The organism is Bifidobacterium oedipodis (assembly GCF_012932425.1).
Classification (GTDB): domain Bacteria; phylum Actinomycetota; class Actinomycetes; order Actinomycetales; family Bifidobacteriaceae; genus Bifidobacterium; species Bifidobacterium oedipodis.
The window spans coordinates 226471-284141 of sequence record NZ_JAAIII010000003.1; the positions used below are offsets into that span (position 1 = coordinate 226471).

Sequence of the window (57671 nt, forward strand, 5' to 3'; positions counted from 1 at the left end):
ATGCTTGCAGATGCCGTAGCCGCGGCCATACGCCGGGCATGTGCAGTGGCCGCCGGCGACCTCGCCGGATTGCATATCGAACTGCACGTTGGTGCGGTATTGGCTCGAAGGGCTGGTGGTGCCACGCACCCTGGCTTGCAATTCGGCGTATCCGGTGCGTTGATTGGCATCATAGATAGGTGCGATCAGCATGCTGTCCGCCCTGCCGGCGATGGCACGGGCGCGCATCAGCACGGCGTTCGATGTGGAGGTTTCCACATCCGTTTTCAAAGCTGGCAGCGGCAGCGGGTGATCTTTGGGATCGGCGTTCATACCACCCAAGCTGCTTTCACCTGCGCGAGCGGCAGCACGCTGATAAGGAATCACCGCATCATCAGCGCTCAGTGAGCCGCCAGCGCCGAATACGGTATCGTCGCCGCCGTCAGCATCGGCGGGGATATCTGTGGGCGCGAAATCGTCCTCATCATCCCCAGGATTCCAAGGATCACGACGCGAAGTTTTGCGTCTCCACGAACGCTTGGCATACATGCCCTCAATATCATCAGCATCATCAACGGCGTCAGCCGCGTCGAAATCATCATCAAAAGCATCGCCTTCATCACGCACGCGCCCAAACACGCCGAATCCGCTGCTCACCGACATGCCTCCCAACGAACGTTGCGTACGAACCTGCCTGTTTTCAGGCATCGTTTCCATAGTAGTGGCGTTTCTTGGCGTTGGCGAACAGACCGGCAACCGACCACCACGCCACCGCTAACCAGACTTGACGCTAAGGTGGGAATCATCAATCGCCATCGCAACCATCACAAAGGAGCAATCATGAGCGAATCCCGCACCGCATGGGGTTGGGGTCTGGCTAGCGTCGACGCCGCCGGCAACACCCTGGACGTTTGGTACCCGCAGCTGACCTGCGGCGAAGCACCGGCCGAAACCTCGCGTCCGAACCATAACTTCGATGCGCTAGCCCACGCCGAAACCGATGCGCGCGGCGTGCGTCGCTTGCCGGTATTCACCGTCAGCAAACTCGACGAGCCGATCGAAGATGCCGCCGACGCCTACCTGCGTCTGCATCTGATGAGCATGAGGCTCGCCAAACCGAACACGCTGAACCTTGACGGCATCTTCGGCAAGCTCAACAACGTGGTGTGGACCAACTATGGTCCGTTCGCCGTCGAAGACTTCGCGCTGCGCAAGCTCGACGTGATGGCCGCCGCCGCGCAAACCGCCCCCGGTCTGCCCAAGGTGGGCATCAACGTGCTCTCCGTTGACAAGTTCCCGCGCATGATCGACTACGTGGTGCCCACCGGCGTGCGCATCGGCGACGCCGACCGTGTGCGCCTGGGTGCCTACCTGTCTGAAGGCACCACCGTGATGCATGCTGGTTTCGTGAACTTCAACGCCGGCACCCTCGGCGTTTCCATGGTCGAAGGCCGCGTCTCGCAGGGCGTGGTCGTGGGCAACGGTTCCGACATCGGCGGCGGTGCCTCGATTATGGGCACCCTGTCTGGCGGCGGCAAGCTCAAGAACTCCATCGGTGAGCATTCCCTGCTCGGCGCAAACGCCGGCATCGGCATCTCGCTGGGCGACAACTGCGTTGTGGAAGCCGGCCTGTACGTCACCGCTGGCACCAAGGTCACCATTTACGACAAGGCCAAGGTCGCGGCCGGCGAACCGCTGGAAACCGTCAAGGGTGCCGAGCTGAGCGGCAAAGACAACATCCTGTTCATCCGCAACTCGGTCAACGGCCGCATCGAAGCCCGCTATCGCAAGACGGGAATCGAGCTCAACGAAAAGCTGCACAAAAACTGACCCTGCCATAACGGAGCGTCGTCGGCGTTGCTCCTCAGTCGCGGTACCTTTGTACTGCTTCCTTCGGTGCGCCTTGACGACGCACACGTTATGACACGCTCAGCAAGCTAACGTTTTATGCAGCCGTCACAGCACAGCTGCTCTCCCCCTCATTTGGCACTACCCCGGAAATATCGACGTATTTCCGGGGTAGTGATTTTTGTGGGCTGTCACAACCCTATGAATACACACGTTTCTCACGGGTAGTGATACAAACGCAGTATCACAACCCACGAAATACAGCCATATTTCAGGGGTTGTGATTTGGCCCCTCTATCACAACCCCACAAATACGCCAATATCTTCTAAGCAGTGATAAGAAGAGCACGCCAGCACCGAATCAAAAAACACATCGGACTCCTAACTTTCAGGCAAAGTGTTAGAATATTCGAACATTTGCTATAATGTTTGAAATATCGAACACTTACGGATTGTTTGCAATATCGAACAGGAGAAGGTGTGGCAACTTTTACCGTCAACATCACTTCGATTCGCCAGCTGGCCATATCCATACGTGACGCACGCATCAGCGCCGGTCTTTCCCAAACCGATCTCACACGTCTCACAGGCATCCCCCGCCCATGGATCAATCAGCTGGAGCAGGGGAAGATAAGCAACCCGGGCATGCAGCGAGTGTTATCCATCTGCAATGTCTTACAAGCAACAATCAGCATCAATTACAACATCAGCAACGAAAAAGACGCCGAGACATCCGACAGTCCATCCGCTAAAGAAAATACAGCGCAGCCACCTGAGCACCGTTTAATCAGTTCAGTGGCTAAAGCCCTCTCACAATCGGCAACAAATATTCTGAAAGCATCTGTATTCGATAACACGAATCTTGATAATGTCATAGCGCTGACTGACGCCATGCACGTATCGATGCCTTCAGCACTGAAGGATGTTGATATTGCCGCATTGCAGGCCATAGCCCAGCAGGCGTCTGCCGTTCGTGAACAATCCAAAGCTCTCAACAACATCACCGGCATTCCCATAGGCAAGCCGAACAGCAGCGGCAACAATCACGAAAATCCAGGTGACGCCAGCAGCCCAAGTGAGGAACGATGAAGAAACCCAAAGAACTTCTTGTATTCGTCGAAGACCAGTTTGCGGGCACACTGCGCGAAGACGTAAATGGTAATCATTCGTTCACTTATGACGAGGAAACCTCTTCCGTTCCGCAGCTCTCCCTTTCCATGCCGAAACGCGCCCAACCATGGGAGGGACGCCCCGTGGAAAGTTTTATCGATGGCATCTTGCCGGACAGCACTGAGGTGCGCAGACGTATCGCTCGCCAATATGGAGTCAATGCCAACAACCCGTTTTCTCTTCTGACTGCAATCGGCATGGATTGCGCAGGAGGGGTGCAATTCGCACTTCCAGAAGACAAAGATTTACTTCGCCAAGCGGCGGAGTATCGCCCCATCTCAATCAGCGAAATAGAGAAGAAACTGCAATCTATTGCTGGAATCGGTGGCCGATCCTGGCAAAGCGATGGAGAACACTGGTCGCTCAATGGGGCACAGGACAAAATCGCGTTATACAAGCAGGAAGATCAGTGGTTTGAGGCCCTTGGGGCTGCAGCGACGACACATATTGTCAAGCCCGGCATACACCAGTTGCACGAGCAAGCATTCAACGAATATGTGTGCATGAATACCCTACGCAAACTGCAAATCCCAGTTGCCGAATCAGATTTTCAGATATTCGGGGAAACACCTGCCATCGTCAGCACACGATGGGACAGGAAAGTTAGCCACAGTGCTGATGGCATGCCACAGGTGACGCGCATCCATCAGGAGGATCTTTGCCAAGCCACCGGACATCCGACCGCGGAGAAATACCAGTCGGATGGAGGCCCGGGAGCTGCAGAAATCCTTAACTTCTTGCGCACCAACGGGTTTAACGCACAAAGCGTCATGATGTTCCAAATCGCTCTCATCATCAATTTCCTGATAGGCGGCACCGATGCGCATGCGAAAAACTACGCCATTCTAGAACCTTCAAATGGGCAGCCGACATTGGCACCGCTCTATGACGTCGCATCCATTTTCGCCTATGACATACAGCCCAAGAACCGCAAACTCGCGATGAGCATTGGCGGAGAGTACCGTTATGATCGCATCGAATTGCGACACTGGAACCAACTCGCCGAAGAAACTCAAGCCGATGACTTTGGCTTATTACAGCTGCTGCTCTATAAATATGCCACAGAATTGCCCGATGCATTTAATGCGGCATCCGCAGACGCATTGCGAATGTCAAGAGAAATACTCCACACTGATCAGAAGACCCAAGAACTTCGCCGAATGATGATCGACCGCATCCATAACGGCATCAATTGGCAATGCTCACGAATACGACATTGGTTTGAATAAAAAAACACAAGACGGGAGTATGCACGACTTCAGGAGGATGGAGGTAGCGCCCGAGGTCTTTTGCACTTTGGTCATTGCCCGTTCACGGCAGCTTGAAAATATCGACGTATTTCCGGGGTAGTGATTTTTGTGGGCTGTCACAACCCCATGAATACACACGTTTCTTACTGGTAGTGATACAAACGCAGTATCACCACCCAAGAAATACAACCATATTTCGGGGGTTGTGATTTGGACCTATTATCACAACCTCGCGAATATGCCAATATCTTACGGGTAGTGATAAAAGCGCGCCATCACAACCCCCGAAATACCATCATATTTGTGGGGTAGTGATTGGCGGCATTATCACAACCTCACAAATATGCCAGCATCTCCTATGTAGCGATAAGAAGAACGCACCGTCGTCGCATCAAAAACAGGAGAGGCCGCGCTCGTTTGCGAGACGCGGCCTCCATAGACAGGCAAACTTACTGTTTGTCGTTCTTTTGGCGTTCGTTTACCGTTTGCCGTTCGGCTTATCGCTCTTCCACAGGCACCCAGTCGCGCTTAACCGGGCCGGTATATACCTGACGCGGACGTCCGATCTTCGTATTCGGATCGGCCAGCATCTCGCGATACTGCGCGATCCAGCCGGGGATGCGGCCCAGCGCGAACAGCGTGGTGAACATGGCCGGATCGAAACCAATAGCGCGATAAATCAGGCCGGTGTAAAAATCTACATTCGGGTACAGGTTGCGCGAAACGAAATAATCGTCGTGCAGCGCGATATCCTCCAGCTCAGTAGCCACCTTGAACAGCGCGCGTTCGTCGGCGGGCAACTTCAGTGTGTCCTCACGATCGATCATCTTCTCCAAATACTGCTTGGCGATGGCCGCGCGCGGATCATAGGACTTATACACACGATGTCCCAGGCCAGAGATGCGCTGGCCGTTCTCCTTGGCATCGGCCACGAATTCGGCCACGGACTTGCCCGAATCGCGGATGGCCTTGAGCTGGCGCAGCACAGCCTCGTTCGCGCCACCGTGCAGCGGGCCGGACAGGGCGTTGACCCCGGCAGCAATCGCCGAATACAAGTTCGCGTGCGCCGAACCAGCGATACGCACCACCGAGGTGGAGCAGTTCTGCTCATGGTCGGCGTGAATAATCAGCAGACGACCCAGCGCATGCACGTAGAGCGGATCGGATTCGAACGGCTCGTAAGGCACGGCGAAGCACATACGCAAGAAGTCATCCACATAGCCGCGCGCATAATCCGGGTATAGCATCGGCTCATCGCGACGACGGCGGAAGATATACGACACAATCGTGCGGGCCTTGGCCATGATGATCTTGGCCGCCTCATCCAGCTGATCACTGTCGTTGATATCGCAGGTGTCCGGGTAGAAGGTGGCGAGCGCGTTGATGGCCGACGACAGCACGCTCATCGGATGGGCCGAACGTGGGAACGAGCCCATGAACGTGCGGAAGTCCTCGCCCACCATCGTTTTGTGGTTGATGTCTGCGCAGAACCGGTCGTATTCCGCTTTGGTGGGCAGCTCGCCGCGCTGCAGCAGCCAGGCGACCTCCAGGAAGTCGGAATTTTCGCACAGCTGCTCGATGGGATAGCCTCGGTAGCGCAGGATGGAATTGTTGCCATCGATGTAGGTGATTTTCGATTCGCACTGCGCGGTGGTCAAGAATCCAGGGTCAAGGGTGACCCAACCGTCGTTGCGCAGCGTGGACACCACGATGCCGTCGGGCCCGGCCGTGGCCTTGACCACGGGCAGGGTGAACTTGTTCGAATCGACGTCAAGCTGTGCCGTTGCCATTCGTGCGCCTCCTATTCCTAGCACTTCATAGTCTTCGCGTACTGTAAGCCGCGTTTGTTACCGCCGGCGAACGCCGGTCGATACACGAAAGCCGAAGTGCGCTTATGCTATCAAAGCAATGCGCGCTTCGGCCGTTACGTCTCGCAATTCAGCCTGTGGGCCCGCGCCCTGTGGACGATTACCAGCGATTATCGCTCGATCACAGCTTGGATCGATCGGTGAAGATGATCGGTCCGTTTTCGGTGATGGCGATGGTGTGCTCGCTGTGGGCACCGCGCGAACCGTCGGAGGACTTCAGGGTCCAGCCGTCCTTGGGATCTTGGTAGATCTCGTCGGTGGTCTTCAGGAACCACGGTTCGATGGCGATGACCAAGCCCTCGCGCAGCTTGTAGCCGTGGTGGGCGCGACCATCGTTGGGCACGTGCGGATCGCCGTGCATAATATGGCCCACGCCATGGCCGCCGAATTCAAGGTTGATCGGGTAGCCGTAGGAGCGTGCCACGTCACCGATGGTGGAAGAAATGTCACCCAAGCGGTTGCCCGGCTTGGCCACGTCGATGGCGGCGGCGAGCGCCTCTTCGGTGCACTTGATGATGCGCAGGTCTTCCGGGTCGGGGTCGTTGCCGACCACGAAGCTGATGGCGGAGTCGGCCACCCAGCCGTCCACGCTGATGGCGAGGTCGAGGGAGACGAGGTCGCCGTCCTTGAGGGTGTAGTCGAAGGGCACGCCGTGCAGCACTGCGTCGTTGACGGAGGTGCAGATGTAGTGGGCGAACGGGCCGGTGCCGAAGTCGGGGGCGTAGTCCACGTAGCAGGATTCGGCGCCCTTGCGGTCGACGATCTTCTTATGTACGAATTCGTCGATTTCCAGCAGGTTGGTGCCAACCTTGGTGGTTTCCTTGAGTTCCTTCAGGATGCCGGCGACGAATCGGCCGGCGGGCTTCATTTCCTCGATTTCGCGAGGGGTTTTCAGTTCGATCATGAGGCTCTTTCTACCTAGTCAAAAAGTTGTGTTCCACGTTATCTCAGCGCCTCGTCATCGCCAGGCTCGCCCGGTTCTCCCCCACCGTGATTAGGCTGGATGCCATGACCGATGAACATATCACTTTGAGCGCCGGTATTGATCCGGCTTCGTTCTCTTCCGTCATCAAGCCGGCCGACGACCTGTTCCGCTATGTTAACGGCCCGTGGATCGACACCTATCGTCTGCCCGACGATCGTTCGCGCTATGGCTCCTTCGACAAGCTTGCTGAAGATGCTGAGAATCAGGTGCGCGATATCCTCGAAGAGGATGATTGCCCGGCTGTCAAGTCGCAGGCGCTGTATCGTTCGTTCCTTGATACTGTTGCCATCGAGGCCGCTGGCATCAATCCGATTCGCGCCGACCTTGATGCCATTGACCATGCCGGCAGCAAGGCGGAGCTCACCCGCACGCTTGGCACCATCAATCCGGCCGGCGGCCCTGACCTGTTTGGTTTGGATGTGTACGGCGACCCGGGCAATCCTGATTACAACATCGCTCATATTGAACAGGGTGGCTTGGCCCTGCCTGATGAGGCTTATTATCGCGAGGATCACTATGCTCCCGTGCGCGAAGCCTACGTGCGCATGGTTGCGGCCCAGCTGATTAACGCTGGTTATGCAACCGCTGCTCCCAGCAACGGCGGCGACGAAACGCCCGGTACTGGAGCTGCTGGCGCTGCTGCTACGCCTGCGCCCAGTGAAGCTGCGCTTGATTTGGCGCGTCGGTTCCTGGATGTGGAAACGCGCATCGCTGCAAACCATTGGGATAATGTTGCCTCCCGCGACTCGGTGAAGACCTATAATCCCACTGATTTTGCCGATTTGACCGCGATGCTGCCCAACTTCGATCTGGCCGCTTGGATTGACGCTTGGCAGGCCGCCTACAACACCACTGAGGCCGCGGCTGCCCAGCCCATCGATTTCAAGGCCGTGTTCAAGCGCGTGATTGTGCACGAACCGAGCTTCCTGACTGGTTTGGATCAGTTCTGGGCCGATGCCGATCTTGACGACTTGAAGCTGTGGGCTCGCGTGCATATGATCATCGGCTCGGCCAGTGCCCTAAGCTCCGTGTTCGATACAACCAACTTCGACTTCTATGGCAAGGTGCTCTCCGGCACCAAGAAGCAGCGCGACCGTTGGAAGCGTGCCGTCAGCCTGGTCAACAGCGTGTGCGGTGAGGATGTGGGCCGTGAATATGTGCGCCTGCACTTCCCCGAAAGCTCCAAGCAGCGCATGGAGCAGCTGGTCGCCAACCTGATCGACGCCTACCGTGTGTCCATCACCAACTCCGATTGGCTGGGCGAGCAGACTCGCGCCAAGGCGTTGGAGAAGCTCTCGAAGTTCACGCCGAAGATCGGCTACACCAATCATTGGCGTGATTATTCAGCGCTGAATGTCTCCGCGGATGCACCGCTCGCTGAGAATATGAAGGCTGCGAGCCTGTATGAGACCGGATATCAGCTGGCTAAGGTCGGCAACTTGGTCGATAAGGACGAGTGGCTGATGAATCCGCAGACAGTCAACGCCTACTATGAGCCGACGATGAACGTTATCGTGTTCCCCGCTGCGATTCTACAGCCTCCGTTCTTCGACCCGAATGCTGAGGATGCTGCGAACTATGGCGGCATCGGCGCGGTGATCGGCCACGAAATCGGCCATGGTTTCGACGATCAGGGTTCGCAGTACGACGGTGACGGCAAGCTCAACAACTGGTGGACCGATGAGGATCGTGCGCACTTCGAGGAGCGCACCAAGGCTCTGATCAGCCAGTATGATGCTTTTACCCCGCTACAGCTGGTTGAAAAATATGCCGATCAGCCCGACCATATGCCGCATGTTAACGGAGCGCTTACCATTGGCGAGAATATCGGCGATCTGGGTGGCGTGAACATCGCGCTTAAGGCGTATGCGTTCGCACTGGGCAAGGCCGCCGGCCTGCCGGAGGATGGCTCGCCCGAAGCCATCAAGGCATTGCTTGACCGCGCTCCTGAAATGGCTGGATTCACTGGCCTGCAGCGCTTCTTCCTGAGCTATGCCTCGATTTGGCGCACCAAGAACCGTGACGAGCTGGCCGAGCAGTTCCTGCAGATTGATCCGCATTCGCCGGCGGAATTCCGCACCAACGGCATTGCCCGCAATGTGGATCTGTTCTACGCGGCCTTTGGAGTGCACGAAGGCGACGATATGTGGCTTGCGCCCGACCAGCGCGTGCGTATTTGGTGACGATGCGTTGCCAGTGGCTGCGTATTGCGATGGATTCGTGTTGTCGTAGCTGACTGTTGCATGTTGCTGTAATAGCGAACGAAACGACCCTTTCTAGCTCCTTATTGGAGCGGAGAGGGTCGTTTTTGTATACGAACGTTGTTGTCCACATTACGGTGTGTCGTCCACATGTGTTGTGGATAACCGCCGGTTATCCACAGAGGGGTTGCGGCAAACTGCGTCACTGTCTCCACATTGCCCGAATTAGCTTGCGTGAACGGTTCTCGACAGCGCACAGTGGAAACTACCGCCGGACATGGAGGGGCGATGTAAGGAAGCATCGTGGCTCGTGGTTGTGCCTCATATCGGTCGTTCCGTGAAACCGGCGGTCCATGACATTTGTGGATGAAAGGACCGATCATGGCAACACAACAGGCAGCGGCAACCGTCACCGGATACGTCTCCAGCGATCCGCTTGTGGGCGGCACGGAAACGTTCAAAGTGCTGAGTTTTCGCATCGGCAGTACGCGCAGTCGTTTTAATACGGCCACCAATAGCTGGGAGGATATCGGCACCGCATGGCTGACCGTCAAAGCGTACCGGATGCTGGCCCAGAATGCGCAATCCTCCTTGCGTCGAGGTGACCGGGTGATCGTGGTGGGATTGCTGAACACCGAACAATGGACGAATGAGCAGGGAGTAATCTGCAGTCGTATCGTGCTCGAAGCCAGCAATATCGGCCATGATCTGACGGTTGGTACCACGCAACTATGCAAACCAAGGCGCAATAATGCGCAAGGGGCGCAGTCTGACCAAGTCACAGCGGGAGCTCCCGGAATCAGCAGTGCTGGCAATCCTAACGGTATCGGAGCAGACCCCTATGCCGCCGCAGCCGTGCCAAACAACCAGCCGGTAGACCTCGGCGTCGCGCCGCCGGACACGCCTTCCCCTGAAACCAGCATTCCTGCGAACGGACAAGGGGTGCCCAGCACTCCCAGCGATATTCCGAATCCAACGTCCGAACCCCAAGCCGACAACTTCGCCGACAATCCCGACCCCACCGCCTCCGAATTCTAATCGTGTGAGGCGGGAATGTGGCTTAATATGGGGGAAGCCGACCCTGGTGGGTCGGCTTCCTGTAATGGCTTTAACGGCTGAGAACGGTTCAGCGCAGTGCGGCGAAACGATCGGCGAGTGTGGCGGCGGCTTCGGCGGCCGGCACGACCACCTTGTTGTCGCCGTTGCGATCGCGGATCTCGATGGTGCCATCGTTCACGAAGTCGCGGCCGACCACAGCGATCAGCGGCACGCCGATCAGCTCGGCATCCTTGAACTTCACACCGGGCGAAACCTTCTTGCGGTCATCGTAGATCACCTCAAGGCCCTTGGCCTCCAGTTCGGCAACCAGCTTCTCGGCACCTTCGAAGGCAGCCTCGTCCTTGCCGGTGGCCACAACATGCACCGCAGCCGGAGCGATAACGGCAGGCCAAGCCAGACCAGCCTCATCATGATGCGTTTCGGCGATGCAGGCGAGCACGCGGGAAACACCGATGCCGTAGCAGCCCATCCACACGGGAACGGTCTTGCCGTTCTGGTCGAGCACCTTCAGATCCAAAGCCTTGGAGTACTTCAGGCCCAGCTGGAACACCTGACCGATTTCCACGCCACGCTCAAAGCTCAGTGGGCCGGAGCCGTCCGGGCTCATGTCGCCGTGGCGCACCTCGACGGCCTCCACAGTGCCGTCAGCCGTGAAGTCGCGGCCGTACACGAGATCGTAGTAGTCCACGCCGGCCTCGTCGGCACCGGTGAACCATGCGGAGCCCTTGGCCACATGCGCGTCGATGAGATAACGCAGCGCAGTATCCTCATCAGAGCCGATTTCGGCATCACCACGCACCTGCGGGCCGAGCGCCATCGGGCCGATATAGCCCTTCACCAGCTCGGGATGCGCCTTCAAATCATCTTCAGTGGCCTCTTCAATCTCCGAGGGAGCGAACTGCGCTTCAAGACGCTTCATATCCACCGTGCGGTCGCCAGGCACGCCCACGACCACGAGCTCACGCCACGGCTGATCATGCTTGTCATCCTCAGCATGCTTAACAGCAATCACCACATTCTTCAGAATGTCGGAAGCCTCCCAAGCGCGGCCATCCTCACGCGGGTAGTTGGCGTTCGCATAATCAACCATCTGATCGATGGTGCCAGCGTCAGGAGTCGGACGCTTGGTAGCGGCCGGCGTGGCGGAGCAATCAACCTCAGGCACTTCCGGAGTGGTCAGGGCCTCAACGTTCCATGCCTTGCCAGAGGGTGCAAGCGCGAAGGTATCCTCGCCGATGGCCATCGGAGCAAGGAACTCCTCGGAAGCGGAGCCGCCCATCGGGCCGGACATGGCGAACACCGGCACATACTTCAGGTCAAGACGATCGAAGATGCGGCAGTAGGCGCCACGCTCATCCATATAAGCTTTGCGCATGCCCTCCTCATCGATGGTGAACGAGTAGGCATCCTTCATAATGAACTCACGGCCACGAATCAGGCCAGCGCGCGGACGGAACTCGTCACGATACTTGGTCTGAATCTGGTACAGCGTAACGGGCAGATCCTTGTACGAGGAATACATGTCCTTAACCAGCAGGGTGAACATTTCCTCATGCGTGGGGGCCAGCAGATAGTCGGCTTCGTGGCGATCCTTCAAACGGAACAGGTTCTCGCCATACTCCTCCCAACGATGGGTGGCCTCATAAGGTTCGCGCGGCAGCAGGGCCGGGAAGTGCACTTCCTGAGCACCGATACCGTCGATCTCCTCACGCACAATGGCTTCGATCTTGTTCAGCACGCTCAGGCCCAGCGGCAGCCAAGTCCAAATGCCGGGTGCGGTTTTACGAATATAGCCGGCGCGCTGCAGCAGCTTGGCGGAATCAACGTCGGCATCAGCGGGGTCCTCGCGCAGAGTGCGCAGGAACATAGTTGACATACGAAGAGTCTTGGAAGTCATGCGTTCCAATGTACCGCGAACCATCGCCTTAGTTGGTTTTGTGACCTTATTTCGGCTCGCACGGGGGTTAGGTTTCAGTTGGGTGGGTGCTTACGTTTTGTTATAAGGATAGCTCCGCCGGGGCCACAGCCCACCGGGCTGTGTCCTTAATCCGGCTCGCGTGACCGGCAATTGCAATTCCCGAAGGGAATTGCGGCCGGTCACCATTCATGTCGTTGATAGGCTATGCGGGTGGTGTCGGTGGGGCGGTCGATGAGTTGGATGAGGCCGCAGCGGGCGAAACCAGCCGTTTCAAGCACATGCTGCATGGCCTTGTTATTCGGGTGTGTGTCGATGCGCACATTGCCATAATGCTTCAAGGCCCACGTTATGCACTCGCGAGCAGCATGCTTCACCAAACCGGCAGAAGCTATGCGATGAATGGTCACGTAGGTATCATCATCCAGCCAAGCGCCTTCAATATGCTTATACGTGGGGTCCTCACCAGGACACAAGGCGAATTGCGCAAGAATGCGCTCCTTGCCGCCAACATGATCAACCAGTAGCACAGTGCGCTGGTTGGCGATGTCATCGCGAACCACCTCGTCCTTGGGGAACGTGTTGCCCCACTGGGTCGGATTGCCGTTAGCCGCCATCAAATGCCGCGCACGAACATAAATGGCCTGCATCTGCGGCAGATCACGCATGGTGGCACGGCGAAAACGACGACCTGCCGCCTTGGTGCCTGTGCTTGACAAAGTCACGAGCACACCCTCCCAAATTCACGATTAACCAAACAAATAACTGACGGCAAACCTACCATGCTACGGGCACAAATCAAGGCAGGCTTGTCGCCAGTCATCGTTCAGCGATACGTGGAATCGCACAGAAGCGCACAAAGTCACATGAAATCAAGCAGCATCATGCGGAACAGCCACGCACAAAAGACAGGCTCATACCACCTTGCGCTCGAAGGGATCGGAGCTGATGCCCTGTTCAAGAATCTGCTTGCACCATTCCTTAGCAGTGAACAGGCTATGGTCACGGTAGTTGCCGCAGCTTTCAATCGTGGTGGCAGGCACGTCATCCCACGTAGCCTTGTAGGCGATGAATTCCAGCGATTCCTTCAGCGCACGCGCCACTTCCTCGGTGGAATGTTTGCCCCAGGTCAGCAGATGGAAACCGGTGCGGCAGCCGAACGGTGAGCAATCGATGTAACCATCGATGCGTTCGCGCAGCAGCACAGCGATGGTGTGCTCGATGGTGTGCAGGCCGCCGGTGGGGATGGCCTGTTCGTTCGGCTGGGTCAAACGCAGGTCATAGTTGGACACTATATCGCCGTGCGGGCCGGTTTCAGTGTCAATATAACGCACGTAGGGGGCCTTCACCTTCGTATGATCCAGCTGGAAGCTCTCAACAACGGGCTTGTCCTGATGTTCCGTCATATCATTCCTTTCACATACGATGCCGCTACACCTACAACACCAAGGCGCAGCCAACACATTCATGTACCACTGTTGCCGATGCACAGCATCTCGTCAACTCCTGAGTTATACGCGTTTCTGATGGCTCGCTCAAATCAACGAGGCCCACGTTCCCCTACAAGGACGTGGGCCTCTCCTCGCACCGACTATGGTCAGGCTCTCAACAGCACTTCGGCGAGCGCCTGCATCACGCAATGAGGCATATGGGATTGCGCGAAACGCCCTTGAATATCATCGTCATGCACCTCCATCGCCCCGAAACCGGCGATGGAAGCAGCACCGAATCGCCGAATCGCGGCATAGGCTTTCTCCTTGGTCCGGTAATGCACCTGAGCATCTTTCAGCACTGCGAATGCGTCTTCAACAATCGGATTGTCCGAAAGAGGAAGCCCTCCACATACCGTCAATTCGACACGCGAACTCGCAGCGACGCCGCATAGATCCACCGACAGGCTCAAGGTCGTCTTGTCGTACCGGATTTGCGCAGGACGAACCGGCATCCCGTCCACGGTCACATTGACGCGTTCCGAGACAAACTCCGGCACGCCGCGGAACGTCACCGTCCAATCGCGTGATGCCGGAACCGCCGAGGCATCCCCCGCAACCGGATCGATGGCGAACACCGAGTCCCGCTCGGCTGCGTACGTCCAAGTCATCAATGTGGAAGCCCACGTATTGTCCGCCTCAGAAGCGCCCGTATCCTCCCATAGGGTGAACCGACCATCCGCGCCAGGAAATACCAGAATCTCGAGGGACTGCGGATTGGAAACCGCATTCAGCGCCTCATCACGAGCCTGGCGCTGCAACGGTATGATGCCGCCCGCCTTTGCGAATGCAGGAATGCCATCCATACCTCGCCACACTTCGATACGACGACCTTCCTTCTGAGGAGAGGAGTATCGGCGACCCGTGAAGAAGTCGAACCACGTGCCTTCAGGCAGCCACACATCCGCTTTTGCCATCTGCACATCACGCTCAGCCGGGGAGACAATCGGCGAAACCAGCAGCTGCGTGCCGAACATGAATTCGGTCGGCACTGTGTAGGCGTCCTCTTGTTCGGGATGATCCCAATACATCGGCTGCACCAACGGATCGCCCTCAACCGCGGCACGACGGTTCATCGCATACAGGTATGGAATCATCGAGTGGCGCAAGCGCAGCGCCTTCACCATGGCGGATTCAACCTCGCCGCGGAAATTCCACGGCTCCTTGCCATTGAATGGCGAATCGGTGGAATGCAGACGATTGATCGGACTGAACGCCCCCAACTGATACCAACGCGCTTCCAATTCCTCATCACGGTAGCCGAACATATGCCCGCCAATATCGTGGCTCCACCACCCATAGCCGATATTCGAGGCCGTGGCAGTGAAATACGGCTGGAATTTCAACGATTCCCACGTCACTATGGTGTCTCCGGAGAAGCCGACCGGGTAACGGTGCGAACCGGGACCAGCATATCGCGAGAACGTCAAAGGGCGCGGATTCCGCTCACTGTAGGAGCTCCCGTCGGAACGTCCTGAATCCAGATAGTGCAGATGGTTGAGCCCCCACAGCGGATCCAGTCCCTTTTGGCGGGTCACTCCTCCTTGTTGCCAATCCAGCCACCAGAAGTCGACCCCCTCATCCTCCATCGGGTGATGCAGTTGATCGAAATAGGCGGACATAAAGCGCGGGCTGGTCAGATCGAACTGCACCGTTTCCTCGCTCCCGGGATCGATGCCCATGGCTTCCGCCATGTCGGCGTAGGCATCTTCAAAAGCACGCACTCCATCACGTGGGTGCACATTAAGCGTGGCCTTCATGCCATGCTCATGCAACCAACCCAGGAACCGCTGAGGATCCGGGAAAAACTCGCGGTTCCAGGTGTACCCGGTCCAGCCGGATCCATACTTCGGGTCAACGTCGTCGACCACATGCCAATCCATGTCGATGACGGCGGTGGTGAACGGCAGCTGCTCCTTCTCGAAGCGTTCCACCAGCTCGCGATACTCTTCCTCCGTGTAACGATGGTAACGGCTCCACCAATTGCCAAACACATAGCGCGGCAGCAGCGGCGTCGCTCCGGTCAACGTATAAAAATCATGGACCGCTTCGCGATAACGGTGGCCATACCCGAACAGGTACAGATCCGTGGTCTCCTCGGTTTTGGGCAGAACCCATGTGCCGAAGGGATTCTTCTCACCGTCCACCTCATCGGATTCCACGATGATGTTCGCACGCGAGTCATCCAACACCGCCCATCCGTCACGGCTGATTACGCCATTCTCCAATGGCACCGCTCCATCGATTCCATCAAGCGTGCGATAGGTACCGCCGAGATTGCCGTGCTGCTCATCTGAATAATGCCAAGTATTACCGACTGCATTGGCGCCTTTAACCGTCGCGTACAAACCTTCTTTGCTGAAGGCCTGACGATCATAAGAGATATGCAGATGCTCGGTATCGATCTCCAACCAACCCCCGCGCTCAACGGCCTCGAACTTTGGGGTACATCCAAAATCGCGAACCAACGCCATCTGTGTGGGGGTATCCACGAATCGACCGGATTCAGACCATTCGAAACGTATCAGCGAATCCGTCAAAATACTGATACGCCAACGGTCTCCCTGCAGAACGGCATCGGAACCCGTCACCGGCTTCGCGCCCATCTTTGCCAGCGAGAACGCCGATCGTTGCACCATATTGCTCTCCTTCGATAGTGGTGATGGTCAAAACTCTATTTCACATGCGCACATTCGCAAGGTCATTCAACCGAAGCGCGCAAATACGGGCGCAAGGCCCACTCAAACACCGGCGTCTGCACCATGATGATCAGCCCCACTCCCAACACCAAAAGCAAGAACAAGCCTTGTGGCAGATACACGGCGCACGATACCGTCAGCATCGCCCACAGTCCCGCTACGGCGGCCGCAAGCAGAGTGGCCATGATGGAGGTGCCGCCAATAAGCAACGCGTTGCGCAACGTAACCGGCACAGTATTGTCGAAACGCGCCTGCAACGGCCAAACCCAGATAAACATGATGAGCCACAGCGCCGTAACGGCGAGTTTGATCGTTAACGCCGCCAGTCCCGAAGTGTAAATCCACAATGCGGCGATGGCCAGCCCCGCTCCGGCAAGCACCGCCCACAAGGCGGTCGCATTGGCGAAGTTACGCTTGAACGCGCGGAAAAACGAACGCACCATATATCCGCGCCCTTCATGCGCGCCGCGAGCCACCTCATACGCCGCGCTAAGCGCGGCCCCAACGGTGACGAACGGAATGCAAGACGCCACCACCAGCATGGTGAGCACAACGGAATCCGCCACGAAATCAAGCGATCTCATCAGCGCCGATTTCCTACCGAATAGTGAAGCCATAGTCGCGCCTTCTTTCTCCGTGGCAGCAGTGGTTCCAAATTATGAGGGCGCAAAGCCGACGAGCCGGCTTTGCGCCCATCGGCGTCAGCCTTTCACCGCACCCGCGGTGATGCCTTGGATGATGTACTTTTGGCAGAATGCGAAGAAAATGACGATCGGGATAATCGCCAGCACCAAGCAAGCCATCAGCGCACCCATGTCAACAGAACCATAGCCGCCGCGCAGATACTGGATGGCAATCGGAATGGTCTTGAAACGCTGCATATCAAGAGTCAGATACGGCAGCAGATAGTCGTTCCAAATCCACATAGTCTGCAGAATAGCCACGGAGATGATGGATGAGCGCATCATCGGCACCACGATGGTGAAATAGGTGCGCATGGTGCTGGCACCATCAATCATCGCAGCCTCCTCGATCTCCTGCGGAATGGACTTGATCACGCCGGTGAAGATAAACACCGGCAAGCCCGCGCCGAAGCCGAGATAGACCAGGCACAGTCCCCACGGGGTGTTCAGACTGAGCATGTCGGCCATTTTCGACAGCGGAAACATCACCATCTGGAAGGGCACGATCATATTGAGCAGGAACAGCAGGTATATGGTTTTCGCCACCCAGTTGTTCACACGAACAATCCACCAGGCGCACATGGACGTGCACAGCAGAATCACCAGCACAGCGCCGATGGTAATCAGCAGGCTCCATCCGAAGCTCTGTATGAAATCGGTTTTCTCAATGCCGTCCGTGTAGTTGAAAAGCCCTGCGAATTCCTTGCCAGTGGGAAGCGAGAACGTGTCGGTGGAGATATAGATCTTCTTCTTGAAGGAGTTGATCAGCACCAACGCCAGCGGGAATATCCATGCCAGAGAGACGATGGCGAAGAACGCAGTCCAGAACGGACCATGCTTGATTTTCTCACTCATGCCTGCACCTCCTTGCTGGTGGTGATTTTGTTTTGAATGACAGCGATCAGCGCGACAAGCACGAAGAACATCACGGCCTTCGCCTGACCCACACCTTCGAATCCGGCACGACCATAGAAAGTGCGGTAGATATTCAACGCCAGCATCTCCGATGTGTCGCTTGGAGCGCCGTTGGTCAACGCCAAGTTCTGATCGAACAGCTTGAACCCGTTAGTCACGGTAAGGAACGAGCACACGGTGATGCTCGGCATCATCAGCGGAATGGTGATGCGGAACAAGACCTGTCGAGGCGTGGCGCCGTCAACCGCGGCGGCCTCCATCACATCGCCGGGCACATTCTGCAGACCGGCGATGTAAATCACCATCATGTAGCCGATCTGCTGCCAGCACACCATAATGACCATGCCGACGAAACCGTATTTGGCGTGGTAGGTCAAAGAGATATCCCAATGGGCCAGCACGCCGTTGAGCAGCAGCTGCCAGATGTAGCCCAACACAATACCTCCGATGAGGTTGGGCATGAAGAAGACGGAGCGGAACAGCTTGGCTCCGCGCATCGCTTTGGTGAACATGTAGGCGACGAAGAACGCCGCGACATTGATAAGGATGGTGGTGACAATGGTGAAGGCCACGGTGAACAGCAGCGCGTGCAGGAAATCGGGATCCTGCAGGGCGCGACGGTAGTTTTTCAGACCCACCCATTCGGAGTCGGTGATGGTGGTGAATTCGGTAAAGCTCAGATAGATGCCCATCACCAGGGGAACGACGAACCCGAGCACGAACGCGAAGCAGGTAGGCAACGCGAACATCGGCCACCAGCGTTTGATCACGCGGCCGGTCATAGTAATCATAATGGTCTCTCCCTCTATTGCAGCGGCTTTATGCAACGAACGCCGCAATCAACGGATATGCGATATCCGCAACCGCCTGCTTTCGATAAGGGAAACAAAAACGAAACACAGGCGGCTGCGGCTTGCTTCTTGACAGGAATCACTCGCCGTATGCGAGCGCATACTCGCTGGCCCAGTTGTCGGTGAACACCTTGATCACGTCATCCCAGCTGCCGGTTCCTTGAGCGTAGTTGAGCTCGGCGGAGCCCAGATCCTGCTCCCACTGATGGGAGACGGTAGGCACGCTGACCACATCGGTTTTGCCGGCTTCCTGATATTCACGATTGGCATTCACCAGCGGATTGTCGACCTGATACTGCTCTTCGTCGAATCCCTTGAACGGAGCTACAAGACCCATATCCTGGGAGATCACTTCACGAGCGGTGTCGGAGGTCACCAGCCAGTTGAGGAACTGCTCGGTGGCTTCCTGATCCTTCTCGGAAACTTGGGAGTTGACACACCAGTAGTTGCTGATCACCTGATTGAGACCCTGATTCTCCTCGCCATCAACACCGATGTATATCGGCAGCACGCCAAGGTCCTCATCAGCCACTTCCTGATCCTTGATCTGGTTGTACACCCACACACCATCCTGGAAAAACACGGCCTGACCGGTGGCGAACTCCGCGATGGAATCGTCCATGGTCTTGCCTGACAGCGCGCTGGGTTCGACGGTGGCGTCGGTGATGTACAAATCGAAGATGTTCTTCATCTGTTCGACGTAAGTGCCCTTGACACTGGACGGAACCTTGTTCATATCCACGTCGTCGTCCACATACTCGTAGTACAGCGGAACACTGGGAAGGTGGAAGTTGTACCTGAACGCCGAAGTGGAGTCGAGACCGGCCGAGCTGAAAGCGCCCTTAACCCCCCCCCCGATATCATCTTTATGATTCTGAATTTCGTCAGCGACGGTTTTCAGAGTATCAAAGTTATTGATTTCTTCAATGGACTTCACGGTGGACCAAGAAGCATCGAAATACTCCTGCAACAACGCTTTGTTGTAGATGATGCCGTAGCTTTCGGTGGCATAGGGGATGGCGACGGGCTTGCCTTCATCATTGGTCAGCGCGCGGTCCTTGTAGTTGTCGGTGAGCTGACCATAGATGTCACTGTCGGACAGATCCTTGGCATACTTCATATAGCTGCTCATAAAGCTGGGGCCATCGGCCTGGAACAGCGTCGGGGCCGAGGACTTCGCCAGCTCGGACCGCAAAGTGGCGTCATAATCGTTGCCTCCGACCTGAATCTCAACGGGGATGCCCGTCTCTTTTTCGAAAGCCTCGCCAAGTTTGACCCAGGACTCCTGCTCCTCGGCTTTCTTGTTCAAGTAGTAGACACGACCGTTTTCACTCTCCGCATTGCCGCCGCTGCCGCATGCAGACAACGCGGTAAGACTCAGTGCTGCGACCGAGATCACACTCACCGCCTTCAACATCCAATTCTTGTTCCTCATTGTGTTTACCTCCTTGTTTTCCAAATCAGCAATCTGCATTGATTGACCGGAACGATGTATACGTTATCAGAGATATTTTCATATGTCAAACGCGTTTTATGCACAACAAATGTATACGTTTACATTTTTGTGGCGTGATACGGTTGAAAAGAACAGAAACGGAGCCGAAATAATGAAGTCCACCATCCACGACGTCGCCGAAAAAGCCGGCGTGTCGGTAGCCACCGTATCGCGAACGTTCTCCCGCCCCGATGTTGTCTCTCAAACGACACGCGACAAAGTGCTGCAGGCAGCCAAAGACCTCGACTTCAACATCTCACGTTCCGCCGCAGCACTGAAATCCCAACAATCCTTTCGTGTCGCCATGCTCACCAGTGAGGCGCACGCGAACTGGTTCAACGCCAACATCAGCATCGCCCTCAACGACGTACTGCAACCCGCCGGCTACGACATCTGCACCTACCGCATCGCCAATGCAGCAGAGAGACAGGCTTTTTTCGCGGATCTGCCTTTGCGACGCAACGTCGACGCAGTGATTGTGAACTCGTTCAGCATCGACGGCGACGAGATCTCCAATCTCAAAAAAATGAATATACCGGTGGTCGGCATCAACGTGCCTTCATCCGCGGGATTCGACGCCACCATCAGCATCGACGAATACGAAAGCATGCGTCTTCTGGTCAGACATCTGCATGACCTCGGACACCGCGACATCAGCTTTGTATGTTCCAACAGCGCCCAGGCACCCCTGCGATACAGCGCCGATCTACGCATGGACGCTTTTCTGCGGGCATGTCATGACTTCGACGACACCACCCCCACGGTGATCCGCGTACCAAGAGATAAGGAAAATGAAGACGAGCTCATCCTGTCCAGATTCCTCACTCAATCCCCCAGACCAACGGCCATCTGCTGCCAGAGCGACGCGACGGCGATTCCGCTGATATTCAAATTGCCACGATGCGGCGTCAGTGTCCCTCGAGACGTTTCGGTTCTTGGGTTCGACGACAGTACCTACGCGCGTCAAGTCGAACTCACTACAATCCACCAGAGCCCCGAGGAACTGGGATACGAGGCCGCGCGACGCACGTTACAGCTCATTCAGGGCACATGCCCGGAACCTCGGCACCTGACGATGGAAACCTATCTGGCGCTACGTGGCACCACGGCACCGCCGCGTTCAAGCAACGGTCAGCGCAACGACTAACGCGCGGGCTCACCATTACCCCACGGTTTCACCGCTGAGGCGCCATGCCTGATTGGAAAGCGGCCACCGCCTCCATGAACCGTTTGCCGTACTGGCGCAGTTTGTTCTCGCCCACACCGTTGACGGCAAGGAATTGCGCATCGGTAATCGGCTTAATGCGCGCCATATCACGCAAGGTTTTATCGGAGAACACAATGTACGGCGGTTTGCCGATTTCCTGGGCGATGGTGCGGCGCAGTTCGCGCAAACGCTGGAACAGTGCCTCTTCGTCATCATCCGGCGCATAGGTGCCCAACGCCGGCCCAGTCGTCGGCTCCGCAGCAACGTTCCGGCTCTTGGCGGATGGTTCGCGCTCCACACGCTTGATTTCATAGTGGAAATCGGGTGCGGCCGTCTCCCCCGCACGACGCCCGAACATAACAATCGGCAAACGTCCTTCGGCGATGTATAAGTATCCGTCAACGGCCATCTGATTGAGCACATCGCGAATGCGCGCCTCATTCACACCGCTCAGCATGCCAAAGGTCGGCATTTGCTCGGGGTTCAGCCACGACAGATCCTGTGCCTTGGATCCACGCAGGATTTTAACGATTTTGCCCGAACCGACCCGCTGATTCACATCATGCACGCAGCGACTAATCGCACGCGCCACATCAGTTACGTCGATGGTGGCGAAAGTATGCTCGCAGTTGGCGCACGCGCCGCACTTACCAGCTCCGGCAGCGCCGTCTGATGCCGTGATTTCACCAAAATAGCTGGTCATATACCGGTGCAGGCAGTCAGTTGTGCGGCAATAGCCCACCATGCCGTCGAGCAACCGACGCTTGGATTGACGCACGATATCCTGCTCCTCGGGGCTCAGCCGCTCGTTTTCATAGTCATTGTCAAGCAATCGACGCCGGGTGACGATATCGGAATCATTCCACAGCAACGTGCACCGGCTGGCCTCACCGTCGCGCCCGGCGCGCCCCGCCTCCTGATAGTAGGCTTCGATGGATTCGGGCATATTGTGGTGGATGACGTAGCGCACATTCGATTTATCGATGCCCATACCAAAGGCGTTGGTGGCCACAACCACCGGCACACGATCAGTGACAAAGTCACGCTGGGCGTTCTGCCGTGCGTCCGGTGCCATACCTCCGTGATAGGCGACGGCAATAACAGCTTCTCCAGCAGCACCGGCATCGTCACCAACAGCAGGGTCACTATCTGCAGGGCCGACGCCCGCGGCCGCACGCAATTGCGGCACCGTCTGATTCAGCGTGGCGGCAAGAGCTTCGGTTTCCTTGCGAGTGGCGCAATACACGATGCCGGATTCGTTCGGATGATCCGCTATATAGTGAGCCACCCAGGAAGCTTTGCGCTTGGTCTCGAGTTTGATCACGTCGAAATACAGATTCGGCCGATCGAATCCGGTGACGGTAATGGCCGGATTGTTAAGCCCCAGGATATTCACAATATCGTGGCGCACACGTTCGGTGGCGGTGGCGGTGAACGCGCCAACCGGCGGACGTTGCGGCAGGGAGGCGATGAATTCGCCGATGCCCAGATAGGAGGATCGGAAGTCCTGACCCCATTGGGAGACGCAGTGTGCCTCGTCCACGGCAATCAGTCCGATTGTCGTATTGGCTGCAAAACTGCGGAATCGTGGTGTTTCCAAACGTTCGGGGGCTACATACAGCAGTTTGACCTGACCGGCTGCGGCCTGTTGGAACACCATGGATTGCTCGTCGGGGCTTTGTGTGGTGTTGACGAAGGCGGCAGGCAGACCGATATCGTTGAGTGCGTCCACTTGGTCGCGCATCAGGGAAATCAGCGGTGAAATCACGACGGTGACGCCCGGCAACAGTGCGGCGGGAATCTGATAGCACACCGATTTGCCCGCGCCAGTGGGCATGACGCCCAACACATCATGCCCTGCGAGCAGCGCCTCAACGATGCCCGCCTGCCCGGCTCGGAACGAATCGTAGCCAAAATACCGTTTCAGCGCCGACAGCGCCGCCGTGATGTCAGTCATACCCACCCAGTGTAGTGCGCCGCTCACTCACGGTTGCGCTTGACGATACGGTACGGCAGCGAAAATACTGCCGTTACCACGCGTACATCACCGCACGCAACGACGATATCGTCACAGCGCGCGCAATGCCTGCTGCAGATCGGCAATAAGGTCATCAATGTTTTCGATGCCCACCGAGATGCGCACGAGGTTGGCAGGCACCTGCAGGGTGGTGCCGGATACGGAGGCGTGGGTCATGGCTGCGGGAACTTCGATCAGGCTTTCCACGCCACCCAGCGATTCGGCCAGCGTAAAGATTTCCGTGCGATCCACAAAACGCTTGGCTGCTTCGGCGCCTCCGGCCAGCTGCACGGAGACGATACCGCCGAAACCGCCGTGCATCTGGCGAGCGGCGATGTCGTGGCCCGGATGCGATTCGAGACCCGGGTACCACACGCGTTCAATCACATCGGACGGCTGGGATTCCAGCCATTGCGCCACGGCGAGCGCGTTGGCGGAGTGCTGGCGCACGCGCAGATCCAAGGTTTTCAAGCCACGAATGTCCAGCCACGAGTCGAACGGGGAGGGCACAGCACCAGCGGCATTCTGCAGGAAAGCGACCTGCTCACGCGTCTCATCGTCGTTCAATACCACTGCGCCGCCGACCACATCGGAGTGGCCACCGATGTATTTGGTAGTGGAATAGACCACCACGTCGGCCCCATCGTCCAGCGGATGCTGCAGGGCGGGCGAGGCGAAAGTGTTATCGACCACAACCTTGGTGCCGTGTGCGTGGGCGACTTTGGCGGTGGCGGCGATATCGGTGATGTTGAGCAGCGGGTTGGAGGGGGTTTCCACCCACACATATCGGTATTGCTTGGCGGTGAGTGCGGCTTCGACGGCGGCGGTATCGGTGATGTCGACTACATCGAGGCCGATGCCCCACGGCACGAACACCTTGGACAGCAGGCGGTAGGTGCCGCCGTAGACGTCGTTGCCAAGCAGAATGTTGTCGCCGGGGCGAATGGTCGAACGCAGCAGCACGTCAATGGCAGCCAGACCCGATGAGAAGCTCAGCGCATATTTTGCGCCTTCCACAGCGGCCAGTTGTTCGTCGAAGCTGGTGCGCGTGGGGTTGATGGAGCGGGAGTAGTCGTGGCCGCCGCGCAGCCCCAGCACGCCGTCCTGCTTGAAGGTGGAGGTGGCGTAAATCGGAGTCACCACCGCGCCGGTGGTCGGGTCGGGCTCCTGACCGGCGTGGATGGCACGGGTGGCGATGGCGGTGTTGGTGAACTTGGCGTTGTATGCGGCGGACATAATGAGTTCCTTTCAGTGATTTTCAGTGATATTCAGTTGTGTTGTAATTTACGTTGCTTTTATTTGTTATTCGTCAAAGTGATGGACACGATGTGTGCTCCATCCCCTTAGCTATTGAAGAGGAGTCACTGCGTTTGGTCGGCTGGATGGACACGATGTGTGCTCCATCCCCCTACGGGCGGGCCCCCTTCCGCACGCATCACGTCCATCCAGCCGCCACCCCAGAACCTTACAAATACTGGTCGGCCAACGACGGCTTGGTGGTGCGGTCGACCACGTCGCCATAGCCATTGGCTCGCATCCAGTCGTCGTTGAATATTTTCTCCAGATAGCTGCGCCCGGAGTCGGGGGCGAGCACCACAACGGTCTGGTGTTCGTCCAGATCGTTGACGAGCGCATAGTCGATAGCTGCGGCCACGGCCATGCCTGAGGATCCACCGACCATCAGCGCTTCCTCACCGGCTAGGCGGCGCGTCATTTCGAAGGCTTCGGCGTCGCCGACTTTAACGATGGCGTCGGTGATGGTGCGGTCGAAGGCTTTGGGGTAGAAGTCCTCCCCCACGCCCTCGATGTCGTACTGGTGCACGTGGTCCATGTCGGGTGCGGAATAGATGGAGCCTTCCGGATCGGCGCCGATTACCGTAACGGCACCATCGGAGGCTTCCTTCAGGTAGCGGCCGGTGCCGGAGATGGTACCACCGGTGCCGATGCCGGCTACGAAGTGGGTGACTGTTCCTTCGGTGTCTCGCCAGATCTCCGGGCCAGTAGTGACGTAGTGGCTGGCAGGACCGTTGGGATTGTCATATTGGTTGGGTCGGTAGCCGCCGGGGATGGCTGCGGCGAGACGCTCGGCGACGCGGTAGTAGGATCGCGGATCATCGGGGCCGGCGTCGGTGGGGGTTACGACCACTTCGGCACCGTAGGCCCTGAGCACTGCGCGCTTGGATTCGGAGACTTTGTCGGGCAGGGTGAAGATGGTGCGGTAGCCGCGCTGCTGGGCCACCATGGCAAGGCCGACGCCGGTGTTGCCGGAAGTGGGTTCCACGATCACGCCGCCGGGCTTGAGTTCGCCGGAACGTTCGGCAGCGTCAATAATGCGTGCGGCGATGCGGTCTTTGGAGGATCCGCCGGGGTTCATGTATTCGATTTTGACGGCGATGGTTGCTTTGACGCCGGCGGCCTGCGGAATGTGGTTGAGCTTGACGATAGGGGTGTTGCCGATGAGTTCGAAAGTGGAGCTTGCGATGGCCATGAGTTTGAAGTCCTTGCTGTTGTGCTGCGTTGTTGCGCAGTGGTCGGCGGTTTTACTGGTGCGTGTGATGCGTTGTCGTGAACCGACGTTCCCGGGCGAAACGGAAAGGACTAACAATATTGTGGTTTGGAGCGGCAGCGTGTGCGGCTGTATTGAATCAGCGTGTGTAATACTTGCTTACCTGAATGCGATGGTCAATACATGGTGCGAACCATAAATCTCTAAAAAAGAATTGCACGATACACATCGCTGCTGGAATGCTCTATCTCAAATTATGCGTCACTGACCGTGCGCCCGGAGGCGTCGGTTAGCGACAACAACATGAGATGAAATGCATGCCTCACACCATAGCATGAGGGGCGACATTATGATGCCGCGCCTGTTCACATCGTGGATTCGCGGGGGTTGAGTTGCTGCAGGCTCGGCACCGCCATAGGAGGCAGGGATAGGCGGCAGAGAGGCATACACACCTACGGTTTCCGGAAGAACGCTAGCTCCACCCCAATAACGATTCGGCCTGTTCCGGCCACCATTGGCCGGCCTGCGGCCCGGCATTGCAGGTGCCATCGGATTCGCCGGGGGTCTTAATCCATAACGCGGCATCCTGGGCGCCATAGGTTGTTGCTCCGGGCTCCTCCCCCACGCGCGCACCGGATACATTGCACCATGCGGAATCCGGTTCATTGCCATGCCCGTTGCCGTTGCGGCTGGTGTCGATCACATACCGCCCGCCGGTTAGCTGCGACAGTTGCTCACCGTAGGCGCGCTCTGCGGCGGTGACGTTGTAGTTCGATACGTTGAGCGAAAAGCCGCGCACGTTCTCCACGCCCGCACGCAGCAGCAAGCTGGCCATGGTTTCGGCGTCCACCCAGCCCGAGTGGCCGGCGTCGATATATACCGCAGCACCGCTGGTGGCGAGCGCACGCACCGCAATCGTCAGCAGCGGCATTTTTGATTCCAAGGCCGGGCAGTCAGTCATCATGGCCAGCGCATCCGGCTCCACGATTACGGCCGGTACAACGCCTTGCCAAGCGCTTACCGCGTCAACGATTTCCTGCACCCATGCCACGTATTCGTCGTCGCGCATATCGCTGGCGGAATATCCGCCGCAGTCTCGCCCGGGAATGCCGTACACCACGAATACCGGCATCGTGCCTGTATATGCAGCCTGTTTCATCACAGCGGTGACAGCTGGGCCGACGCGTGTGGGCGGCAGTTTATCCGGTTCCAACCATATGGAGGAGGGCACGGAGGCCAGTTGCGCGGCGGCGGCGCGAGACGTTTCATCGGCATTCTTGTCTTCAGCAGCGTGCGCGGCGCTGGAATCGTCATCCACATACAGGACGCGATCCGTGAAGGGGTTATCGCCATCAGCGCTCACGGTGTCGCGCCTCAGGCCATGCATATAGAGATCGGCGGCGCCGCTGCCGACGATGAACAGGGTCGATAGGGCGCACAGCAGGCCCGCCATCACGGCGGCAACCGCTGCGCGCACCAACCTGCGCCATATTCGCCCGCGCCATGCCGGCCCGCGCTGTGACTGCCCGCGTCGGGAACCGAACGAACCGAACCTTGACGTTCGTCGGTTCGCGCGCCCGCCTACACGTCTGCTTAACCACTGCATGGCGCTCCTTTATTCAATGTTCGATTCCAACATGTTCAACTTCAACGTCGGCCAATACCGACGTTGGTTACTGCCAACCGCCGGCTAATACCAACCATCAGTCAATGCCAACCGCCGGCTAAAGCCAGTGCCGCAGCCATTAGGCGGCATCCACAGGCACGTCGCGAATCGGCGTGGGCTCGTCGGATTCAAAAATGCCAATTGGAATATCGATATCGATTTCTTGGGCATCCCACGCATCTTGCCCGGCAGCGCGCTGCACGGTCACATAGAACTTGAAATGCAGCGTAATGCCGATGGAATCGTTGGGCAAATCCCCAATCACCTGGTTGCGCATTTCATAGACGCCCTTCGGGCTGGTGATGCGCATGCCGTAACTGCGGAAGGTGTTGGGTTCGGGGTCGAAGGTCAATGAAGCAGCCTGACCGTTCACCGTATATGGCGAGCGCGCCGAGGATTCGGTATGCCCGCTGAGCGTCACGTCGGAACTGATGTTCACATTGCCCAGATACACCAAGCGTTTGGAGGCGTACGGGGCTTTTAAATCAACGTTGAGATCGTAGGCCTGGAAGGTGAAGGTGAAGAGTTTGTCGCCCTTCGGATACCACTGGTCGGAGCGTGGGGTGGCTTGCGAGGGGAAGATCGAAAGCACGTAGTCGATGCCGGCGATGTTCTTGTAGACGTTGGATACGCCGTTTTTGGAGAACTGGGAGTCGAATACGTCATCGTCTTCGGCGTTGGCTCGTCCGAGTTCGTCGTGGCTTTCGCCGGAGCCGGATTGTTTCGCGTGCTCCTGCACGTTCGAGCCGCTTGTTTCGCCGGCGGCGGCTGTTCCGGCAGTCCCTGAGCTTAACGACAAGCCGGTCAAGTCTTCGATGGAAGCGCAGCCGGTGAGCGGGATGATGGTTAAAGCTGCGACCAGCGCTGCTATCAAGCGCTGCGGTCGGTGCAATCGTGTCATGATGGCGAACCTCCGAGATATGCGTTGCGTGAATTGGGTTGTGTGAATTGATTGAATGGGTAGGTTAAACGAGATAGCCGCGCGTGGGCCTGAGGAACTGAAAGGCCATGGCCAGTGTCTGCGCCGCCGTGATGACGGCCAGCACCAGCCAGCCCCAGAACAGGATGCGCGTCTGTATAATCAGCGGCAGATAGGCCATGCCCACCACCAGCAGCACGATGATCAGCCACCAAACGATCCAAGGGATCACATAGGCTCGTCCCTTGCCTTTTTCGGCCCTGGCCTGCGCCGCCCAGTTGTCGCCGCGCCGGCCGACCAAGGATTTCCACCAGCCTCGCAGGAAATGCGCGATACGTATCCACAGATACATTTCGGCAGGCAGGAACAATAGGGCGAACAGCACATCCCTATGGTCGCGGGCGCGCATTTTCAGCGCGATTTTGGTGTTCAGCAGGATGGAGGCCGCCACCGGCACCAGCCATATTGGGAAGAACACGAACGCTCCGATGCGCAATGATGCGGCGAGCAGGAACACGAAGGCGAATCGGTTGTAGGCGTTGAAGAACATGGAGATATGTTCCAGCCATCGTTGGCGCAAACATGGGTGGAATTTGTAGGATCGCATCAGTTCCACAGCGCCCGCGTTCCATTTGACCTGCTGGCCGTCCAGGGCGCGCATGGTGAGCATGCCGCCCACATCGGCTCGGGCGGAGGCGCTGATTTTGAGGTTGTATCCTGCGGATTTGAGTTGCAGTGATAGCAGCGAATCCTCCACCTCGCTTTGCGTGATCCATGGTGTCATCTGTTTGTTCGCCTCCATCACCGCTTTGAGCGCGTCGATGGAGAAGATGGAGAACTGGCCGCCGAGCACCGGCACTTCCCTGCTCTGCTGCATGGCTTTGATGTTGAAGGCGGCGAATTGCTGGCGTTGGCCGGCCACAAGCCAGCGGCGGATGGGCCCGCGCACCCCACGGTCGTCCACCGTATAGATGGCGGAGACGCCGCCGATGTGCTGGTTGGAGCGTATCTCATCGAGCAGCAGTTCCACGCAGTCTTCGTGCGCCACAGTGTCGCCGTCCACACCGAGGAAGTAGTCGAAGGCTTCCACCATGGCGAATCCGTAGTTCAGCGCACCCACTTTTTTGTCCGGATTCTCGCCGATGTCGTGCACATATACTGCGCAGGTGATCGGCATGCCGCGGCATTCCTTGCGGTGCAGTCCGGCGAATGGTTTGGCTTCCTGAACCGTGCGATCGGTGGAATTGTTGACCACCACGTGAATTTCGTCGGGGATGACCGTCTGTGCCAGCAAGGCTTCCAGCACAGAGGCGATGGAATCCTCCTCGTTGTAGGCGGGGATCACGCAGCCAATCAGCGGATGGTCGCGGCGCGCCTCGTACGCCATGTCATCGTGCGATAGGTCGTCATTGGCCACATCGTCAACGCCTTCGCCCCAGCCGGCGAAACCGTCGCCATAGTCGCGCTCGAGGTCGCGCCCGTCTTGTTGCTTGCTTTCCATGTATTCGATGCTAGGAAAGCATTGATGTCGGTTATTCGACGAAACGCCTCATGTTTCGTCAGGTTCGGCGCACCATATCGTCAAGCATTAGTGATGAACTTGTGAAGAGCCCTATGTTCCGCCGTTGATCAGGAAGGCAAGCTCACTGTCACCACCGTGCCTTTGCCTTCCTCGCTGGCGATATCCATGGTGCCGTGCAGGCGATTGACGATGGTTTGGCAATGATGCAGCCCCATGCCGGTGCCCGATGCCACCGCCTCGGCATTGGCGGCACGCACGAACGGGTCGCGCACTCGATCAAGTTCAGCCTGCGGAATGCCGACCCCAGTATCCGTCACTTCGATGGTGATCATGGCACCGTCACGCAAAGCACTGACATAGACGCTGCCGCCGGGCTGGTTGTATTTGACCGCATTCGACAGCAGGTTGCCGAACAATGATTTGAGCTGCAACGGATCGGCGGTGATGATCAGATCCGGCTCCAGCGAGGAATTGATGCGGATGCGGCGCATGGACGCCTGCTGTTCGCATTCGTGCAGCTCCTCGCCCAATACGGCGGTCAGATTTGTACGTCGAGCGCCTGTGGGGCCGCGATCGGCGACTGCTCGCCGCTCGTTCGAGCGCACCATTTCCACAATGGAGGCGTCCAAGCGTTCGGCGTTCTCCAAAGCCACGTGAAGATCCGCACGGCTTTGCTCATCAATGGTGCCTCGCTTGAGGGCAAGCTCCATATATCCGATCACCGACGACAGTGGCGAGCGCAGATCATGCGCCTTTCGCAGCAGTTCCTCACGATCCGACAACTGGGAGCTCGCCGCACCCTTGGTGGTATTCACTTCAATCAGCACAGGCTCATGATGTCCGAACGCATGCATAACGCCTTCGCCAACGCGCGCGATGCCATGGGCGGCAGTCCCCACGCTGCCACCAGTGACGCCAGCGCCACCAGCATTGCCGGCACCGGCTGCCGACGCCAGCGCTTCGTGCGATTGCCCGGCCTGATGCGCACGATCGGAGAATAGGCGGTCGCGACCTTGCCACACGAATACGCACATGCCGATAATCAGCATCATGCCGCCGACGAACATCGGCATGCGCAGCAGGGTGACGGACGGGGAGGATGCGGTGACCGCACTGGTGAACACCACCAACGTTGCACCCAGGCCAACGGTTATCGTCATGGGCAGCGACAGTCGGCAGGCAGCCCACACCAAGGGGATGACGCACAGCATCCAGATGCAGGAGTATGGCATGGCGAACGAAACGCATTCCAAGGCAATGAGCAACAGGAAGCAATACATGATGCTGCCGATGCTGGATAGCGCGATACGCCGGCTGACCAGCGGCGGCACGCACGCCAACGCCGCTAATACCAAGCCGATCCACAGCCACAGATGGTTGGCGATGCCGATGGAGAGCATGTAAGACAGCATGGTGACCACGGCAAGCACCGCGATCATCAGCACCGTCAGACTGCGGTGCAAACGCTGTGCACGCCTCATGCCCGATGTAGTATGTGAATTGGATGAGACTGTCGTTGTCATGCACCCACTGTACACCCGCGCAGGCACCCGTCCGGTTGTTTCGGGCCCGTCGCCACGATAGCGCCATTGTGCTGGGCTGTGCATGCACAGCTGATGGAACCGGCAAAACGACAGGCATCACGAAGACCTAAAACACGCCGATTTGCAAGCGAACCGGTTTGACCATCACCAACTTGCCCACGTCACTGCTTTTCGTTGCACCAAACCTGTATTTCGTCCACCAGACACCCCCTTTCCCCCGTTACACCATTATGCTGATACGTAAGTCACGGCGCAGCAGCCGCGCATTGGGGGAAGGACAAGGTCGAAACCATGAACACTATATTGCACGCCGACACGCGAGCCCCTGCCCGGCCAATCACACGTCCCCGCACACGCACGGCAATCACCTCCGCGCCATCACGTAACGCCTTGGTCATCGATGATGATTGGGATACCGCCAAACTGATTGAGAATGTGCTGCAGGCTGCAGGATTCGGCACTTATATCTGTGTGCGCGGCGAAGACGCCATCGAGCAATCCGTTAAGGACCGCTATGACCTGATCACCATGGATCTCAAGCTCAACGGCATGGATGGCTATGAGACAATCCGACGAATCCGATCCTTCAGCAACGCTTATATCATGATGATCACCTCGTGCGTTGATGAGGCTTCGATTGTGCAAGGCTATTCGGCCGGTGCCGACGATTTCATTCCCAAGCCCTTCCACCCGCACGAATTTCGTGCCCATGTGAATGCCTATCTGCGGCGCGTCAACGATAACAATATCTACGACGCTCAAGGTTATACGTTCATGCCTGGCGATCTGATGAACGAAGCACGTCACGCCGCCTCGCATGGCGCGGGGTATGCGATGGGCACCAACAACCTTGACATCAACGGTGATTTCGACGAATACGATCGCTCGTGGATTACGCTTGGCGCGCTGTCCGTGAACACTCTTGCGCGACAGACCCTAGTGAACGGCGATGAGGTACGACTGACCAAAACCGAATTCGAGCTGCTGGTCATTCTGCTGCAAAGTGGCCGTCGCGTGCGTTCGAAGGCGAGTCTGGTGCTGGAGCTGCATGCCGGCAAGGTATTCGTCACCAACCGTGTGATCACCGCGGCGGAGCGTCGCAGCGTGGAGGTTCATCTGGCGAATCTGCGCCGCAAACTCGATGACAGTCCAAGCCATCCGCGTTTCATCGCCACCGTGCGCGGCGTGGGGTATCGTCTGATGGATATGCCGACTACCCACGCACCGACTGTATTTGATTGATGATTTCCCGCCGCCGGCGTTGGGCGATCGGCACCAGCTCACCTGTGGCCAAATGCACGCTTTCGCCGTCCACCGTTTCCACATACAGCACGTTCACCCAAAAACTGCGGTGCACCTGCACGAATCCGTTGCCGGCGTTGAGTCCAATGCGTTCGGCGAGCTTGGCGATGCCTTCATGCACGCGAATCGTCGTATAGCCATAGCGCACCAGCACATCCTGGCGTTTGGCTTCCACGGAAATCACGTCGAACAGGCGCAGCATGTGGTAGACGCCATCGATATCCACCACTTCGATCTGATTGAGATAATGCTTCTGCAAGCTCACCAGATTGATATACTGCATTGCCTTGGTCGCAAACTTAATGGGGAATCGCTCCCCTTCTTCGGGCTCGCTCATCGCATTCGAAACGTGGATATGGAACATGCGCAACCCCTCGTCGGTTTCACGCCACAGGGCCGTCAATCGTTGTTCGGCGGCGAACGCCATGCTCCCCTCTTCGGGAGCCAGAAATCCCATAAATCGCCCGTCGACCACGCGCACATCCCCGACTCTGGCGCTTTGACGATACATTTTGCTGGACATCAGCACATGCGGCATTTCCCGGCATAACGACAGCACATCGGCCTTGGTCAGTAGAAACTGGTCGCTTTGCGCGCCCAAGCATACGAAATCGTCAGTGGTCGAAGCATCAAGCCAGTCAGCGTCCCCCTGGTAGTAATGCTCCATAAACGCCTCCGTCAGCGCCGGAGCATCATAGGAATCAATGCGCACCACCATACCCCCCATTCGCCATCAGCCATTCGTCATCAACGCACCACGGCATCTACTATCGTTTCAGGCCTAGGACATACGCACGCGCATTGGCACGACATGCCTGTAATTGGGCACGAGCGGAATGAAATATCCCCTATATCTTCATAATTACCCCCTTAAATTCGGGTAAAGCAACGAAGATGGCGACGAATTCGTCGGCTAGGCGCGCCACATCCCCGCAGTCAGACGAGCAATACCTCGCGCATGGAAGGCGTCGCGTGCCTTCGTCAATTCGCGTCTGCTGATCGGCACTATAGTGCCGTCATCCATAACAAACGACGAGCCTTCGATACGCGACACCATGTCAAGGTTCACAATGCTACCGCGCACGCAATGGCAGAATCGTTCGTCGCCTTCCAATGCCTTGGACGCCGACGCTATGCCGGCACGCAAGCGCACGATGCGCCCGCCCGTCATCACCACATCGAGATAATGCCCCGAGGCGCGCAGCATGCGCACCGAATCAGCTTCGAACTGCATCGCGCCAGTATCCTGATCCATCTGCCAGCCGTCGCCCGGCACGCTCTGCGTTTCGATCGCTTCATGCGATTTTGCTGAGCGCGACAGTGGAACCGTAATCACATCCGGGCGCGGGAACAGTCGATCCAACACGGCATACAGACTGTGCGCCTCATATGGTTTGACCAGATAGCCTGATGCAACCTCGTAGCCTTCAACCGCAAAATCCACGCTGACCGTCGTCACGACAATCGGGCATCGCAATCCGGCGGCCCGAAGCGCTCTGGCAACATCCATACCCGCGGGCTCGCCATCATCCAAATACATATCGATGAACGCCAGATCGTAGCCGGCGAATCGTGCCCGGCGGCCGGCGGCCGTCAGTTCCAACGCGCCTTCATCGCTGCGTTGCATTCCCAGATCATCCACGGACGCATAGGTATCCACCATCACCGGCAGATGGCGATCGCGCGCATAATCATCGACGCGTTCAACAAGCTGCTGCGCATCCTTACGATCATCCTCGACAATCACCACCCTCATACCAGACGTCCTCCTTGCCACTACGGTGTCATCATTTGCTGCGGCTTACTGCGGCTTGCCGCTGCCTACTATTGCATCAGCCGCACAAATACACCATCATAAACTAACGTACTGTGCGCTCATTTCCTTCGCCCTAAGCGTTACCAGTGTCGTCAGCGTTGCCGGTTGCACCAGCGTTACCAGCTTTGTCGCTCCCTCACGCCGCAGATGGCACACTACTAAAGGGCCGGCGGTAGCACCACCTCAGCGGTAAATGTGTGCGTATTCTGATCCGCCGTGAACCGAGCCTCGCCGCCACGCTCCTGAGCAAGACGGCGAACGGATTGGATGCCCAACCCCATACCGTCATGTTTGGTGGAAGGCACAGCCGGCGCATCCAGATCAGATACGTCGCCCTCAAACGTATTGGACACAATCAGGAACAATGGCCCCTGATCGGTAGCGCTGGCGCGCAACGTTAGTTTGGCGGTCTCACCGCTCGCGCTGCAACCAGCCAACGCATCGACGGCATTTTCAAGCAGATTGCCCAGGGTGACGGCCAGATCAGCTTCAGGCAGCGCGATGGCAGCGGGAATATCCATGGCTATATCCACTGCAGCACCAAGCGTACGAGCACGATCAGCGTAATACACTGCGATGATGTTGGCACCAAAATGCTCGCAATAACGGATGGACGTGTCCACCGTGGCGGAGGCCTCCAGCGTATCGAGATAATGCAGCAGACCGTCACCATCCTTCGCATCGACAAAGCCACGGATCGTCAACAGATGCTGGCGCAGATCATGACGTACGCGCTGTGCGGCGGCAATGCGCTCGTTCAAATGCTCCTGCTGCATCTGACGCATGGTCAGCTGACGATTCGCTTCCGTGGCCGCAGCATTCAGATCCGACTGGCGCGCGACGGCTCCCAGCAGCACGTAGAACAACACCAGCAACACGGTGAACAGCAATAGCAACAGCACGAATGTCAGTGCCGTTGAAGGAGCAGCCTCAATATCGGTAGCCGTCGGACTGAGCACGGTAAACAGCGACGCCGACAGAAACGGCACCAACCATGCCAGCGACCATGCCCGCTCCGAAATCGCCGGACAATCCACCAACTGCAGCAGCAGGCGACGCATCGGACGATTGCAAATCGCAAACAATATCAATGTCAGCGCCCACTGCATCATCATGCCAGGCCATTGCATCAACGGCAGGCCGTCCTCGCCTACCACCAGCGCATTGAAGATCACGGACAAATCGACGCACAGCATCATCGGAATCAACGAGGTGGCCGAAATGAACAATGCTCGCGTGAACGGCAATCCACTCATACGCCAATGCAACGGAATCAGGCAGGTCATCAATATCATGAACGGAATCTGAATGCCGGTAACCAGCAGGCCACAGCCCACCCCGGCAATGGTGAATGCGAGCGCCATCAGCGCACAGGCGGCCAACGTCTGGCGCTTCGACCAGCGCAACCGATCCCACACCACCGACACCGACAGCGCAAGGGGCAGCAAAAACTCCCATTGGTCGGAAATTCCGGCAATCACATACTGCATGTTCACTTCCATGCGACTACTGTAACCGGGCGCGCCGCCGAAACGGTGTATCCGGCGACTGGTAAGGTTAACGGGTAATGAATCCCCTTGGCGCGTAAAGGAGCTTTGGCTTGTCTGCTGAGCTGGAAGACATCCATGAGGAATGTGGCATTTTCGGCGTGTGGGGGCATCCCGACGCCGCTCGACTGACGTATTTCGGCCTGCATGCTCTGCAGCACCGCGGTCAGGAGGGCGCCGGCATCGTCGCCAACGACAACGGTACACTTACTGGCCATCGCGGTCTGGGTCTGTTAACCCAGGTGTTCGCCGATGAACGCCAAATCGAACGTTTGAAGGGCGACCGAGCCATCGGCCATGTGCGTTACGCCACCGCCGGCTCCGGCACCACCGACAATATTCAGCCGTTCATCTTCCGCTTCCATGACGGCGATGTGGCCCTGTGCCATAACGGCAATCTCACCAACTGCCCCTCTCTGCGCCGCAAGCTGGAAGACGAAGGTGCCATCTTCCACTCGAATTCCGACACCGAAGTGCTCATGCACCTGATCCGCCGCTCCCTGCAGCGCACCTTCATGGACAAGCTCAAGGAAGCGCTCAACACGGTGCATGGCGGTTTCGCCTATCTGCTGATGACCTCCGACGCGATGATCGGCGCGCTCGATCCCAACGGTTTCCGCCCCCTGAGCCTCGGCCGTATGAAGAACGGCGCTTATGTGCTCGCCTCCGAAACCTGCGCCCTCGATGTGGTGGGCGCCGACTTGGTGCGCAATATTCGCCCCGGCGAAATCGTGGTGGTCTCCGACCACGGCTACAAGATCGTGCAGTACACCAACAATACGCAGCTGGCCATCTGCTCGATGGAATACATCTACTTCGCTCGCCCCGACTCCGATATCTACGGCGTCAACGTGCATTCCGCGCGCAAGCGCATGGGCGCACGTCTGGCCGCCGAATCCGGTGTGGATGCGGATATGGTGATCGGCGTGCCGAACTCCTCGCTGTCCGCCGCATCCGGTTATGCGGAGGCTTCCGGACTGCCCAATGAGATGGGCCTGATCAAGAACCAGTATGTGGCCCGCACCTTCATCCAGCCCACGCAGGAGCTGCGCGAACAGGGCGTCAGGATGAAGCTGTCCGCCGTGCGTAGCGTGGTCAAGGGCAAGCGCGTGGTGGTGATCGACGATTCCATCGTGCGTGGCACCACCTCCCGTCGCATTGTGCAGCTGCTCAAGGAGGCCGGCGCCGCCGAAGTACATATGCGCATCAGCTCGCCGCCGCTGAAATACCCCTGCTTCTACGGCATCGACATCTCCACCACCAAGGAGCTGATCGCCTCCAAGATGAGCGTGGAAGAGATTCGCGACTTCATCGGTGCCGATTCGCTCGCCTACCTGTCGCTTGAAGGCTTGGTCGAATCAATTGGTTTGAACGCCAACGCCCCCTATGGAGGCCTGTGCGTGGCCTACTTCAACGGCGACTACCCCACCGCCCTTGACGATTACGAGGCCGACTTCCTCAAGTCCCTCACTCCCGAAGATCGTGTGCGCCTACCCGAATTCGCGCTCTACAAGAGCAAGTATGTCGGCAACGAATACAACACCGTTCCCCATGAGGAATCCGAGGATCCCTTCGCTGATTCCCCCGCTGAGTCTGGGGATGCGCGCGAATAATAGTCGCACTTCCCTCACTCAGTGCACCCAAGCCTCCAACAATCACCCTTATTCAACATCGAGAACCACAGAACCACCAGGCAGTAAGAAAGGCCATAACAATCATGCCCAAAGCATATGAAAACGCCGGCGTAAGCGTCGAAGCCGGTTACGAGGTCGTCAACCGCATCCAGCAGCATGTGGCGCGCACCGGTCGTCCCGGCGCCGGCGGCATTGGCGGCTTTGGTGGCCTGTTCGATCTGGCTTCCCTTGGCTATAAGGAGCCGGTGCTGGTATCCGGCACCGATGGCGTGGGCACCAAGCTGATGGTTGCCAAGATGGCCGGCAAGCATGACACCATCGGCCAGGATTGCGTGGCCATGTGCGTTAACGACATCCTCGCCCAGGGTGCCGAACCGATTTTCTTCCTGGATTATATCGCCTGCGGCAAGAACGACCCGGTGCTGCTGGAGCAGGTCGTCAAGGGCGTGGCCGACGGCTGCGTGGACGCCGGTGCGGCCCTGGTGGGTGGCGAAACCGCTGAAATGCCCGATATGTATGATGCGGACGAATATGATCTGGCTGGTTTCACGGTCGGCGTGGTCGAGAAGTCGAAGATCATCGACGGCACGAAGATCGCCGAGGGCGATGTGCTGATCGGCTTGCCCTCCTCCGGCATCCACTCCAACGGCTATTCGCTGGTGCGCAAGATCCTGTTCAAGGATCACGACTACACCGTCGACTCCGTGCTGCCTGAGCTGGGAGGCGAGACGCTGGGCGACGAGATTCTTAAGCCCACCCGCATTTATGCCAAGGCTCTGAAGCCCCTGTTCGCGGGCGACGACCTGCTGCATGGCGTGGCGCATATCACCGGTGGCGCGTTTGTGGAGAAGGTACCGCGCATCATCCCCGAAGGCCTGGCCGCTTCCTTCGATATTTCCAGCTGGCAGGTTCCGCCGATTTTCCAGGTGCTGGAAAAGCTTGGCGAAGTGGATCACAAGGAAATGTACAACATCTTCAACATGGGCATCGGCATGGTGCTGGTCGTCAGCCCGGACAAGGCCGACGAGGTCGAACGTATCCTCGACGCCGAAAACGAGGTTCACTACCGCGTAGGCGCGATTGTCAAGGATGTGGACGGCACCCGCGTCCAGCTGCACGACTGATGCCGGATCGCCCACTGAACGCAGGGCAATCGCAAGGCATCACGTCTGACAAGATACGAGAATCTGAACAGGCTTATTAGGAAAGGCAACATCATGGGTCAGAAAGTTCTGGTCATCGGTTCCGGTGCGCGCGAGCACACCATCGCCTATACGCTGCTCAACAGCGCCTCCATCGACGAGGTGACCGTCGCCCCCGGCAATCCGGGCATGTGCAAGGATGGCATCCGCATCACGCAGCTGAACCAGTCGAATCATGCCGCGCTGATCGACTTCGTGCAGTCCAACAACTACGACTGGGTGTTTGTCGGCCCGGAAGTGCCGCTGATCGAAGGCATTGTGGACGATTTCGCCGCCGCCGGCATCAAGGCGTTCGGCCCGTCCAAGGCCGCCGCCCAGATCGAGGGTTCGAAGGACTTCGCCAAGCAGCTGATGGATCGCCACAACATCCCGACCGCACAGTACCGCACTTTTGACGAGCTGGATCCGGCCGTGGACTACGTGCGCAAGCATGGCGCACCCATCGTGATCAAGGCCGACGGTCTGGCCGCTGGCAAGGGCGTGACCGTGGCCATGGATGTCGATACCGCCGTCGGCGCGCTGGAAGATATTTTCGTGGATCATCGTTTCGGTGCGGCCGGTGCCAAAGTTGTTATCGAGGACTTCCTGGAGGGTCAGGAGTTCTCCCTGATGAGCTTCGTCAGCGGCACTGATTTCTGGCCGATGCCGATTTCTCAGGATCATAAGCGCGCCTATGATGGCGACGAAGGCCCGAACACCGGTGGTATGGGTGCGTACAGCCCGGTGCCGCAGATTCCTGCTTCTGTGATTCAGCAGGCCATCGATACCATCGTGCGCCCCACCGTGGAAGGTATGGCCGAAGAGGGCACGCCGTTCACCGGCATTCTGTACGCCGGCCTGATCGCCACCGCCGATGGCCCGAAGGTTATCGAATTCAACGCGCGCTTCGGCGACCCCGAAACCGAAGTGGTGCTGCCTAAGCTCACCTCTGACCTTGGTGCCGGTATCAACGCGATTTTGAACGGCGAGCAGCCAACCTTCACTTGGGATGAGACCAGCGCCACGCTCGGCGTGGTTATCGCCTCCAACGGCTATCCGCAGGATGTGATCAAGGGCGCTCATGTGCCTGAGATTCCCGTGGACGCCGATTCTCATGTGTACTATGCCGGCGTCGCCTCCGACGGCGAAGGTTCACTGGTGGCCAACTCCGGTCGTGTGCTGCTGGTGGAAACCAAGGCCGAGGATATCAAGGCCGCGCAGGACAAGGTCTACGCCATCATCGACAAGCTGGAGCTTGACGGCCTGTTCTACCGCCACGACATCGGCTTCAAGGCGCTGAACGCCTGATTCCCGAACCTTATAGCCAATACTTGGATCCCCGTCTTTCATCAGCTCCCCAATACTCTGGTGCTGATAAAAGGCGGGGATTAATTATGTGTATGGGCCTGTGAACAATAAGCGGCATATGCGCACCCAATACACCGGAACATTCGTGTAGGCGACACGCCGATACATGCCAGTGCAATCAATGAAGATCGCACGAATACGCACACGCACAGGCCTCATGGGTTCCCATCGCCCACACATAGTCGCCAGCCTCCTCTACACTTGTATTACGTAAGGTTCCTTACAAATTAGGCAACGCAGCTATATTACCGAGATTTCAATGATGAAAGGCAGTTCTTCTCTCACCAACAGGTCTCTTCACATACAAAAAGTATATGTTCTAAACATAATTTGTTGACGTGATGATTCCCGCCAGCTCGTTGCTTGCAGTACAACCAAATATGAAAGGATTGGCCATGAATCCCATCCGGGACTCACGAGGCTTTGCCATCGTAGCGGCCGTCGGCATCACAGTATCGATGATGATGCCAACCGCGGCATTCGCACATCCCTCAAGTCCATCGCCCACCATCAAGGCGACAGGCACCACCTACTACGTGTCGGAATCCGGCAATGACGCCAACTCCGGCACCGATCAGGACCACCCCTGGAAAACCCTCGACAAAGTCAACGAAATCGCCTCCGATCTGCAGCCGGGTGATTCCGTGCAGCTGGAATATGGCTCGACATTCAACAACCAGTCATTGCATATCAAAGACACCGCTGGCACCCCTGAGGCGCCGATCACCGTGACCGCCTATGGCGACGAGTCCAAGGGCAAGCCTGTGATCGCGGCCAACGGCGTCAAAAGCAGTCAGTGGTATCAGGATTACAAGGCCAAAATCGGTGGCTCACCGCACAAGGGCAGCGGCACGGTATCGTCCGCTATCCTGCTCAAGGACGTCTCCTACATCACCGTTTCTAATCTGGAAATCACCAACGACGATGTGAACGTCCATGACCCCATCGCCACATGGAAGTGGACCGACACCGCGGATTCCGACGGCACGAAGCTTGACCGCAGCTTCGAGCGCATGGATCGCACCGGCGTGGCCGGCATCGCCGAAAACGGCGGCACCATGAGCCATGTCACGCTCGACAATCTTTACATCCATGATGTGGATGGCAATCTGTACAACAAGCATATGGCCAACGGCGGCATCTACTTCATGGCGCATCTGCCCAAGGAACGCACCAGTGCAGCGGATGACGCCTATCTGCAGAAGAACATCTCACGTTTCGACAGCATCACCATCCGCAACAGCACTGTACGGGACGTGGATCGTTGGGGTATCGCCGTGGGCTACACCGCCTATCTCAACTACATCGACAACTCCGACTGGAATAACCGTTTCAACTACGGCAACGGCGAAATCTCCGATGAAGTAATCGCCAAGTACGGCGCAACCAATGTGCTGATCTAGAACAACTTCGTCACCGGCGCGGGCGGCGACGCCATCACCGTGATGTACTGCGACCGTCCGATGATCCAATACAACGTGAGCGACGGCGTGGCCAAGCATATGAACACGCAGGACTACACCAGCGCCCGGGACAACCCCGTGGCCGCCGGCATCTGGCCCTGGCGATGCAAGGATGCGGTGTTCCAGTATAACGAGGCCTACCGCACGCTCAACAACGACCATGGCAACGGCGACGGCCAGCCTTGGGACGCCGATTACGGCGACGGCACGCTGTATCAGTACAACTATTCGTACGGCAACAGCTTCGCCACGCTGATGGTCTGCAACGACATGGCCGTGAACACCACGTTCCGCTACAACATCGCGCAGAACGACCGTGGCGCTCTCGACCTGCCGGCCAACGGCCCCAACACGCACATCTACAACAACATCTTCTATCTGCCGGCCAACGTGGAGGCGAATGTAGCCCGTTCCAACGGTCCCGCCACCATCGAAAACAACATCTTCGTCAATTCCGGCGAGAAGAAGGATGGAAACTGGAACCCGCAGAATCAGAGCCAGAAGTTCAACAACAACATGTATGTGAACTACTCCAACACACCGGACTCGGACAAGAACCCGATTTCGGTGGATGATGTGGCTAAAGTGCTGCAGGATGCCGGTTCCGCCCCCGACTACCCGAGCACCGAAGGTCTGCTGTATCGCCATGACGATGACAGCCAGTCCACCGTATTCGATGGTTATCGCCTAGCTGCGGACTCCCCCGCGATCAACGCCGGCGTGAGCATCAAAGATGTCAACGACTACGCCGTCGAGCACGACTTCTTCGGCAAGACCATCTCCGGCACGCCGGATATCGGTGCCACCGAAAGCGATGTGCCATCCGTCACCATCGCCCGCATGGAATCATCCCAGTATGAGACCGGCACCGATGGCGACAAGAAGACCATTCTCGTGCCGTTCACTGAGAAGAACCCCACCACCGTGGCCGAACTGCTCGGCAAAGTAACCGCCAGCGAAGGCGCCAGCAAGGGCGTGTTCCGTAACGGCACCGAGCTTGGTGATAAGGATGCCGTGAAGGACGGCGATGTGCTGCGCTTCTACGCCAAAGACGGAGACGCCTCTGACGAGTATGTGGTCACGGCCAAGACCTCTTGGGATTGGGTGAACGACTTCCGTATCGCCGAGCAGGGTCCGATCTGGTATGGCCAGCGTCAGATGACCACCGTTGGGGAATGGCAAAACATCGAAACCTTCGATCCCACATACACCAACTGGTTGTTTGATCAGTATTACGGTCCCGGCGTGGACACCGGACTGGCAAGTCACGACCTGCCGGATGACCGCAGCACCATCCACGGCCTGATCAGCGACTCCCCTGACAGCGAAGGTGGTGCCGCAATCTCTTGGAAGGCACCCAAGTCCGGCACCGTCAAACTCTCGATTAAGAACGACGAGCCCTACCTGCGGCAAGCCAACAATAACGGCAAGAAGCTCACCTTGTCCGTTGTCAAGAACGATCAGGTGCTCTATTCTGCCGACCTGTCCGAGTCGTTCAAGCAGTCCACCGAGTTCCTGAACTGGGTGAAGGAACATGGCACCATCCAGGTGCAGGAAGGCGACTGGATCCGCATCACGGCCGAGGCCGAGAGCGGCATGAGCAGGCCTTCCGCCCATATCAGCTCCACCATCACCTATCTGGATGAAGAGCCGCAGGCACCGAACCAGGCCTCGGCCTATGACGTGTCCTATGGCACGGTCAAAGCCACGGTGGGCACCAAGGCCACCGCGACCCCGACCTTCGCCAAGGGCGATGCCGTGGTGGACGCTCCTGCCGATACCACGTATATCCTCGATTCCGAGGATGGCGTGACCATTGCCAAGGACGGTACCGTGAGTCTCACTCCGAGCGCGGAGCAGTACGGCCAGACCATCACCCGCAAGGTGACGGTCACCTATGCCGACAAGAGCACCGACACCGCAACCGTGACCTTCACGGTGAACCAGTCCTCCGCACAGAAGTTGCGTGTGCTCTACATCGCCGCCACGGCCTCCGCAGGCACCACCGCCAAGTCGCGTGCGCCGAAGCTCACCATGCAGGCTGACGGAGCAGCGGCGACCGTTCCCGAAGGCACCAAGTTCGCGTTGGGCAAGAACGCCCCCGCAGGCGCGTCGGTTGACTCCGCCACCGGTGTGGTGACGTTGGAGACGGGCAATTCCGCCGCGACGATCACCGTGCCGGTCACGGTCACCTATCCTGATGAAAGCATGTTCGACACGGAGATGGTCTTCACCGTCACGCAGCCCGCGGTGCTGGGCACCTCCGAATTGGAGACGGCCACCGTCGACGGCCACAAGGTCATCTACGCGCCGTTCTCCACGGATAGTCCGATGACCGTGGCGCAGCTGCTCACCAAGGTGACCGCCAATCCTGTGGATGCGCTCATGGGTGTGTTCCGTGGCGATGCCCAGCTTGCTAACTCCGACGAGTTGAGGGCCGGTGACGTGCTGCGCTTCTATGCGGCCGGTTCCTCCGTATTCGACGAGTATGTGGTCACGGCCAAGATCTCGTGGGATTGGGTGAACGACTTCCGTATCGCCGCGGATCAAGGCCCGATCTGGCACAGCCAGTATCAGACCGCCGGCGCATGGCAGGACACCACACAATTCGATGACCCCTGGCCGAACACACTGTACAACGGTTACTACGGAGTCGGTGTGCAACATCCCAACAAGACACTTCCGACTGACCGCAGCGCTATCCAAGGACTCATCGTTGATGACCCCAATACAACTGGCGGCACGGCCATAGCGTGGCAAGCGCCCAAGTCCGGTACTGTCACACTCTCCATCAAGGACAACGAACCGTATATCCGCCAGTCTGGTAACAACGGCAAGAAGATCACCGTATCTGTCGTCAAGAACGATAAGGTGCTCTACTCCGCCGACCTGACCGAATCACTCAAGCAGTCCACCGAGTTCCTCGACAAGGTGAACGACCAAGGCGGCATCACCGTGCAAGAAGGCGATTGGATCCGCATCGTCGCTGAAGCCGAAACCGACATGGCGAGACCGTCCATCCACATCAGCCCCACCATCACTTACATAGCCGATCCCGCGCCGGAGCAAACTCTTGCCGAGCGGTATACACCGTCCTACGGTGAGGCTGTGAAAGTGAAGGTCGGCGAAAGTGCTTCGGCTGCGGTGAAATTCACCGCCGACGGTGCCGAGGCCGCCGCGCCCGCGGGTACCACGTACTCGCTGGCCAAGGCTGACGAGGCAACCACCATCGCCGCCGACGGTACGGTGACGCTCACACCCGCCGAGGATATGTATGGCCAGACCATCACCAAGACGGTGAACGTCACATATTCCGACAGCAGCTCCAACGCCGCGACCGTGACCTTCACCGTCGCCGAAGAGGAGGTCGTGCCGCCCACGCCGGTCGACAAGTCCGAGCTGAAGGATTCGGTCGCCGAGGCCGACGAGCTGACGGACACCGGCTACACCGCCGAGTCGTGGAGGGCGTTCAAAGCCGCCCGCGACGCCGCGAGGGCCGTGCTGGCCGATCCGGCCGCCACCGAGGACGAGGTCGCCCAGGCCATCGCCGATCTCAAGGCAGCCACGGACGCGCTGGTGAAGGCCGAGGATCCGGATAAACCGACCGACCCTGACAAACCCACGAATCCGGATAAGCCGACCGATCCCGATAAGCCGACCGATCCGGATAAGCCGACCGATCCCGATAAGCCGACCGATCCTGACAAGCCGACAAACCCGGATAAACCGACGAACCCGGATAAACCCGCCAAACCGGCCAAGCCCTCACAGACGGGGAAGACCGGCAGCGTGGCGAACACCGGCGTCGCTGTCGGGGGCATCGCAATCGCTGCGGTGCTGCTTGCCACCGCCGGCATGGCGATGATGATTCGCCGAGCCAAGCAGTAACAATCTGACGGCATCCAGCAATCCCAAGGCCTTCCGTGGACACTGTCCGCGGAAGGCCTTTTACCAGCTCTCTTCTAGCTGAGTCTGCCGATAATATTGACCAATCGACCGGTAATACCGTCGAATGGCGGATACACGAATCGTAGGCTGTCGGGGAATAGCGGCTTGCTGACCACGGTTTTCGTATGGCTGAACGTGTTGAAGCCTGCTTTGCCGTGATAAGAGCCCATGCCGGATTCCCCCACCCCGCCGAACGGCAGTCGGCTAGAAATCAAATGTCCCAGCGGCAGCCCGAAGCCCAAAGCGCCCGAACTGGTGTCGCGTTCGAAACGACGACGAGCCTCGCGTGAATTGGAGAACACGTAGGCGGCCAACGGGCGCGGGCGCGCGTTGATCAGGGCAATCGCCTCATCAACGTCCTGCACCACCACAATCGGCAGAATCGGCCCGAAAATCTCCTCACTCATCACCGGAGCATCCGGCTGGGTTCCCAACAGCACGGTGGGCGCAATATAGCGTGCGGCACGATCGACGGTGCCGCCGCACATCAGTCGCCCGGCCGAATCGAAGGCACCATACTCGCCCAAGGCATGGCTGCCAGGCTGCGAAGTATCGTCGCTAACACTGGCAGCGCTTGTTGTCTGACTGTTCTGTGCTGTAGCGAAACGTCGGCCAACCATATCCACGGCCGCGCCAAAGGCGGAGGCGGCCTTGATCAGCGGCGAACTCGGCTGTTCGGGCGGCACAGTGCCCACCGGTAGCAGTCCGCACAGCCGCTCAACATGATGATCGTTGATAATGCGGCCATAATCGGGCGAAGTTTTCGGATCGTCACCATAGAACTCGTCAATGGCCACGGCAATGCGTTTGGCAAGCGCTTCGGCGATATCGGGCGTGGCCAGCACATAATCGGGGGCTACACAGGTTTGCCCAGCATTAGTAAATTTGCCCCAGGCTATGCGCCGCGCGGTGGTGTCAAGATTCATGGTGCCATCAACAAAACACGGCGATTTGCCGCCGAGCTCCAGCGTGACCGGTGTGAGATTGCTGGCCGCCGCCTGCATCACGATGCGTCCGACGCGCCCGCCGCCGGTATAGAAGATATGGTTGAACTTGAATCCCAACAGTTCGCCGGTTTCCTTAGGACCGCCCTCGACGACGGCGATGGCGTCGTTATCCATGTATTGTTCGATAAGCTCGGCCAGCAGGTGCGAAGTCGCTGGGGAGAGTTCCGACGGTTTCAGGCATACGGCATTACCAGCTGCGATGGCATCCACCATCGGTTCAAGGCTGAGCAGCAGCGGATAGTTCCACGGCGAAATAACCAGCACCACACCCTTCGGCTCGCTGATGGTCCAACCGAAGGCGGGTTGCAGCAGCCAGTGCATGGGCTTGGGATGACGTGCGGACCAGCGAGCCATGCGCCTTTGCACAAAACGTGCCTCTTCCAGCACTAGATTGATTTCCATGAGCAAGGTTTCGGCGGCAGGCTTGCCAAGATCGGCGTGCACGGCTTCGCACAGGGCCTGCTTGTTGTTGGCAAGCATGGTGCGCAACGCATTCAGCTGCGAGCGCCGCCAATTCATGGATTTGGTGCGCCCGGAATCAAAAGTCTTGCGCAGGGATTCGAACGCCTGCTCCCCTGTGACGTGTTTATGTGGGGCGTGATTATGTATGGCGTGATTATGTATGGCGTGGGTGCGATCGTGCATGGTGTGCTTGCGGTGAGGCTGCATGGCCTGCTCCTTCCCCTACGGTCATGCGTCAACAAGTATTGGCTTCATCCTACCGCCCCTTCGCACAATGGCGAGACACATAGGTAAAGGCCTTGCGGCGCATTATTCACGCATCGCAAGGCCTTGTTCATCAATCACACACTCAGGTGACGTCTGTTACTGGTTGTTGGCTGTCAGTGCTGATCCTCATGCCGGGGAATCAGGAAGGAGCAGGCGAGCGCCAGGGCCAACATCACGGCGCAGGCGACCATGGAGGCGGCGTATCCTGCGGTGGTGCCGTTGGAGGCGGCGAACAGGTTCATCACCATGTACAGAATCGCATAGCTCAGGCCGGCACCAAGATTGAACATACCGGAGTTCATGCCCGGCAGGTAGCCCGGATTATCCTTCGGCGAAAGCACGATGCCCAAACCGTTGAGCATGATGTTCACCGTGCCGGCGTAGCTAGCACCAAGGGCGATGGACATAACAACCAGCGCCCACACGCTCGGCGCATTGGAGACGAACACACCGAACAGTACGGCCACGATGCTCACCGCCATGCCGGCACGCAGCACTGCGCGGTAGCCGAACTTGGATGCCAACACACCTGCGACCGGACCGAAGGCCAGACCCACGAGTGCGTACGGGGTCAGGGTGGCGAAGGAGACGACGTCAGCGCCCAAGCCCACACCGAATTCGGCGTCCTGTGCCAGGGCGGGCACGATGCCATTCATAATCGCGAACACGCCGGTCATGGTCATCAGCGTGGTCAGCAGCAGACCCCAGGTGCGGCGCTGCTTCATGTAATGGGTGGAGACGAGCGGTGCCTTGGAGCGCTTTTCAATCTGCCAGAAGATCACGAAGAACACTGCGGCAACAACGATCAGTCCGCCGATGAGCAGCCAGTTGGCTTCGCCCAGCTTCTGGATTTCGTTGGTAACCATATAGGCGGCGACGAAGGCGATGCCCAGGGCGATAACGCCGGGCCAATCCATCTTCGGCGTGTCTTCGGCGCGGCTTTCTTCAGCAGCGAAGAACACCAGCACAACGGCGCCTGCAGCGATGATGGCCATGGTCCAGAACACGGAGCGGAAGCCGAACGTACCGGCCAGCCAGCCGCCCAAAATGGCGTCGACACCGGCGATACCGCCGTTGACGGAGGTGAGGATGGCCATCAGCTTGGCGTATTTCTTGTCTTCCGTCACACGCACGTGCAGCATGATCAGGCACATCGGCACAATCGGGCCGGAGGTGCCCTGCAGGATACGGCCGATCATCAGCACGGTGACGTTCGGGGCGATTGCGGAGACGATGCAGCCGATGATGGTGGCTACAAGGATGCCGAGCAGCACCTTCTTACGCCCCACCAAATCAGCCAGTCGCGGCAGGAACAGCGAGAACAGTGCGGCGGAGGTGAAGAACACCGTCTGCGTCAGGCCGATTTGCGAGGACGTGGTATTCAGCTCATGCTCCATGGTCGCCAATGCCGGAGAAAGCATGGAGGCGTTGAGCTGGAAGGCGAAGATGGCCACCAGCAGGGCCGCCATCAGCGCGACGATGGACTTGCCGCCCTCGTCAAGCATCTTGTCTGTTTTGGTTTCAGTCATAATTGCACACCTTTGTTGTCATTCTTCTTCTGTTGACGATTGCTCACGTCAGCGAATCGTTGTCAGCCGATGGTCTCGATCGCGTCGGCCACAAGATCCCAGAACCGTTCAAAGTCGAGGTTCACGGCGACCTGCGTATGGCATTGGTCGGCCGGCGGCTCGGGGCCGCGCAAATCGGCCACGGTCATGCCAAGGGTCAGCTCGCCGTGGATTTCCACATCAAGCGGGCAGCGGCGGGTGGTGACCACGGACGGGTCGATAAGATAGGCCACGGTGCACGGATCATGCACCGGCGGATCGTCGAAGTCCTGATTGTCCTGGTAGGTTTTGCGGAAGAAGTCCATCAGACCGGAGACGAACATCGCCAGATCAGTGCCAATACCTTCGATGCGGCGCTGCACCGCAGGCGTGCACAGCGCCTGATGGGTCAGGTCGAGACCGACCATGGTCAGCGGCCAAGACTCGTTGAATACGATGTGCGCGGCTTCCGGATCGACTTTGATATTGAATTCGGCCACGGCGCTCCAGTTGCCCACATGGTAGCCGCCGCCCATCAGCACGATTTCCTTGACGCGGCTCACGATGCGCGGCTCCATGCGCACGGCCATCGCGATATTGGTCAGCGGACCGGTGGGCACAAGGGTGATGGTGCCGGGCTCATGGCTCATGATGGTGTCGATAATCCAATTAACCGCATGGCCTTCGTCCAACGGACGGGTGGGCACGGGCAGTTCGACGCCATCGAGACCGGATTCGCCGTGGATGGAGGCGGCGACCTCCTGTGCGCGCACAATCGGGCGATCGCAGCCGGCGTGCACGGGCACGTGCGGCGCGTGAGCCTTCTCAAGCACTGCGCGGGCATTGTTGGTCACCTTTTCGAGGCTCTGGTTGCCGCCAACGGTGGTGACACCCAGCAGGTCGATGTCGGGGTTGCCGAGTGCCAGCAGAATCGCCACCGCGTCGTCGTGGCCCGGATCGCAGTCCAGGATGATTGATTTGGCCATTGTCACTCCTTTGTTCAATGGATGGATGAGGATATGGGTTGGATTGAAATGAAATAAGTAACGACTGTGGTAAAAGGTTCGCCGACGGGGTGGGAGAAGGGAAGGAAAACCGTTCCCGCCGGCGAAATCTCACAGGCCTGAACCGCTTGCCGGCTTATCGAGCGCCGAATGCGCGCAGCATCGCTTCGGCATCGTTTACGGTGATTTCGCGCGGCGTATTGCCGGCGAACCGTTCATCGACAACGGCTTGCGCGTTCGAGGCGAACTCGTCGGCGTCAATGCCATACTCTTCGACGGGGTGCAGCTCCAGCACTCGGTCGCGGAAATGCTTCACCGCGGCCACAGCCATGGAGACGGCCTCGTCATTCGAGACGCCTTCGGGGTAGTTCACACCGAGAATCTGACCGATTTCGCGCACCTTATCCGGTCGAGCCGGGGCAACGAATTCCATTACCGCAGGCAGGGCGTATCCCACGGCTTCGCCGTGCACGATGTGATACTTCGAGCCCAGCACATGTGCGATGGAATGGCCCACAATGGTGCCGGAATTGTTCAGTGCCCAACCGGCCAGCGTGGCCGCCACCATCACGCGTTCGCGGGCGCGGCGATCCTTGCCATTGGCCACGGCTGCGGGCAGATAGTTGGTCAACAGGAACATGACTTTCTCGCAAATCGCGTCGGCGACGGGCGATGCCATACGCGACAGGTAGCCTTCGGCCGCGTGGCAGAAGGCGTCGAGCCCGCAGGCGATGGTCATGTTGGCGGGCAGGGTGAGCATCAGATCGGCGCAAAGCACCGCCAACTCGCTTACGGCCGGATTGGCCAGCACGGCCAGTTTGCGATTGGTCGCCTCGTCGGTGACCACCAGCGCATTCGACAGCTCGCTGCCGGTGCCCGAGGTGGTGGGCACGGCGATCATGCCGGGGCAAGGCGCAATCGGTTTTGCCGGGTCGGTGTAGTCGATGATCGACCCGCCGTTGACGCGCACGATGTTCACGCCGCGGGCCACATCCATCGAGCTGCCGCCACCGATGGCGATGATGCTGTCGGCGCGATGTTCGCGAAACGCCTTCACTCCGGCCGCAACCGTGCCGCTCATCGGGTCGGGACGCACCTCGTCGAATACGCCAACCTCGATGCCTTCCTCGCCCAGTCGGCTGATGGCGGCTCGCACCAACGGCATCGTGATCACGAAGGAGTCGGTTACGAACAGCGGACGCCGATAGCCTTTGTCGCGCATGATCTGCAGCAGGGTTTCGCCGAGGTCATCGGTGCAGACGATGCCGACGGGTTGCAGCATTGTGACGTTCAAGCCAGCCATCGGACGCGCTCACCGACCGATCTGCGCTGCTGCGGCGTCGGCGCGTTCGCAGAACAGACGCACCTTCTCGATGTCCTTTTCCATATGGCCGCCGTCGTATTTGATGGAGGTTTTGGTCAGGGAATCAACACCATAGGGCTTGCAGGTGAGAATCGCCTCGGCCACATTATCCGGGCCGAGTCCGCCGGCCATGATGACGGGCTTGCCACATTCGGCGACAATGCGCGCGTCGATGGACCAGTCGTGGGTCAGGCCAGAGGCACCGATACCGGTGTCAGGGGCCAAGCCGGAATCGGTGAGGATGATGTCGCAGTACTTGGCGTATTCCTTGGCGCGATCCACTGCGGACTCATCATCGACGAGCACGGCCTGCATCAGCTTGGTGTTGGGCGCAACCTGCTTGAGGCGGTCGGCAAAGGCTGCGTCGGCGGCATAGCCGTCGCCGGCGATATGCAGGATGTCGGGCTGGATTTCGCGGGCCAACTCGATCATTTCGTCCGGATCGTTGGTGAGCATAATGGCCACTGAGGTCACGCCACGGCGACGGCATTCGTCGAAGATGCGGTGCACGCGCTCAATCGGCACGCGATGGGCCGGCACACCGCCGTTCTGCATCGGCACCAGGCCAATGTTGTCGGCGCCGGCGTCCATGGTGGCAACGGACTCATCGTATTCGATAAGGGAATAGATCTGCTTGATGACCATAGGGTCTGCCTCCTTAATGTTGTGTTTGGTGTGATTGATGATGGACAGTTGATGGGTTATCAGTGGGTTATTGATGGCTTATTGATGAAATTATTGGTAAGTCAGGCGGCAAGCGTATCGCCGGTCATTTTGGTGCGAATACGTTCGGGAGTGATATCGGGCACGGAGCGCACGCATTCGAGGGCGATGCTGGATGCGGCCTGCGCGATGCGGCCGACCTCTTCCAAGTCGCGATCGGGATTTTCGAAGTAGCTCCAGGTGATTGCCGCCATGCCTGAATCACCGGCGCCGTTGACGTTGACAATGTCGGTTTTGTATGCCGGCACGGCGACCATGCCGTTGTGGTCGGCGCAGAGGATGCCATGCACGCCCATGGAGATGAATACGGATTTGAGCCCTGTATCCAGCAGTTTTGCCGCCGCCTGCCTGGCGGTGTCAAGGTCGGTGATCTCGATGCCGGTGAGGGTGCCGGCTTCCATGGCGTTGGGTTTGAGCGCGGTCATGGTGCCGATAATGTCGTCGAAGCGGTGGGCTTTGACGGTGGAAACCGTGTCGCCGAACAGGGGTGCGGTGACGTGTTCGCCGATCCAGCGCATGGTTTCGGGTTCGAGGTTGGCGTCGAGCAGGCATACGGCAGCATCGTTGATGAAGTCCAGGCGTTCGGCGAGGAATTCGGGGGTGATGCGCTTGCAGATGCCCATATCGTTGACGGCCATCGTCATCTCGCCTTTTTCGTCGGTGACGAACAGGTAGGTGGACGAGCGTTCATCGTTCAGACGGGCCGCATGGTCGAGACGGATGCCATGGAGCGCGCAGGAATCCTCCATGGCGTTGCCGTTGGCATCGTCACCGTACACGGTGACCAGATAGGTGGGCACGCCAAGATGGGCGAGATTCTGCGCGATATTCTGGCCAACACCGCCAACGGACAGGCTTACCACGCCGGGGTTCGAGTCCTTGTCCACCACCTTGTCGCGAGGTGTGCCGCAGATATCCATGTTCATGCCGCCGATCACGACGACGTAGCGCTCATCCGCCATGTGGGGTTCGTCTCCTTTGCCGAAGCAGTCAACAGTGACATTTGTTTAGTTGAATCAACAAGTGATTAATGTTGATGATATAACAAATGTTTATTTACTTCAACATTTGCTTAGAACCTAAGGATGGCAAGGGCTGTACGGCGTGTCCTTAAAGCAAAAAGCCTCCCTACCGGGAGGCAATATCAGCACTATCGCACCAGCGCCACTGTCTAAGTCGCAGCGTTAGCCTAAGCGTTAGGCATCTAGCCGAACCATTGTTCGCGGCGTTGGCGCAACAGTTCCTCGCTGAAATCGGGGTTTGCCGACTCCACGCATTCCATGGTTGCGAATGCCGCTGAAGCCGCGAACCATGAGCTTTCCTCGAAATCCATATCCCTCAGGCCACTCCACACCAGCGCGGATAATGCGCCGGAAGCCGCGCCGTTAACATGCCGATGTGTTGCATGGCGCAATGGCAGATACCAGCGATGTTCCGCATCGCGATGCAGCATGCCCACGCCGTCCAGCAGCAGGAACACGCGGCGCACCCCACGCTTCAGCAGCCAGTCGGCACATTGGTCGGCACTGGTCTCATCCGTTGTCTCGATGCCGCACAGCACACCGGTTTCGGCTGCCGAAAGCACCACAGTGTCCAGATGCGACAGGTTCGGCACCAAACGTGCCGCCTTGTTCACCGACACCACCCTGGCATAAATCGGGCGCGCATCATGCTTGCACACCCAGGCAATGGCCTCAGGGGTTAACGACGTGTCGATAACAATGGCGCGGGCGTTGTCAATCACATGCTCACGTTCGGCAAGGAAGGCCGGGGTGATGGCGTCGCTGATAGACATGTCGTCAAGAGCTACCCCGGATTCGCCGTTCGGCCCGGTGATTGACAGGTATGTGGAGGTGTTGGCGTGCGGCAACTGCTTGGAATAGGTGATATCCATGGCATTGGCAAACGCATCGGCTTTGAATCGCTCGCCGTTGTAGTCGTCGCCGTATACGGAAATAAGATAGTTCGGCACATCCAGTCGGCCCAAGTCGAATGATACGTTGCGTGCGATGCCGCCCAAGGCGTAGGTGATGCGACCGACGTTGGAACTGTTGACGACAATGTCGCTGACGGCCTCGCCGAAAATGTCCAGATTGATGCCACCGATAACGGCGACATAGCTGGGAGGCGCCACAATATAGCCTTTACCTCGCAAATAGCCTTTTTTGACGAGGTTGGAGATGTGCGCAGCCACACCGGACCGCGTGATACCACATAGATCAGCCAGTTCATTTTGGCTGATCATCGGGTTCTGCGTAATCCATGCGAGGATTTGCTGTTCGCGGTCCGTGGCTGCCATAGGGGTTCCCTTCATCCAAACCATTTCAGTGTATCGTGAAGGGTTCGCCCGGATTGCATCGTGCCGTCGCGCTGTCAGGCGAATAGGTCACGAATTTGTGCGCTGGTGCCATAGGAGGCTTGTGCGCCGTGGCCTGTTGCGGCGTAGGCGGATACGTAGGATGCCAGCTGGGCGGCGTCCTTCAGTGCGAATCCTGAGGCCAGGCCGGCGAGCACGGTGCCCATGAAGGAATCGCCGCAGCCGGTGGTATCCACTGCGTCCACTGATACCGGGCGGATGCGGGTGATCTGGCTGCCAGCTTCGGCAGTGGCGTCCAGCACCACCGACCCATCGCCTCCAAGCGTGATAATCGACTGTTCGAAACCGTAGTCACGCATGCGCTCCAGCGCCTGCGCCCAGTCGAAACGATCCCAATCATCATCGTCCGGTTCATCCACGCCAAGCAGCTGGGCCATTTCATGCTCGTTGACCAACAACACATCGGCGGCCTCAATCAGCTGCGCGGGAATGGTGGGAGTGAATGGCGAATTGTTCAGCAGCACGGTGACGCCGGCTTCATGGCACATGCGTGCCGCGGCGGTAACCGTTTCAATCGGACTTTCCAAGCACAGGCCCAATACTGAGGATGAGGTGATCGCCTCGCGCATCGACTCAACGTAGTCGACGGTGACCTCGGCGTTGGAGCCGGGCGAATAGACGATGACGTTTTCGCCGCCTGCGTCCACGATAATCACCGTGGTGCCGGAAGGCCCGGGCACTCGGCGCACGTTCGTGACATCCACGCCGGATTCGGCCAGGCTGCCCAGCAGAAAATCAGCGTTGGCGTCCGAGCCAACCGCGCCGAACATGCGTACAGTCGCTCCGATTCGGGCGGCTGCGGCGGCCTGATTGCCGGATTTGCCGCCCGGCAGGATCTGCAACGGCCCGCCGTTGACGGTTTCGCCGCCGCGAGGCAGCCGCTCGGTGGTGACGGTATAGTCGGCATTCATCGAACCAATGACGCTGATGGCGCCATGAATCTCATCGAGCAATGACAGGGTGTCGTCCATGACAATCCTTTCTGTGATTCGGTGTGTTTCATGGGGTATGTAAACCCAAATCACGCGCCCGAACCGCCCGACGTAAGGCGCAGGCGTTTAGCCAGCTTGTTCGGCAAGTGTGGTGATGCGGGTCATGAACTCGTTCAGGAAGCGCCGCGCATCGACGTCCACCGCCACCTTCATCGTCTTGACGGGATCATTCAGACGCGTGTTGTCGCCAATAGTACGTCCTCGCGTCGCACCTTGCACATCGACCTGCATGTTGAGGTCGAATGTGCGCACCAATGTCGGGTCGACGGCCACGCCCACGGCCAGCGGATCATGCAGCCCGCATCCGCCCAAATGCGGCGAAGCAACCTCGTATGCGCGGATGTAATAGTCGGTCATATCGGCCAGGAAATTGCCGGCCTTGGTTCCCAGATCTCGCCAACGCTGGGTTTGCTGGTAGGTTAGCAGGGTTTTCAAAGTGACGTCGAGGCCGACCATCGTGGCCGGGGCACCGGAGCGGAACAGACGGTTTGCGGCGTCCGGATCCTGATCGATGTTGGCTTCGGCCCAAGGACTTACGTTGCCGCACACGGTGAGCGCGCCTCCCATCAATACGATGGCACCGATTTCATTGATGATTTCTGGGGCTTTGGCGATGGCGGCGTCGATGTTGGTCATCGGGCCGGTGGGCACATAGACCAAATCCTTGCCGTAGGTTTTCACGGCGTCAATAATGAAGTCTACGGCTGATTCGCTTTCCGGTTCGCGGGAGGAATCGGGAATATCGACGTCGCCGATGCCGTTGCTGCCGTGGATGAGCCGTGAAATATCCGATACTGCAAAGGATTCGGCGGCGGATGCGTGCGGAAGACCACGGTATACCTTGACTTCGGGATGTCCGAACAAATCGGTGATGGCCAGCGAATTGCGCACGCCATCATCGACTTTCACATTGCCATAGGTGCCGGTGATGCCGATGAGTTCGACTTCGCTGCTGCCCAAGGCGTAGGCGATGGCCAACGCATCGTCGATACCGGTATCAAGGTCGAGGATAAGTTTGGTGGCCATGGTCTGACACCTTTCTTCATTGGTGGCCTGCGATCGGCAGCCTACGTTTGGCAGTCTGCCGATCGCCAAGAACCTGCTGTCACATCAATTTACTCCGCTGCTACTACGGCGAAGTTACTGAGGCAGATTCATGAAGGAGGTGTTCTTGAGATAGCCTTCGCCGGCGGTGATGTCGTATTGGATGAGTCGGTAGTCGGCGAGCAGCTGCTTGGTGGCCTCGTCGAAATCATCCTCGTTCATCGGGTCGCCGCTGGCATCCAGATAGATGTTCTGGCCTTCGGGGATGCGCTCCCAGCCCTGGATCTGGTTGACGACAGGAGGCTCCATGGCGGAGATCTTCTCGTGCATCTCAGTCAGGAAGGCAAGATACGGCGACACCTTGGCATTCATATGCTCGGCGGTTTGTGCCACGAAGAAGTTCGGGGAAGAGTAGTCGGCATTATCAATCTTTTCGCCCTGCGTGCCGGAGGCCTTATTCGACCAGATGAAATAGTCAGTCAGGTGCAGTGCGAGCGAATTGTTGTCGTCCTTGCTGGCGGATTCGTAGATGCCGGGCAGGTGATCGCCGTAGAACACCACGGTGATGGGTTTGTCGATTTTGTCGAGCTCTTCAAGGAATTCAGCCGTGGCTTGGTCGGTGATCTCCACGCCCTTCTGGTAGGTTTCGATGGATGTTTGCTCATCTTCCTCCAGGGGCGTGCCGGTGGTGGATTCGGCGGTGTAGTCGTTATTCGCATACCACTGGTGGTAGGGCATGTGATTCTGCATGGTGATCAGCTGAATGAACTGATTCGCCTTGCCGGAACGAATATCCTCAAGCGCGGAATCGTAGGTGGACTTGTCGGAAACGTAGGG

The 57671-nt window shown here is 58.2% G+C and carries 43 protein-coding genes (2 of these 43 only partly in view); 12 read left to right on the forward strand and 31 right to left on the reverse strand.

Annotation, left to right across the window (positions count from 1 at the left end; translation table 11 throughout):
• A protein-coding gene (locus G1C95_RS06070; RefSeq protein ID WP_335341416.1) for a DEAD/DEAH box helicase crosses the window boundary here: on the reverse strand, positions 1–636 show its 5' portion. 3534 nt of this gene lie to the left of the window's left edge; only the first 636 of its 4170 coding nucleotides appear in the window; it begins with the start codon at positions 634–636; its stop codon lies off the left edge, out of view.
• Between the two features lie 183 nt (positions 637–819).
• Between G1C95_RS06070 and dapD the strand changes: the two genes are divergently transcribed.
• The 3 genes from dapD (at position 820) to G1C95_RS06085 (ending at position 4226) form a co-directional block, all read left to right on the forward strand.
• The gene (gene dapD, locus G1C95_RS06075; protein ID WP_169172073.1) at positions 820–1809 is read left to right on the forward strand and encodes a 2,3,4,5-tetrahydropyridine-2,6-dicarboxylate N-succinyltransferase; all 990 of its coding nucleotides are present in this window, start codon (positions 820–822) and stop codon (positions 1807–1809) included.
• 498 nt (positions 1810–2307) lie between these two features.
• On the forward strand, positions 2308–2916 hold the full coding sequence (locus tag G1C95_RS06080) for a helix-turn-helix domain-containing protein (RefSeq protein WP_169172074.1): 609 nt from the start codon (positions 2308–2310) through the stop codon (positions 2914–2916).
• The gene (locus G1C95_RS06085) at positions 2913–4226 is read left to right on the forward strand and encodes a type II toxin-antitoxin system HipA family toxin (RefSeq protein WP_169172075.1); all 1314 of its coding nucleotides are present in this window, start codon (positions 2913–2915) and stop codon (positions 4224–4226) included. Before G1C95_RS06080 ends, G1C95_RS06085 begins: the two co-directional genes overlap by 4 nt.
• A 518-nt stretch (positions 4227–4744) precedes the next feature.
• Here the strand turns inward: G1C95_RS06085 and G1C95_RS06090 are convergent.
• Together G1C95_RS06090 and map are read right to left on the reverse strand one after the other, a co-directional pair.
• Positions 4745–6037, reverse strand: a complete 1293-nt coding sequence (locus tag G1C95_RS06090) for a citrate synthase (RefSeq protein ID WP_169172076.1) — start codon at positions 6035–6037, stop codon at positions 4745–4747.
• Positions 6038–6236: 199 nt separating this feature from the next.
• Entirely contained in the window at positions 6237–7019 is a 783-nt protein-coding gene (map, locus tag G1C95_RS06095; RefSeq protein WP_169172077.1) for a type I methionyl aminopeptidase, read from the reverse strand.
• 104 nt (positions 7020–7123) lie between these two features.
• On the opposite strand from map, the gene G1C95_RS06100 reads away from it, so the two are divergent.
• Together G1C95_RS06100 and G1C95_RS06105 are read left to right on the forward strand one after the other, a co-directional pair.
• Positions 7124–9283: a M13 family metallopeptidase gene (locus G1C95_RS06100; RefSeq protein ID WP_169172078.1), complete on the forward strand. Its 2160-nt coding sequence runs from the start codon at positions 7124–7126 to the stop codon at positions 9281–9283.
• 399 nt (positions 9284–9682) lie between these two features.
• Positions 9683–10339, forward strand: coding sequence for a single-stranded DNA-binding protein (locus G1C95_RS06105; RefSeq protein ID WP_169172079.1), 657 nt, complete (start codon positions 9683–9685; stop codon positions 10337–10339).
• A gap of 88 nt (positions 10340–10427) precedes the next feature.
• Here G1C95_RS06105 and G1C95_RS06110 read toward each other — a convergent pair whose 3' ends face one another.
• From G1C95_RS06110 to G1C95_RS06145, 8 genes are all read right to left on the reverse strand, one after another.
• Positions 10428–12257: a proline--tRNA ligase gene (locus tag G1C95_RS06110; RefSeq protein WP_169172080.1), complete on the reverse strand. Its 1830-nt coding sequence runs from the start codon at positions 12255–12257 to the stop codon at positions 10428–10430.
• Positions 12258–12457: 200 nt separating this feature from the next.
• On the reverse strand, positions 12458–12943 hold the full coding sequence (locus G1C95_RS06115; protein WP_169172216.1) for a GNAT family N-acetyltransferase: 486 nt from the start codon (positions 12941–12943) through the stop codon (positions 12458–12460).
• 246 nt (positions 12944–13189) lie between these two features.
• Positions 13190–13681: an S-ribosylhomocysteine lyase gene (locus tag G1C95_RS06120; RefSeq protein WP_169172081.1), complete on the reverse strand. Its 492-nt coding sequence runs from the start codon at positions 13679–13681 to the stop codon at positions 13190–13192.
• A gap of 191 nt (positions 13682–13872) precedes the next feature.
• Entirely contained in the window at positions 13873–16404 is a 2532-nt protein-coding gene (locus G1C95_RS06125; RefSeq protein WP_169172082.1) for a TIM-barrel domain-containing protein, read from the reverse strand.
• 62 nt (positions 16405–16466) lie between these two features.
• The gene (locus G1C95_RS06130; protein WP_169172083.1) at positions 16467–17048 is read right to left on the reverse strand and encodes a DUF624 domain-containing protein; all 582 of its coding nucleotides are present in this window, start codon (positions 17046–17048) and stop codon (positions 16467–16469) included.
• Positions 17049–17165: 117 nt separating this feature from the next.
• Positions 17166–18002 (reverse strand): carbohydrate ABC transporter permease, encoded by an 837-nt coding sequence (locus G1C95_RS06135; protein ID WP_169172084.1) that lies wholly within the window; start codon positions 18000–18002, stop codon positions 17166–17168.
• Complete coding sequence (locus G1C95_RS06140) at positions 17999–18853, reverse strand: carbohydrate ABC transporter permease (protein ID WP_169172085.1); 855 nt, start codon at positions 18851–18853, stop codon at positions 17999–18001. Before G1C95_RS06140 ends, G1C95_RS06135 begins: the two co-directional genes overlap by 4 nt.
• A 139-nt stretch (positions 18854–18992) precedes the next feature.
• The gene (locus G1C95_RS06145; RefSeq protein WP_240947453.1) at positions 18993–20348 is read right to left on the reverse strand and encodes an ABC transporter substrate-binding protein; all 1356 of its coding nucleotides are present in this window, start codon (positions 20346–20348) and stop codon (positions 18993–18995) included.
• Between the two features lie 82 nt (positions 20349–20430).
• Here G1C95_RS06145 and G1C95_RS06150 point away from each other — a divergent pair, with 82 nt between their 5' ends.
• Positions 20431–21555, forward strand: coding sequence for a LacI family DNA-binding transcriptional regulator (locus tag G1C95_RS06150; protein WP_169172086.1), 1125 nt, complete (start codon positions 20431–20433; stop codon positions 21553–21555).
• 28 nt (positions 21556–21583) lie between these two features.
• Here G1C95_RS06150 and G1C95_RS06155 read toward each other — a convergent pair whose 3' ends face one another.
• The 7 genes from G1C95_RS06155 to G1C95_RS06185 all read right to left on the reverse strand — a co-directional run bounded on the left by G1C95_RS06155 (position 21584) and on the right by G1C95_RS06185 (position 31726).
• Positions 21584–23572 carry a RecQ family ATP-dependent DNA helicase gene (locus G1C95_RS06155; RefSeq protein WP_169172087.1) on the reverse strand — a complete coding sequence of 663 codons (1989 nt, stop codon included), beginning with the start codon at positions 23570–23572 and terminating at the stop codon, positions 21584–21586.
• Positions 23573–23683: 111 nt separating this feature from the next.
• Complete coding sequence (locus G1C95_RS06160) at positions 23684–24868, reverse strand: cystathionine gamma-synthase (RefSeq protein ID WP_169172088.1); 1185 nt, start codon at positions 24866–24868, stop codon at positions 23684–23686.
• A 229-nt stretch (positions 24869–25097) separates the two neighbouring features.
• On the reverse strand, positions 25098–26120 hold the full coding sequence (locus G1C95_RS06165; RefSeq protein WP_169172089.1) for a pyridoxal-phosphate dependent enzyme: 1023 nt from the start codon (positions 26118–26120) through the stop codon (positions 25098–25100).
• 490 nt (positions 26121–26610) lie between these two features.
• Positions 26611–27615, reverse strand: coding sequence for a glycoside hydrolase family 6 protein (locus G1C95_RS06170; protein ID WP_169172090.1), 1005 nt, complete (start codon positions 27613–27615; stop codon positions 26611–26613).
• A gap of 268 nt (positions 27616–27883) precedes the next feature.
• Positions 27884–28705 carry a hypothetical protein gene (locus G1C95_RS06175; RefSeq protein WP_169172091.1) on the reverse strand — a complete coding sequence of 274 codons (822 nt, stop codon included), beginning with the start codon at positions 28703–28705 and terminating at the stop codon, positions 27884–27886.
• Between the two features lie 64 nt (positions 28706–28769).
• Positions 28770–30224 carry a glycosyltransferase family 2 protein gene (locus tag G1C95_RS06180; RefSeq protein WP_169172092.1) on the reverse strand — a complete coding sequence of 485 codons (1455 nt, stop codon included), beginning with the start codon at positions 30222–30224 and terminating at the stop codon, positions 28770–28772.
• 128 nt (positions 30225–30352) lie between these two features.
• A complete protein-coding gene (locus G1C95_RS06185; RefSeq protein ID WP_169172093.1) occupies positions 30353–31726 on the reverse strand; it encodes a sensor histidine kinase in 1374 nt (457 codons plus the stop codon).
• A gap of 354 nt (positions 31727–32080) precedes the next feature.
• On the opposite strand from G1C95_RS06185, the gene G1C95_RS06190 reads away from it, so the two are divergent.
• Complete coding sequence (locus G1C95_RS06190; RefSeq protein WP_169172094.1) at positions 32081–33031, forward strand: response regulator transcription factor; 951 nt, start codon at positions 32081–32083, stop codon at positions 33029–33031.
• Here the strand turns inward: G1C95_RS06190 and G1C95_RS06195 are convergent.
• From G1C95_RS06195 to G1C95_RS06205, 3 genes are all read right to left on the reverse strand, one after another.
• Positions 33003–33809, reverse strand: a complete 807-nt coding sequence (locus tag G1C95_RS06195) for a LytTR family DNA-binding domain-containing protein (protein WP_169172095.1) — start codon at positions 33807–33809, stop codon at positions 33003–33005. The genes G1C95_RS06190 and G1C95_RS06195 overlap by 29 nt on opposite strands.
• A gap of 195 nt (positions 33810–34004) precedes the next feature.
• The gene (locus tag G1C95_RS06200) at positions 34005–34847 is read right to left on the reverse strand and encodes a LytR/AlgR family response regulator transcription factor (protein ID WP_169172096.1); all 843 of its coding nucleotides are present in this window, start codon (positions 34845–34847) and stop codon (positions 34005–34007) included.
• Between the two features lie 218 nt (positions 34848–35065).
• Positions 35066–36397 (reverse strand): sensor histidine kinase, encoded by a 1332-nt coding sequence (locus G1C95_RS06205; protein WP_169172097.1) that lies wholly within the window; start codon positions 36395–36397, stop codon positions 35066–35068.
• A gap of 110 nt (positions 36398–36507) precedes the next feature.
• Between G1C95_RS06205 and purF the strand changes: the two genes are divergently transcribed.
• The 5 genes from purF (at position 36508) to G1C95_RS06225 (ending at position 45988) form a co-directional block, all read left to right on the forward strand.
• Positions 36508–38067: an amidophosphoribosyltransferase gene (gene purF, locus G1C95_RS06210; RefSeq protein WP_169172098.1), complete on the forward strand. Its 1560-nt coding sequence runs from the start codon at positions 36508–36510 to the stop codon at positions 38065–38067.
• Positions 38068–38171: 104 nt separating this feature from the next.
• Entirely contained in the window at positions 38172–39212 is a 1041-nt protein-coding gene (gene purM / locus G1C95_RS06215; RefSeq protein WP_169172099.1) for a phosphoribosylformylglycinamidine cyclo-ligase, read from the forward strand.
• A 93-nt stretch (positions 39213–39305) separates the two neighbouring features.
• Positions 39306–40577, forward strand: coding sequence for a phosphoribosylamine--glycine ligase (purD, locus tag G1C95_RS06220; RefSeq protein WP_169172100.1), 1272 nt, complete (start codon positions 39306–39308; stop codon positions 40575–40577).
• Positions 40578–41032: 455 nt separating this feature from the next.
• Complete coding sequence (locus tag G1C95_RS12550) at positions 41033–42040, forward strand: hypothetical protein (protein WP_240947454.1); 1008 nt, start codon at positions 41033–41035, stop codon at positions 42038–42040.
• Between the two features lie 60 nt (positions 42041–42100).
• A complete protein-coding gene (locus G1C95_RS06225) occupies positions 42101–45988 on the forward strand; it encodes a Rib/alpha-like domain-containing protein (protein WP_240947455.1) in 3888 nt (1295 codons plus the stop codon).
• Between the two features lie 74 nt (positions 45989–46062).
• Here G1C95_RS06225 and G1C95_RS06240 read toward each other — a convergent pair whose 3' ends face one another.
• The 10 genes from G1C95_RS06240 to G1C95_RS06285 form a co-directional block, all read right to left on the reverse strand.
• On the reverse strand, positions 46063–47724 hold the full coding sequence (locus G1C95_RS06240) for an aldehyde dehydrogenase family protein (protein WP_240947456.1): 1662 nt from the start codon (positions 47722–47724) through the stop codon (positions 46063–46065).
• Between the two features lie 173 nt (positions 47725–47897).
• The gene (uriT, locus tag G1C95_RS06245; protein WP_169172101.1) at positions 47898–49313 is read right to left on the reverse strand and encodes a uridine transporter UriT; all 1416 of its coding nucleotides are present in this window, start codon (positions 49311–49313) and stop codon (positions 47898–47900) included.
• 62 nt (positions 49314–49375) lie between these two features.
• On the reverse strand, positions 49376–50317 hold the full coding sequence (gene uriH, locus G1C95_RS06250; protein WP_169172102.1) for a uridine-preferring nucleoside hydrolase UriH: 942 nt from the start codon (positions 50315–50317) through the stop codon (positions 49376–49378).
• A gap of 154 nt (positions 50318–50471) precedes the next feature.
• Positions 50472–51638: an iron-containing alcohol dehydrogenase gene (locus tag G1C95_RS06255; protein WP_169172103.1), complete on the reverse strand. Its 1167-nt coding sequence runs from the start codon at positions 51636–51638 to the stop codon at positions 50472–50474.
• 9 nt (positions 51639–51647) lie between these two features.
• Positions 51648–52343, reverse strand: coding sequence for a phosphoribosylanthranilate isomerase (locus G1C95_RS06260; protein ID WP_169172104.1), 696 nt, complete (start codon positions 52341–52343; stop codon positions 51648–51650).
• A 101-nt stretch (positions 52344–52444) separates the two neighbouring features.
• Positions 52445–53383 carry a carbohydrate kinase family protein gene (locus tag G1C95_RS06265; protein ID WP_169172105.1) on the reverse strand — a complete coding sequence of 313 codons (939 nt, stop codon included), beginning with the start codon at positions 53381–53383 and terminating at the stop codon, positions 52445–52447.
• 242 nt (positions 53384–53625) lie between these two features.
• Positions 53626–54720, reverse strand: a complete 1095-nt coding sequence (locus G1C95_RS06270) for a PfkB family carbohydrate kinase (RefSeq protein ID WP_169172106.1) — start codon at positions 54718–54720, stop codon at positions 53626–53628.
• Positions 54721–54794: 74 nt separating this feature from the next.
• The gene (locus tag G1C95_RS06275; protein WP_205832736.1) at positions 54795–55769 is read right to left on the reverse strand and encodes a ribokinase; all 975 of its coding nucleotides are present in this window, start codon (positions 55767–55769) and stop codon (positions 54795–54797) included.
• Positions 55770–55856: 87 nt separating this feature from the next.
• Complete coding sequence (locus G1C95_RS06280) at positions 55857–56816, reverse strand: nucleoside hydrolase (RefSeq protein ID WP_169172107.1); 960 nt, start codon at positions 56814–56816, stop codon at positions 55857–55859.
• Between the two features lie 114 nt (positions 56817–56930).
• A protein-coding gene (locus G1C95_RS06285; RefSeq protein WP_240947457.1) for an LTA synthase family protein crosses the window boundary here: on the reverse strand, positions 56931–57671 show its end. 1422 nt of this gene lie beyond the right edge of the window; the window shows 741 of its 2163 coding nt (coding positions 1423–2163); its start codon lies off the right edge, out of view; its stop codon occupies positions 56931–56933.

Coding starts and splice junctions, on each gene's coding strand:
- dapD (WP_169172073.1), top strand. CDS start 820: ATGAGCGAATCCCGCACCGCATGGGGTTGGGGTCTGGCTAGCGTCGAC.
- G1C95_RS06085 (WP_169172075.1), top strand. CDS start 2,913: ATGAAGAAACCCAAAGAACTTCTTGTATTCGTCGAAGACCAGTTTGCG.
- G1C95_RS06090 (WP_169172076.1), bottom strand. CDS start 6,037: ATGGCAACGGCACAGCTTGACGTCGATTCGAACAAGTTCACCCTGCCC.
- map (WP_169172077.1), bottom strand. CDS start 7,019: ATGATCGAACTGAAAACCCCTCGCGAAATCGAGGAAATGAAGCCCGCC.
- G1C95_RS06100 (WP_169172078.1), top strand. CDS start 7,124: ATGACCGATGAACATATCACTTTGAGCGCCGGTATTGATCCGGCTTCG.
- G1C95_RS06105 (WP_169172079.1), top strand. CDS start 9,683: ATGGCAACACAACAGGCAGCGGCAACCGTCACCGGATACGTCTCCAGC.
- G1C95_RS06110 (WP_169172080.1), bottom strand. CDS start 12,257: ATGACTTCCAAGACTCTTCGTATGTCAACTATGTTCCTGCGCACTCTG.
- G1C95_RS06115 (WP_169172216.1), bottom strand. CDS start 12,943: ATGCGTGATCTGCCGCAGATGCAGGCCATTTATGTTCGTGCGCGGCAT.
- G1C95_RS06120 (WP_169172081.1), bottom strand. CDS start 13,681: ATGACGGAACATCAGGACAAGCCCGTTGTTGAGAGCTTCCAGCTGGAT.
- G1C95_RS06125 (WP_169172082.1), bottom strand. CDS start 16,404: ATGGTGCAACGATCGGCGTTCTCGCTGGCAAAGATGGGCGCGAAGCCG.
- G1C95_RS06130 (WP_169172083.1), bottom strand. CDS start 17,048: ATGAGATCGCTTGATTTCGTGGCGGATTCCGTTGTGCTCACCATGCTG.
- G1C95_RS06135 (WP_169172084.1), bottom strand. CDS start 18,002: ATGAGTGAGAAAATCAAGCATGGTCCGTTCTGGACTGCGTTCTTCGCC.
- G1C95_RS06140 (WP_169172085.1), bottom strand. CDS start 18,853: ATGATTACTATGACCGGCCGCGTGATCAAACGCTGGTGGCCGATGTTC.
- G1C95_RS06145 (WP_240947453.1), bottom strand. CDS start 20,348: ATGAGGAACAAGAATTGGATGTTGAAGGCGGTGAGTGTGATCTCGGTC.
- G1C95_RS06150 (WP_169172086.1), top strand. CDS start 20,431: ATGTCAAACGCGTTTTATGCACAACAAATGTATACGTTTACATTTTTG.
- G1C95_RS06155 (WP_169172087.1), bottom strand. CDS start 23,572: ATGACTGACATCACGGCGGCGCTGTCGGCGCTGAAACGGTATTTTGGC.
- G1C95_RS06160 (WP_169172088.1), bottom strand. CDS start 24,868: ATGTCCGCCGCATACAACGCCAAGTTCACCAACACCGCCATCGCCACC.
- G1C95_RS06165 (WP_169172089.1), bottom strand. CDS start 26,120: ATGGCCATCGCAAGCTCCACTTTCGAACTCATCGGCAACACCCCTATC.
- G1C95_RS06175 (WP_169172091.1), bottom strand. CDS start 28,705: ATGACACGATTGCACCGACCGCAGCGCTTGATAGCAGCGCTGGTCGCA.
- G1C95_RS06180 (WP_169172092.1), bottom strand. CDS start 30,224: ATGGAAAGCAAGCAACAAGACGGGCGCGACCTCGAGCGCGACTATGGC.
- G1C95_RS06185 (WP_169172093.1), bottom strand. CDS start 31,726: ATGAGGCGTGCACAGCGTTTGCACCGCAGTCTGACGGTGCTGATGATC.
- G1C95_RS06190 (WP_169172094.1), top strand. CDS start 32,081: ATGAACACTATATTGCACGCCGACACGCGAGCCCCTGCCCGGCCAATC.
- G1C95_RS06195 (WP_169172095.1), bottom strand. CDS start 33,809: ATGGTGGTGCGCATTGATTCCTATGATGCTCCGGCGCTGACGGAGGCG.
- G1C95_RS06200 (WP_169172096.1), bottom strand. CDS start 34,847: ATGAGGGTGGTGATTGTCGAGGATGATCGTAAGGATGCGCAGCAGCTT.
- G1C95_RS06205 (WP_169172097.1), bottom strand. CDS start 36,397: ATGCAGTATGTGATTGCCGGAATTTCCGACCAATGGGAGTTTTTGCTG.
- purM (WP_169172099.1), top strand. CDS start 38,172: ATGCCCAAAGCATATGAAAACGCCGGCGTAAGCGTCGAAGCCGGTTAC.
- purD (WP_169172100.1), top strand. CDS start 39,306: ATGGGTCAGAAAGTTCTGGTCATCGGTTCCGGTGCGCGCGAGCACACC.
- G1C95_RS12550 (WP_240947454.1), top strand. CDS start 41,033: ATGAATCCCATCCGGGACTCACGAGGCTTTGCCATCGTAGCGGCCGTC.
- G1C95_RS06225 (WP_240947455.1), top strand. CDS start 42,101: ATGATCCAATACAACGTGAGCGACGGCGTGGCCAAGCATATGAACACG.
- G1C95_RS06240 (WP_240947456.1), bottom strand. CDS start 47,724: ATGCAGCCTCACCGCAAGCACACCATGCACGATCGCACCCACGCCATA.
- uriT (WP_169172101.1), bottom strand. CDS start 49,313: ATGACTGAAACCAAAACAGACAAGATGCTTGACGAGGGCGGCAAGTCC.
- uriH (WP_169172102.1), bottom strand. CDS start 50,317: ATGGCCAAATCAATCATCCTGGACTGCGATCCGGGCCACGACGACGCG.
- G1C95_RS06255 (WP_169172103.1), bottom strand. CDS start 51,638: ATGGCTGGCTTGAACGTCACAATGCTGCAACCCGTCGGCATCGTCTGC.
- G1C95_RS06260 (WP_169172104.1), bottom strand. CDS start 52,343: ATGGTCATCAAGCAGATCTATTCCCTTATCGAATACGATGAGTCCGTT.
- G1C95_RS06265 (WP_169172105.1), bottom strand. CDS start 53,383: ATGGCGGATGAGCGCTACGTCGTCGTGATCGGCGGCATGAACATGGAT.
- G1C95_RS06270 (WP_169172106.1), bottom strand. CDS start 54,720: ATGGCAGCCACGGACCGCGAACAGCAAATCCTCGCATGGATTACGCAG.
- G1C95_RS06275 (WP_205832736.1), bottom strand. CDS start 55,769: ATGGACGACACCCTGTCATTGCTCGATGAGATTCATGGCGCCATCAGC.
- G1C95_RS06280 (WP_169172107.1), bottom strand. CDS start 56,816: ATGGCCACCAAACTTATCCTCGACCTTGATACCGGTATCGACGATGCG.